This window comes from Streptomyces fulvoviolaceus, from assembly GCF_000718165.1.
GTDB classification, from domain to species: Bacteria; Actinomycetota; Actinomycetes; order Streptomycetales; family Streptomycetaceae; genus Streptomyces; species Streptomyces fulvoviolaceus.
The window spans coordinates 1-56,745 of record NZ_JOEY01000050.1 but is presented as its reverse complement, the minus strand read 5'-3'; the positions used below and the strand labels follow the sequence as shown (position 1 = coordinate 56,745).

The window sequence follows — 56,745 nt, the reverse complement described above, 5'->3', positions numbered from 1 at the left end:
TGACGTCGAGGCGGACGGGCGCGTGGTGGCTGTCCAGCTGGAGCGCGCCGAGCGGCGAGACGTTGATCTTCGTGCCGCCGGAGACGGACGGGCGCAGGGTCATCGTGGTGTTCATGGGGCCGACCGGGACCCGTACGTTGCCGACGATCAGCAGGCCGAGCCAGGCGCCCAGGATCACGACGGCGACCAGGCCGAGGGCGCGGGACCAGGGGTGCGGGGGGTGGACCAGTTCGAGGGACGGGAGCGGGTGGCGGGTGCGGTAGTGGCGGGCCAGGGCGCGCGGGGGCCTCCGGATCACGTTCAGGATGTTCCGGGCTACGACGGGGACGCGGGCCATTGGTCCCGTATGCCCAAGTCCGCGCGTGGATATGCGAGCGCGCTGATGACTCTCGTACGGGCGTAGGGCCTGTCCGGCGGATCAGGTCGGCTGCGAGAGAGGGTGCTTCCTGGCCGAGCCGACCCCGCGACGCCGACATGATCCGCCGGGCAGGCCCTGGGTAACGGACAATGGGCGTGTGCTGGAGATGACGCGCGAGGAGTTCGAGGAACTGGTCGCCGAGGCGCTGGACCGGATTCCGCCGGAGTTGACGCGGCTGATGGACAACGTCGCGGTGTTCGTCGAGGACGATCCCCCGACGGACGATCCCGAGCTGCTCGGGTTGTACGAGGGGACGCCGCTGACCGACCGGGGCGAGTGGTACGCGGGTGTGCTCCCCGACCGGATCACCATCTACCGGAATCCGACGCTGCGGATGTGCGACAACCGGGAGGACGTGGTCGCGGAGACCGAGGTCACCGTGGTGCACGAGATCGCCCATCACTTCGGGATCGACGACGCGCGGCTGCATGCCCTCGGGTACGGCTGAGCACTTCGCGTGTCCTCTTGTGGGCGGCGGGAGTTGGGGAGGTTGACTCCTTCACCCCGCCCATCGGAGGTGGCCCCGTGCGCCCCTTGTACGTACCCGTTCGTCTGGCCGCCACCGTCATGGCCGTCGCCGCTGCCGCCGGCTGTATGAGCGTGGGCGAGGACGACGGAGGAGGGGGTGCCAAGCCCTCGCACTCCGCCGGGCAGCGCGGTGGCGAGGCACCGGACGGCGGGTCGGCGCTCCCGGGCGGTGGCGGCTTCGGGGCGGCGGGGGAGGACGGGAAGCACGGGAAGGGCAAGCACAAGAAGGGCGAGGACGAGTCGGCGTCGCCCTCGGCGTCCGCGTCCGCGGCGGCGAGCGCGTCGGCCTCGGCCGGGGGCAGGCCCGGGAAGACCGAGAAGCCGGGGGCGCCGACGCCGACCAAGGCGCAGCCCACCCCCACGCGGACGCCCGACCCGGAGCCGACCCCGAGCGAGCCGCCCGCCTCGCCCACGCCCGAGCCCTCGGTGCCCCAGCCGTCGTCCTCGGAGGACACGGGAGCCCAGCTGGACGGGCGGGAGCCGGCGCCGACGGCGGGGTCACCGGTGTAGGTGCCGACGTGGCCATCGGTGCCGTCGTCGCCGTAGGAGTGTGATGTGCCCTACGTCCATGGGGTTTGGTTTGCCTTCATGGGTGGTGGGTGCGTATGGTTATAGATCGTTTGATCATTTGCCCGGCGCCAAAGCAGAAGCGCGCCGTGTGGCGCGTTCTCTCCCCTTACCGTGGCTGACCGCATAGAGGCGGTCGTATTGCGAATCACGGAGTTGACGGGCGCGTGCCGACGAGACTCCGGAAGGTTTCGCATACGCATGTCCATTTCCAGTACTGATCACATCGTCGTGCCCGAGAACGGCGAGAACGAGCCCGTCGAGGAGACCCCCACGGTCACCTTCGCGGACCTCGGTCTCCCCGAGGGCGTCGTGCGCAAGCTCGCGCAGAACGGTGTGACCGCCCCCTTCCCGATCCAAGCCGCGACCATCCCGGACGCCCTGGCCGGCAAGGACATCCTCGGCCGTGGCCGCACCGGCTCCGGCAAGACCCTCTCCTTCGGTCTGCCGCTGCTGGCATCGCTGTCCGGCGGCCACACCGACAAGAAGAAGCCCCGCGGCATCATCCTCACGCCGACGCGTGAGCTCGCGATGCAGGTCGCGGACGCGCTTCAGCCGTACGGCGACGTACTCGGCCTGAAGATGAAGGTCGTCTGCGGCGGTACGTCCATGAGCAACCAGATGTACGCCCTGGAGCGCGGCGTCGACGTCCTCGTCGCCACCCCGGGCCGCCTGCGCGACCTCATCAACCGCGGCGCCTGCTCGCTCGAGAACGTCCAGGTCGCCGTACTCGACGAGGCCGACCAGATGTCCGACCTGGGCTTCCTGCCCGAGGTCACCGAGCTGCTCGACCAGATCCCCGGTGGCGGCCAGCGCATGCTGTTCTCGGCCACCATGGAGAACGAGATCTCCACGCTGGTCAAGCGCTACCTGAGCAACCCGGTCACGCACGAGGTCGACAGCGCCCAGGGCAACGTCACGACCATGTCGCACCACATCCTGATCGTGAAGCCCAAGGACAAGGCGCCGGTCACCGCCGCGATCGCCTCCCGCAAGGGCCGCACGATCATCTTCGTCCGCACCCAGCTGGGCGCCGACCGTATCGCCGAGCAGCTCTGTGACGCCGGTGTGAAGGCCGACGCGCTGCACGGCGGTATGACGCAGGGCGCGCGTACCCGCGTGCTGGAGGACTTCAAGAAGGGCTACGTCAACGCGCTCGTCGCGACCGACGTGGCCGCCCGCGGTATCCACGTCGACGGCATCGACCTGGTCCTGAACGTGGACCCGGCCGGCGACCACAAGGACTACCTGCACCGCGCCGGCCGTACGGCTCGCGCCGGTCGCACCGGCACGGTCGTCTCCCTCTCGCTGCCGCACCAGCGCCGCCAGATCTTCCGGCTGATGGAGGACGCGGGCGTCGACGCCGGGCGTCACATCATCAACTCCGGTACGGCCTTCGAGCCCGAGGTCGCCGAGATCACCGGCGCCCGTTCGATGACCGAGGTCCAGGCCCAGTCTGCGGGCGACGCCGCGCAGCAGGCCGAGCGTGATGTCGCTCAGCTCACGAAGGACCTGGAGCGGGCCACCCGGCGCGCGACCGAGCTCCGCGAGGAGGCCGACCGTCTGGTCGCGCGTGCCGCGCGCGAGCGGGGCGACGACCCGGAGACCGCGGTGGCCGAGGCCGCCGCCGTCGTGGAGGCCGCGATGGCGGAGCAGTCCGTCGCCGAGGCGCCGGTGCGCGAGGAGTCCTCTTCGTACGAGCGTCCGCGTCAGCAGCGCGACGAGCGGGGCAACTACGAGCGCCGGGACCGTCGCGACGACCGTCCGTCGGGTGGTTTCCGTCGCGATGACCGTCGTGATGGCGACCGTGGCGGCTTCCGCCGTGACGACCGTCCGTCGGGTGGTTTCCGCCGGGACGACCGCCGCGATGGTGGTGACCGTGGTGGCCGTTCGTTCGACCGTCGTGACGACCGTCCGTCGGGTGGCTTCAACCGTGACAACGACCGTGGCGGCTTCCGTCGCGACGACCGTCCGTCGGGTGGTTTCCGCCGGGACGACCGCCGCGATGGTGGTGACCGTGGTGGCCGTTCGTTCGACCGCCGTGACGACCGTCCGTCGGGTGGCTTCAACCGCGATGACCGCCGCGATGGTGGTGACCGTGGTGGCCGTTCGTTCGACCGTCGCGACGACCGTCCGTCGGGTGGCTTCAACCGTGACAACGACCGTGGCGGCTTCCGCCGCGACGACCGTCCGTCCGGCCACCGTGGCAGCGACCGTCCGTTCAACCGCGACCGCCAGAGCGACCGCCCGGGCTTCCGCGCCGGCGGCCACGACCGCCCGCAGGGCCGTCGTGACGACCACCGCGGTGGTAGCACGGGCACCGGCACCGGTTCCTTCGGCCGCCGCGACGACAAGCCGCGCTGGAAGCGCAACGGCTGACACTGACTGACCTGCTTTTGAAGGGCCCGTACGACTTCGGTCGTACGGGCCCTTCTCTGTGCCACCGAGTGCCGCCAAGTGCCGCCAACTCGCTACCGGAACCGGTGTGACGGTTGTTAACATCGCTTCGCTTGCGTGGCGAAGTGTGGCCGAGGGGGATCGACTTCGACTGGGCCTGTCGCCGCGCCTCTTCTGACTTTCCCTGGGGAGGGACCCTTGACCCGGCATGCCCGGATCGCTCTCACTCTCGTCAGCCTGGCCGCCCTGGGCGCCGGCTCGCTGACCACCGCGGGCCCGGCGGCCGCGGACACCGCACCCATGCCCCTGCAGACCAGCGGCGTGTACGGCCTGGACTACGCGGGCGGTGTGCTCACCGCGGTGGAGACCGCCCCGAGCGGTGCCCAGTTCGTCCGCAACCGCTCGGTCGCCCCGGACGGCACCACAGTGGGCGAGGCGACTTCACGCGGCTACGCGGACACCTTCGCGGACGGCGACCACGTGCAGCGCGTGGCGTGCGACGCAGGCTCCTGCGTGCCGCTGCGGGGCGCCGGAAACGGCAACGTCGGCTACTTCTTCGTCGACGACGACAAGGAGTACGCGCAGGTCTGGGTGGGCCCCAACAACTACCACTCGGCGGACGAACCCGCCGTCACCGGCGGCCGGTTCGTGGACGTCACCGGCCGGTACTTCGTCTACGACGCGGACTCGACCGGCAAGCAGTACGTCGACTCCGTCCAGGAGTACCGCTCCCAGGACGTGCGGCTGACCCGCTCCATCACCGCCGCCTCCGTGTGGGGTTCGTTGCTGTGGAAGCCGGGCACGGGCAACGGGGTCGTCAGCGCGTACGACCTGGAGGCGAAGAAGACGGTCACGACCGTCTCCACCGGCGCTCCCTGCACGGTCAAGGAGCTTCAGACCGTGGGCCGTTGGCTCTACTGGAACTGCGGGCCGACGGGCGCCGCGGGCGTGTACGACCGTACGGCGAAGAAGAACGTCACCGTTCCCTCCGGCCCCGCACTCGTCGGCGACGGCTACCTCGTCCAGCACGACCGCACCGCCGGGAAGCTGATGCTGACGGACTTCCACAGCGGTACGGCCGCCGCCGCGCGCGAGATCGCCGACCTGCCCGCCGGGAACACCGCCGACCAGCGGCGGCTGACCTGGACGGTGGACAAGTTCGGCGGCGACATCGCGTACGTCGGTACGGACAACGCGATCCAGGTCGTGCAGAGCGGGGTGCCGACGCAGTCGCTGGCGAAGATCGAGTCGGACCTGGACGACGACACCCTCGACGCCAAGGGCCGCACCGGCGCCGGCACCACCTGGAACAGCTACTGGCAGCTGAACAAGCCCGCCGACTGGACCTTCACCGTGAAGGACGCCCAGGGCCGCACCGACCGCACCATCACGGGCAGCGGCACGGCGATCGACCTGTCCTGGGACGGGAAGACGGACTCGGGCACGTACGCGTACAACGGCCCGAAGACCTGGACGCTGACCGCCACCGCGGCAGAGGGCTCGGGCACGTACACGACGAGCGGTGCCCTCTCGCTCGACGGCGGCCGCCAGGGCCACCACGACCAGGGCTACTACAGCTACGGCGAGCTCGTCACCCTCAACTCCGCCGGCGGCCTGACCCTGCAGTACACCAAGGGCAAGGGCGCGTTCGACTTCAAGCAGAGCGCGTCCGGCTGGCCCTCCGGGACGGTCGCCGTGCCGTTCGGCGACATGGGCTCGGACCGGTGCGCCGAGATGCTGATCCGGATGCCGAACGGCGAGCTGCGCCGCTACGCCGGCAAGTGCGGGACGCCGTACGCCCCGTCGAGCAGCCACACCTCGCTCGGCACCGGCTGGAACGCGTACAACGTGCTCACCGCCCCCGGCGACCTCACCGGCGACGGCCGTACCGATCTGCTGGCCCGCAAGGCCTCGACCGGTGACATCTACCTGTTCGCCAACGACGGTGCCGGGAAGCTGAAGGCGGGCGTCAAGATCCGCACTTGGTCGACGTACAAGAAGATCGTCGGTGCCGGCGACCTGAACGGCGACGGCTTCGGCGATGTGCTGGCGCTCGACAAGGCCGGGACGCTGTGGCGCTACGACGGCACCGGGACCGGCCAGGTGAAGGAGCGGGTGAAGGTCTTCTCCGACTGGGGGGCCTCGTACAACGCGATCGTCGGAGTCGGGGACATCACCGGCGACGGCAGGAACGACCTGGTCGCGCGGGACACCGCGGGCAACCTGTACCGCAACACCGGTACCGGCAAGGGGTCGTTCGCGGCGCGGGTGAAGATCGAGACGGGCTGGAAGGGTTACAAGGGCCTTTTCTAGCCAAGTTGTGACGTGTGTCACGCCCCCGGTGTGGGAATTGCTGGGGGCATGACAGATGACGGCATAGCGAGTGGGCACGCGGAGCCTTCCGGACTCTCCGACGAAGAACGGCTTGCCCAACTCGGCTACACGCAGGTTCTCGCCCGCCGCATGTCGGCGTTCTCCAACTACGCGGTCTCCTTCACGATCATCTCGGTCCTGTCGGGCTGCCTGACGCTGTACCTGTTCGGCATGAACACGGGCGGCCCGGCGGTGATGGTGTGGGGCTGGGTAGCGGTCGGTCTGATGACACTCTTCGTCGGGTTGTCGATGGCCGAGATCTGTTCGGCCTACCCGACGTCGGCGGGCCTGTACTTCTGGGCGTACAAACTGGCGCCGCCCGGGCGGACCGCCGCCGCGTGGGCCTGGTTCACGGGCTGGTTCAACGTGCTGGGCCAGGTGGCGGTGACCGCCGGCATCGACTTCGGCGCCGCGTCCTTCCTCGGCGCGTACCTGAACCTGCAGTTCGACTTCGAGGTGACACCGGGCCGGACCATCCTGCTGTTCGCGGGAATCCTGGTGCTGCACGGCCTGCTGAACACCTTCGGCGTCCGTATCGTCGCCCTCCTCAACAGCGTGAGCGTGTGGTGGCACGTGGTGGGCGTGGCGGTGATCGTGGGCGCGCTGACCTTCGTACCGGACAAACACCAGTCGGCGTCCTTCGTGTTCACGGAGTTCGTGAACAACACGGGCTGGGGCAGCGGGGTGTACGTCGTCCTGCTGGGCCTCCTGATGGCGCAGTACACCTTCACCGGGTACGACGCCTCGGCCCACATGACCGAGGAGACGCACGACGCGTCGACGGCGGGCCCGAAGGGGATCGTGCAGTCGATCTGGACGTCGTGGATAGCGGGATTCGTCCTCATCCTGGGCTTCACGTTCGCGATCCAGTCGTACGACGGGGCGTTGGGGTCCGCCACGGGCGCGCCGCCCGCCCAGATCCTCCTCGACGCACTCGGCGCGACGGCCGGCAAGCTGCTCCTCCTGGTCGTGATCGGGGCGCAGCTGTTCTGCGGGATGGCGTCGGTGACGGCCAACAGCCGCATGATCTACGCCTTTTCGCGGGACGGAGCGCTCCCCTTCTCCCACTTCTGGCACACGGTGAGCCCGCGCACACGGACGCCCGTGGCGGCGGTGTGGCTGGCCGTGGTGGGAGCGCTGGTGCTGGGCCTGCCGTACCTGATCAACGTCACGGCGTACGCGGCGGTGACCTCGATCGCGGTGATCGGTCTGTACATCGCCTACGTCGTCCCGACGCTGCTGCGGCTGCGCAAGGGCGAGGCCTTCGAGCGGGGGCCGTGGCACCTGGGCCGCTGGTCGGGCGTGATCGGCGTGGTGGCGGTGGTGTGGGTCGGCGTGATCACGGTGCTGTTCATGCTGCCGCAGGTCTCGCCGGTGACGTGGGAGACCTTCAACTACGCGCCGGTGGCCGTCCTGGCCGTCCTCGGCTTCGCGGCGACCTGGTGGCAGGCCTCGGCCCGGCACTGGTTCCTGAATCCGGAGCACGACCGCACCCGGGCCCGCGAGGCGGCCCGCGCGAACGCCCCCGAACCGGTTGATCCGTAACACTCCCGGCGCCCTCCGCCGACCCGGCACGGCCGTGTCCCCGATACCCGATCGGAGACACGGCCACCTCCGGCTATGCTCGTGGAGGCAACATCGCCTGGGCCCTTAGCTCAATTGGCAGAGCAGTGGACTTTTAATCCATTGGTTGTGGGTTCGAGTCCCACAGGGCCTACGGTGCGGGTGACGGGGGTACCCCCTCTGACCTGCTGTGCAGCGTCCGGGTCGGCTTCGGCTGGCTCGGGCGCTGACTCGTTTCCGGGGCCGTGCGTGAGCGGATGTGTCCTTGGCCTGCGGATCGGCTGCGGCTGGGGATCAGCTTCGCTGTCTTCTCAGCGATCTCGCGCCGACTGCCGCCGATGCTTCCAGTCCATCCGACGGGCCTGCCGTATGGCGGTCGTCGGCTTCAGCGGAGGATGGCGGAGAAGGGCCGTAGGCGTGCGTCGGCCTTTGCGCGATCCACGGCCCCGCGCCGTTAAGCGGCTCCGCCGACCAGGTTCAGGTTGGTGTCGTGCACGAGTAACGGTGGTGACGGCCCTCACCCAACACCGTGGCCGTCGCGAGGGCGGCCGGAACCACGCTCACCGTCCGGTCACCCTCCGCAGTGCCGAGATGATCTCGTCCGGCCGCGGCGGGCACCCGGGCACCGCCAGATCCACCGGTACGACATCGGAGACGGCGTCCTCGACGTCGTAACCGCCCGCGAACTCACCGCAGTTGATCGCGCAGTCCCCGACCGCGACCACCAGCCTCGGCTCGGGCATCGCGGCCACTGTGCGGCGCAGCGGCTCGGCCATGTTCCTCGTCACCGGCCCGGTCACCAGGGCCACGTCCGCGTGCCGGGGCGAGGCCAGCAGCCGGGCGCCGTACCGCTCGGCGTCGTACACCGGGTTGAAGGCGCACGCGATCTCGATCTCGCAGCCGTTGCAGGAGCCGGCGTCCACGCACCGCACCTGCACCGAACCGCCGAACTCCTCGGCGGCGGGAAGCTGTTCGCCCTCCGGGCGCGGCGGAGCGGGCTCGGCCACCCGCGGCCGGAGTTACGGCGCTCGGGGTGAGGCGGCCGCCTCCCGATACCAAGGGAGCGCTGTCAACTCCCGGAAGGCGGCCGCCGATTGAGGGCCGTCGTCACGACGGCGGTTTCGCCTGCGTCTGGGCGGCCCGCAGGTCGGCGAGGAGTTCGGCCTGCCCGGCGAGGACGCCGGACAGGATGGTGCGGGCGACCCTGAGCAACTCGGCGATATGCGGGCTGGTCAGCGAGTAGTACACGGTCGAGCCCTCCTTGCGGGTCACCACCAGGTTCGCCCGGCGCAGCACCGCCAGCTGCTGCGACAGGTGCGCCGCCTCGATCCCCACCTCGGGCAGCATCTCCGCCACCGCGTGCTCGCGCTCGCTCAGCAGTTCAAGGACCCGGATGCGCGCGGGATGCCCCAGCGTCTTGAAGAACTCGGCCTTCAGTTGGTACAGCGGCGTACTCATCGTGCTGTCCCCTCCCCGGCGGAGCAGCACGGCCGTAGCGGCCGGTCCTCGGTGCATCGCATCCACCCACTCGTCACACACATGCGGCCCATCCTCGCGTGCGACAGCGGACACACCGAATCCGCGCGCGAGAAACGAACCGCATGAAACCATCGGTTACAACCTCGGCAATTGCTAAGATTAGCAACTCCATACGTCGTGTGAGGGAGGCTTGCGTGAGAATCATTCCGCTGCGTGGCGCGGGCGTCGCCTGGCTGAAGTGCCCGGCCTGCCGCCTCAAGTGCAGACCCACCGCCGTCGGCCCGGACGGACAGTGCCCGCGGTGCGGCGAGGCCCGCATGCTGAAGCTGTCCTTCGGCGGCCGGACCGCCCCGTCCGCGCCGGACGGCGACCCGAGCTGACCCTCGCCCCGCGCTGGAGGACCTGCTCGGCGCCGGCGACCCGCACGCCCAGGGCGCGGGCCCGCTGTCCACCGAGGCGTCCGCCGCGAAGGCGGTCTACGAGGGCACCGCCGACCTCCTCCGTGCGATCGCCGCCTGCGCCTCCGGGCGGGAGCCCGCCGCGACGGGCTTCGTCGAGGACGTGGCCATCGCCACGGAGGAGGACAGGTGCACCGTCGTACCCGTACGGGACCCCGGCGGTGCCTTCGCCCCCGGCTGAACCAGGTGAACCCGGCGAGTTACCCGCCCGCGTCGTCTCCGCTCGACCAACCTGTCGTCCGCCACTCGTTACGCCCCTCCGGGGTCTCGCCGTGCCGTGTGCGGTGTGCCGCGAGAGCGCCGGCCAGGTCCGCGTGCACAGGGATGGGCGGGCCGTCCCCGCAGGGAACGAGGGACCCGTCGGCGGGGATCGCGGCCAGCTCCAGGCCGCGACCCGCATCGGCGAGACGCCGCGCGGCCTCGACGATCGCCAACTGCCCCTCCGCCGACCAGCTGCCCAGTCCGCTCAGGTCGACGACGACCGGACCGGTCCCGCGACCCACGACCCAGCCGACGGCACCCTCGAAGCGGCGGACGGCGTCCGGGCCCAGGAACCCGGAGACGGACAGGATGCCGAGATCCTGCTCGACGGTGTAGCGCCACTCAATGGTCATCGTCGTCAACTTCCTTGCGCAGTGAGTCTGTTCAGTCTGTTCAGTCAGAGAGGGAGGGTGATCCAGATGCTCTTGCCCCTGCCGTCGGCGTCGCCCCGGACGACCGCGGTGCCGCCCAGGCCGAGGGTGAGTTCCATGACGGTGGCCAGGCCGCCCGCACCGGTGTCGGTGACCGACGCGTACAGCGGGGGCTGGTAGGGGTGGCGGTCGTGCACGGCGAAGGCCAGACAGTCCGCGCCCGCCGCGTAGATGACGGTCACCTGCGGGGAGAGCACCGCGGCATGCCGGACGCTGTTGGTGACCAGCTCGCTGAGGATCAACAGGGCCGGATCGACGGCGGGATGGCGCCGGTTTATGCCCCACTCGGCGATGGCCTGCTCGGCGGTCTGACGGGCTGTCCGGACGGCGGACGGCTCGGTGGGCAGCGTGAGCACATGGCGGTAGGGCAGGGCTTCGAGATGGGTGCTCATCACGCCTCCGCGCGGACGAGGCGGAATCCGCTCACCGTCTTGGGGTGCAGGCGCAGCAGGGTGTCGTGCGGGCCGTGGGTCCAGCCGGCGAGGGTGCGATGGTAGTGCGCGGCCTCGTCGGGTTCGGTGATCACATCGACCGGCCCGGCGACGGTGACGCTCCAGCCGGTGCCGGTCGCCGCTCGGACCTCGTCCACGTGATACGTGGCGGTGACCGGAACAGCGGCCGCCGGGGCCGGAGTGCGCACCACCAGACGGCCGTACTCCCAGGTGTGCCGGCCGGGCCGGACGACGGTCAGGTCCCGTCGCGTGTACACCAGCCGCCCCAGCGCGCTGCCCTCCAACAGCCACAGGGCCTCGGCACCGGAGACCTCGACCATGCGCAGGACTACGGGTGGAGTGCTCATCCGACGGTTTCCTCTGTTTCCTCGCTGATGCACCGCCGCGTCCGGGCGGGCGGCGGCATGACACCGGCGCGCTCCAGGTGGCCACGCGCGCCCTGGATCGCCTCGGGCGTGGTGGCGTACTCGCGCCCCTCCAGGCGCAGCAGCTCCAGCGCGCCCACGGAGTCCAGGACCTGGCGCTGACCGGGCCGTATCCCCGAGGTCATGACGGCGATGCCGCGCCGGTCGAGCTTCTCCACCACGTCCTTGAGGACGAGGGCGCCGGTGGCGTCGATGGTCGTCACCCGGGACATGCGCAGGATGACCACGCGTACGTCGGCGACCTCGGCCAGCTCCAGCAGGAAGCGGTGCGCGGCGGCGAAGAACAGCGGGCCGTCGATGCGGTACGCCATGATGTGCTCGGCCAGCAGCGCGTGCTCCTCGGCGCTGTGGTCGCCGCGGTCGAGCGGGACCTGGTCCAGGCGGGCCTGCCTGGCCACCGCGCGCAGCGCGAGCGCGCCTGCGGCGACCAGGCCGATGATCACGGCGTACACGAGGTCGAGCGCAAGCGTCGCGACGGCGGTCAGTACCAGGATCAGGGCGTCGGAGCGGGTGGCCCTGGCCATGGCCCGCAGCGAGCCGACCTCGACCATGCGGATCGCGGTGGCCAGCAGAACACCCGCCAGCGCGGCGAGGGGGATCTTCGAGACGAGGGGTGCGGCCGCGAAGACGATCACCGCGAGGATCGCGGCGTGGGTGAGCGCGGCCAGCCGGGAACTCGCGCCGCTACGGACGTTGACCGCGGTCCGCGCGATCGCGCCGGTCGCCGGGACCCCGCCGAACAGTGGGACCGCGATGTTGGCCAGCCCCTGCCCGAACAACTCCCGGTCCGGATCGTGCTTCTGGCCCACCGTCATGCCGTCGGCGACCGATGCGGACAGGAGGGACTCCAGCGCGGCGAGGGCGGCGACCGCCAGGGCCGGGGCGAGCAGGGTGCCGAGCGCGCCGAGGTCGAGGAAGGAGAGCGAAGGCGCCGGCAGCCCGGAGGGCAGGTCACCGATCGGCTTCGCCGCGTCCAGGCCGGCGACCTGTGCCACAAGGGTGGCCGCGATCACCGCGAGGATGGAGAAGGGGATCGTGGGCCGCAGGCGGGCGCCGATCAGCATGACGGCGGCGACCGCCAGGGCAAAGGCGAGGGCGGTCCGGTTCGGGTTCCGCGCGAACTCCTCCAACGCGCGCCAGGTCACCACGAGGACGCGGTCCCCCTCGGGTTTGGGCACCCCGAGGGCGTTCGGGATCTGCTGGAGGCCGATCACGCAGGCGATGCCGAGGGTGAAGCCCTCCACGACGGGTGCGGGCACGTACTGCATGTACTTGCCGGCCCTGAGCAGGGCGAGGGCGACGAGCATCACGCCCGCCATCAGCCCGACCGTGAGTACCCCGGATGCCCCGTACTGGGCGACGATCGGCACCAGCACCACCGTCATCGCACCCGTCGGCCCCGACACCTGCAGATTCGAACCGCCGAACACCGCGGCGAGCGCACCGGCGATGACCGCCGTCGCCAGCCCCGCCTCCGCACCCAGCCCGGAGGAGACGCCGAAGCCGAGCGCGAGCGGCAGCGCGACGATCGCCACCGTGAGGCCGGCCAGCAGATCCCGGCGCGGGTCGCGGCGTAGCTCCGCCAGATCGGTACGGCCGGGTAGCAGCGCGGTGAGCCGGGCCATGACCTGGCCGACCGAAATCGTCATCGCGCCGCGACCTCGGCTTCCCGCAGCTCGGCCAGCAGCTCGTTCCGCCCTGCCAGCATCTCGGTCAGGATCCGGCGCGCGGCCTTCATCAGGTCCGCGACGTCCCCGCCGGCCAGCTCGTAGACGACCGTCGGGCCCTCGCGGGTGGCGGTGACGATCCCGGAGCGGCGCAACACCGCCAGCTGCTGGGACAAGGCGGACGGTTCCACCTCGATCGCGGCCAGCAGATCCCGTACCGGCATCGGCCCGTCCTGCAGCAGCTCCAGCACCCGTATCCGCACGGGATGCCCGAGCATCCGGAAGAACTCGGCCTTGGCCTGGTACAGCGGAACGGACACGGCGGACACGGCTCCTCGGCTTCCCCGGCAGCGCCCCACAGGGGCAGGCGAAGGCTGTGCCCGCTGCTACCTGCGAGCACAGCCAACACAGCATCTAACCAATTGCGAAATTTTGCAATTCAGCATCCTGCTACTGCCGGGCCGCCCCGGCGGAGGGGCGGGCGGGTCAGCCCTTCTTGACCACGCTCGACTTGAGCTGCATCGCCCCGAAACCGTCGATCTTGCAGTCGATGTCATGGCCGTCGACGCCGTCGACCAGCCGGATGTTGCGCACCTTGGTCCCGGCCTTGATCCCCGAAGGGCTCCCCTTGACCTTGAGCGCCTTCACCACGACCACGGAGTCGCCGTCCCGCAGCACATTGCCGACGGAGTCCCTGACGACCTGCTCCGCAGGGGCGCCGGAATCCGTGCCACCCTCGGCCGGCACCCACTCGTGGCCGCACTCCGGGCACACCACCAGGGCGTTCATCTCGTAGGTGTACTCGCAGGAGCACTTCGGACAGGGAGGAAGATTCTCGATCACGCCGTCAGGGTATCCGGCCTCAGTCTGCTCCCGACGGGGCGAGAAGGACCGTCGATGGGGGCCTCGGACCTCCGTGAACAGTGATCCGGTTTCCCACCGTGCCTGGTCATCGCGGCACGGTCTGGGTGACCCGCCACAGCCGCCGCGGCAGACCGCCCTCCTCGAAGGTGTGGACCTCCTGAAGGATCCAGCCCTCTGCGAGGTGGTCGACCAGGTCGCGGGGGAAGAAATGGACGGCGAAGCCGCCGTGCTCCCAGATGTCGTCGCCGTGCCCAGAACCGGCCCGATAGTGCGCATCGCCGGTGTGCCGGACCGTGTAGACGAAAGCGCCGCCCGGTCGCAGCACCCGGCGGACCTCGGCGACCAGGGCGTGGATCTCCGGGGTGGAGAGCGCCATGCACAGCAGCATGTGAGCGAAGACGGCGTCCGCCGAGGCATCCGGGAGCGGGAGCGGCCGACGGACGTCCTGCACCTGAGTGGTGACCCGTTCGGCGACGCCTTGAGCGTGGGCGGTCTCGCGCAGCTGTTCCAGGCCGACCGGGCTGAAGTCAGTGGCCAGCACGGTGAAGCCCTCGCGGGCGAAGAACAGGGCATCGCGGCCGTGCCCGGCACCCAGCTCCAGAACTTCACGGGCGCTGCCGGCTCGGAACACCTCGGCGGCGTGGACGGCCGGTTCGGACGGCTCTTCGCCGTACATGCCGGGGTGCTCGCCGTAGGTCTGCTGCCATTGCTCTCGCTGGGCTGCGGCCAGCTCCTGTTCGTGCTCCGACATGCCGACGCCCCTTCTCACTCACCGCCCGCGCCGGCGGTGGAATCCGTATCTGCCCAGCAGGCGAGGTTGCCCTCCATCTCGATGATCGCCCGTACGGCGGCCGGGAAGCATGGAGACGGCCGAGCACTACCGTGGATCCATGACGGCCCCCTTGGACGTGCTCGTGGTCGGTGAAAGGGCTGTTCAGCGGCCCGCCGTGCGTGAGCGATGCGTGAGCGGATGGTGTGGCAGAGACCGTCACGGCGTGGACCGAGCGCGGAGCAGCACCTGCCCTGACCAGGTGGTTCCGGACACCGAAGAAGCATCCGGAACCACCCAGCAAGATCCAGCCAGGACTTTTAATCCATTGGTTGTGGGTTCGAGTCCCACAGGGCCTACGGTTCGCGGGCGGGGGATACCCCTTTGACCTGCTACGCAGCGTCCGGATCGGCTTCGGCCGGCTCGGGCGCTGCTTCGTTTTGGGAGCCGTGCGTGAGATGCGTGAGCCGAAGCATCTGCAGCCGGAAGCTCAACAACCAGTCGCCGTTGAGCCTGTCGGGCGCCTTCCCGAGGTTCCGAGACATCGCCCTACTGCACGCGCCCCTCGCCGGTCTCCGGTGTGTCCTCGTCCGGCAAGTGGACGTCGTTGACCGCGATGTTCACCTCGACGACCTCCAGGCCCGTCATCCGTTCCACCGCCGCGATCACGTTCTCGCGGACGTCCACGGCGACGTCGCTGATGCTCATCCCGTATTCCACGACGACCTGGAGGTCGATGGCGGTCTGCTTCTCGCCGACCTCGACCTTGACGCCGCGCCCGACGCTCGGGTGGCCACCTGGTACCCGGTCGCGCATGGCTCCCACGGTGCGGGTGAATCCACCGCCCAGCGCGTTGATGCCGGGGACCTCCCGTGCGGCGATCCCGGCGATCTTCTCCACCACCCCGTCCGCGACGGTCGTTTTGCCGCGGGGCTCCGACGCCGTCGGCAGCATCGTGCCCAGGCGAGTGCGGGGCTCATCCGGACCGGGCTTCTGCAGAGTTGAACTGTTCGGCTCCGTCATGCGAGCCACCTCCTCGGGCGGTGCGCGGAGTGCCGTGCTTCACCCCTCTGAGTACCGCGCAACGCCTCGGACATGCGTGCCCACCGCGCTTTTGCACCGTCCGCACCCTGGGGTCCGGCGGCATGCTGCTGCCGAACGCAGATGGCTGCGGGGTACGGACTCTTCGTCTGTCACCCGGCCGGGCTCCATGCCGCTGCATCCGCTTCGCAAGCGGCATGCCCTCTCAGGTCCGGCCTGGCCGGAGCCGTCCCGGGGCCCGTGTCTGCCGGGCCACCGCACGGGTCACCTGTGGTGTTCGTGGTCCCGACGGTCCTCGCGCCGCCGGCGTGCCCGGTGCTGACGGTTGTAGCGGCGGTCCCAGCGTTCCCGACGACTCCGGCGCTCCTGGTAGGCCCGGTAGTCCCCGAGATCGGAACCGCCCCTACGGCTCCGGCCTCCGCCACGATCGCGGCCGTGGCGGGTGACGCCGTAGACCAGCAACGCCGCGGCCACCCACCAGAGGGGATCGAGGAAACCGAAGCCGAACAGGACCACGATGAGGATGAGGAGCAGGACGAGCACAGCGGGCCTCCCGGGAGCTGGACACAGCATCGATACCGGGGACTGGGGCCTCGCTCCACAACGTAGTCCTGCCCAAGGGGCGCGGATACCGTGCGACGTCAGCGCGTCCTGCCCGGCCGGGCACCAACCCGACGCCACGCGAGGGCGCGACGCGGAGATTCCCGGATTAACCTGGAAGAACAAGGGGCTACCGGGCTCAGTGGGCGGCGACTGCCCGCTGGGGGCGGCTCGTAGCGGCCCGGATCAACGGCTCGGGAGGCAGGCCATGATCCATGCAGCCGATATCCGCGAGTGGCGCAACTGCAGCGTCGTCGACCCGAAGGGTCACAAGATCGGCGTACTCGAAGCGGTCTACGTCGACACCACCACCGACGAACCGGCCATGGCCACGGTCCGCACCGGGCTCCCCACCCGGCACCACCTGGCCTTCGTGCCCCTCGACGAGGTGACCCTCGGGCCCGGCTACGTCAAGGTCTCCTACGCCAAGGCACTGGTGAAGAAGGCGCCCTCGGTCGGCGTGGACGACGTTCTGCCCGCCGAGTCGGAGGAAGCGATCTTCCAGCACTACGACATGCCCTACCGGACGGGCGCCGACGGCGAGCGGCAACTCGCGCGCCGCTGACCGTCCGGCGCTCAGCCACCCAGGGCCCGAGGGAGATGTTCGCGTCATGGCTCTCTTGCTGTTTCTCGTTCTGGTCGCTGTCGTGCTGGGAATCATCGGGGTCGCAGCGGATGGGCTGAGCTACCTGCTGATCATCGGCATCGTGGTCCTCGTGGCCGCGCTGGCCCTCACCGCCGCGCGCTGGTCCCATCGCGCCCGTCGTCGCCCCATCCGATAACAGTCCTGAGATCCCGCTCCCGGGCGACGACTCCTGCACCTTCGTCCTCGATCCCGTCAGGAACCGACCAGGGACGACACTTTCGACCACCCTCGTGGACACCTGGAGAAAGGGCGACCGGCCGGTCCCCCGCGACAGTAGGGTCGTCATACGGCCCGCCCAGGACCCCGGCCCTCTCCGTACTGTCCAGTTCCGCGCAACAGAGGCCCTGCGCAAGGCGAAAGCCATCCCAGTGACAGAGGAGACGGGGCGCATGGGCCCATATTCCGACCTGTTCGACGAGTTGCGTGTGGTCACGGCCGGCGGCGAGTTGGACCTGACGACCGTACCGGCCTTCGCCCGTGATCTGGAGGACGCCCGGCACGGCAGCGGGCGGCTGCTCCTCATAGTGGATCTGCGCGGTGTCACGTTCATGGACGGCAGCGTCCTGGACCCCTTGTGCGCGGCGTGGTGCGACTGCCGCGGGCGGGGCGGATGGGTGCGCGTCGTCCGCACCCGGCGGGGACTGGATCTGGTGTTCCGGGCCGTGGGTCTGCTGGAGCGTTTCCCGCGGTACGCCAATGTCCAGGACGCCTGGCAGGACGTACCCGCAGACCGCGCGGTGGCGGACCGGCCCGCTTAACGTACGGCGGAAGCCTTGCGGCCCCTGAAGTGCCGCGGTCGGCGCGGGACGGGGACCGGTGATCAGCGACGGCATGGCCGAGGTCCTGCGGTCGCTGCGCCCGGGGGAGGTGGGCGACCCGGCTCGGGCGTGTGCACAGGCGCTGCGCGCCGAGGGCGTCGTGCTGTCGCTGCCGGCCGGCCCGGACCCGACGGCTGAGCCGGTCTGGTGCCATTCCGAGCTGAGCGCACGGTTCGAGGAGCTTCAGTTCACGCTGGGCGAGGGCCCGGGGCCGGACGCGGTCCGCAGCGGTTCGCCCGTCGTGGAGCCGGACCTGGGTCGGGTGCGTGCCGGGCGGTGGCCCGCGCTGCTGCCGGCCGCGCGGGAGCTGGGCGTGCACGGTGTGTGCTGCTTCCCGCTGGTCATCGGAGCCATCCGGGTCGGGACACTGACCATGCTGAGTGAGAGCGACCGGCGGCTGAGCGCGCAGCAGTACACGGACGCCACCGCCCTGACGTCCGTGCCGACCAGCGGTTTCCTGGACGGGGGCACGCGCGGGTTCCCGGGTTCGGCATGTCCCTGGAGCTGGCGTCGGGGCCGAGGGCGGCTTCGACACCGCGGCCATCCCGGCACCGGCACCGGCTCGGAGCGAGGACCCGCGCGGCTGACCGCCGTCACGTCTCCGGCGCCGCCCAGCCGGTGCCGGTGTCGATGAGGATCTGTTCGGCCTGCGTGAGGTTGTCGGCACGTACCGCTTCGGCCATCGCGGCGCGTGCCGCGTCCGGCGCCGTCTGCGGCGGGACCACGAGGAGGGAGAAATGGTCCTGGTCGCCCCGGGTGATCAGGACGGTGTCGTCGCCGACCGGAAAGGAGTCGATGCGGACGACCCGGTCCTCGACGACCAGCCGCGTCGGCAGCGCGTCCCAGGCTTCGGCGTCCAGGCCGACCCGCGTGATCGGCCCCAGGTGCTCGGTGAGCGCGGTGATCAGGGCGGGAAGCTCGGCGGAGATGTCACGGGAGCGCGGCCACCACGCCCCGTCGAGAACGCCCCGGCGGTCGTGCGTCGTCTCCAGCCGTACGACGGCCGTCCCGGGTTTCACGGCCCGGTGGACGGAGTCCGGCAGGAGCCGGGTCACCCGCGGGGAGCCGGAGTCGGACATGGCACTCGCCTGTCTGCGAGAGATATGGAGTGACTTCCTCGTTTCACGGTACTCCGCGGCCGGAAAGCTCGCTGGTCACAGGCGGGGACCGCGGGTCACGCCGGAGCGGGGTGAAAGATCCGGTCCGCGGATCCGTGCCCGAGCGGAACGAACGAGGTCGTCACGCAAGCCCAGGGAAACACCCTCGGAGGGGCACGCCGACGCACGTATCGTCGGCGTGCCCCTCCGAGCAGCGCGGCTGTCCCGCGGGCGCCGACGGAGGCCCCTCGGGTCAGGACGGCCGCCGGAGGTGAGGCGACCTCCCGGAGCGGTCCGCTCGGCCGCTTCGGGGAGTAGCGTGAAGGCATCGGGAGCACTTCGCGCACCGGCCCCGTTGCCGGTGACGTTCCTGGTGAGCAACGACGCCGGACAACTGCCCACGCGCAGAGGTCCGGAGACGGGTTCGCGCGATGTCCGCGACCACCGACCATCTCCGGCTACGGGCTGTACCCCTCGGCGCCCCGACCGCGCGCCTCGCCCTCAAACCCGTGAACCCTTCTCCGGGCCGTGTCGAACCGGACGGCGCCTGGTGGCCCCGCTCACGTGACCTGACCCACGAACTCCCCGCGCTGGCCGCCGTACTGGACCCGCTGTGGGGACGGATCACCCGGATCGCCGTCAACCCCCGCTACTGGCCGGTCATCCCGCACAGGATCTACGTCAACGGCCATGTGGTGAAGGTCGGTTGGTTCACCACGGAGCTGGACCCGCACAAGCTGCTGCTGCTCTCCTACGGCACCGGACGCTCGGACCTGCTGGTCATCCCGCCGGGGACCGGGGCGGAGTCGGCGGCCCGGCTGATGGCTGCCGCGTCCGACCCCGACGGCCCGCCGCTGACCGCGAGCGCGCTCATCGCCGTGGACGAGGCCCGGCACGGCGTCTCCGTGAGCGAGGAGTCGCTGGACCCGGACGAGGCATGGGAGTACGAGGCCGGCGCCTCCGCGGTGTCCGCGGCCGTCCCGGAACAGCCCGGTCCGCCCAGTCGGCTCAGTCGGCTGACGGTCGGTAAGTGAGGCGGCCACCATGAACGCCTTCCTGACAGCCGCCGCCTTCATCGTCCTCATCGCCGCGGCGGCCTACGTGATCCACCGGCTCAACATCCAGCACGCCGACAGAATCGCCGCGCACCGGTACAGCGCCGCCCTGCCCGGCCGCCGCGGACGCGGCACGCCGCAGCCCCCGGTGGGACCGGACCGATCCGAGCCGCCGACCGCCGGCGAACGACGGGACCACCGCGACGGGGGCCGCGGCCGCTTCCCGCCGCGCCGCCGCAGCAGCCGTCCCACTCACCACAGGTGACCAGCGGGTTTCCATCACCGGGCCATCGACTGTTCGGGGAGCGGCCTGGGGCCCATGAACCGAGGCGTCATGACTCTTCCGCAGCTGAACATCTACCGGCACGACCGGGGCACGCGAGCACTGATCACCCTGGCCGGCGAGATCGACCCGGTCACCGCGCCCCAGGTGCGGACCGTCCTGGAGCGGTGCCTGGATGACGGCATCACCACCATCGACGTCGACCTGACCACCGTCGGCCGCTGCGACAGCAGCGGCCTGCGCGTCTTCCTCGACACGTCGAGGCACGCCGCCGAGGCCCGTGCGTCCCTGCGGCTGCACCACCCGTCCCCGCAGACCGCACGGCTCCTCGCGGACACCGGCTCCGATCGGGTGCTCCTCACTTGGCGGCGTTGAACGAGCTGTTCAACCGGCCCATCTGCGTGAGCGATGCGTGAGCGACGCATGAGCGGACGGTGCGGCACCGTCTGCGACGGAGCGGAGAACGCGACAGCGGCGCGCTCGGCGTCGATGTCCGAGTGGTGAGTTCGGACTGGTCGGTGGTCGCATCCACCGCCTGGCATGACGAGGCCCGGCCGCGTGTCGACGCAGCCGGGCCGGTGTGCGCGTCGTCAGGACGAGCAGAGGCTCGCCTTGAGCGCGGCGTTGATGGCCTGGGCCTCGGCGTCCGTGACCTCGTGGGCGCTGGTGGAGAAGCGGGCCTTGGCGCTCTCGTCGGCGTTGCCGCCGCCGTTGATGGTGGAGCACTGGTTGCGGGCGTTGTCGATGGCCTTGTCCCCGTCCTCGACGAGCGCGGGGTTGATGGCCTTGAGGACATCGAGCAGCACCGTGCGCGTTGCGGCGTCCGGCTCCGGCGGGATGCCGGCAGCTTGCTCGGCGGCGTCGGCATCCGCCGTGTTCGTGGCTGCCGGTGTGCTGCTCGTCGCGGCGTCGGTCTTGGCCTTGCCGTCGTCGCTGCTGCAGCCGACGAGAGTGACTGCGAGTGCTGCGACGACGGCGGCGATGGTGGTGCGGGTCCGCATGATCCCCCCAGGGGTGCTGTTGCTGAGTGATCATCATGCGGTGCGCGAAGGGGAAGCGTAGGCATGGTGATGGTCTCGTGACACGGCAGAGTGCCTGGCTGCTGGGTCCCGCATCAACGAGTGTTCCTCGCGGGGCGGTTGCGCCCGCCCTGAGCGTTGTCAGCCGGCGGGTGGCTCGGCTGCCTCGAACTGCTCCACCAGGCCGAGGTGTGGGGCGAGTGCCACCGCGTCGTACCGTCCAGCTACCTGCCGGTGAACTCCCCTGACGAAGGAAGAAAGCATGTGCCGCCTCCTCGGCGTCGTCACCCCCGCCCCCATACCCCTGGCCGCCGCCCTGGACGACCTGGCCGCCCCGTTCACCGATCTGAGCCGTGAGCACCGGGACGGCTGGGGCATCGCCGCCTGGCCCGGACAGGGTGCGGGCCCGCGGATCCTCAAGGACACCAACTCGGCCGCCGGCGACCGGAGATGGGACGAGGCCCTCACCGGCACCCGCACCGACGCCGCCCTGCTCCACCTGCGCCTGGCCAGCCCCGACCTGCCGGTCGTCCCCGGCAACACCCACCCCTTCACCGCCGGCACCCTCTCCTTCGCGCACAACGGCTACTTCTCGCCGTACGACGCACTCGACGGCCTCATCGACGCCGATCTGCTCGCCGGGGCGGCCGGGAGCACCGACTCCGAGCGCTTCTTCCTGCGCGTGCTGACGCTGCTGCGGGACGAGGACCCGGTCGACGCGCTCGCGCACGCGGCCGCCGACATCCGGGCCCGTGCCGCGTCCTTCGCCAGCCTCAACTGTCTGCTGCTGACCGAGCAGGCCCTGTACGCCTACTCCGATGAGGACCCGGACTCCGAAGTGAGCCGCCGCCGCGGGCCCGACTTCTTCCGGCTGCGCTACCGGGCGGACGGCGACCGGGTCGTCGTCGCCTCCAGCGGTGTGCCGCAGCCCGACGCGGACTGGAGCGTGCTGCCGTACCGCCAGGTTCTCGAGATCAGCCGCGCCGACCTGCGGGTCTCGGTCCACGCCGGCAGATCGCCGGTGTAGCGGGCTACACCGGAAAAAGGGGAGCAGGCTCCCCCCGCTCCGGGGCCGGGATCATCTAGCGTTGCCGCATGTGGAAAATGGTGCGGCGTGCCGCAATGGCCACGGTGCACCTGTTCGTGGCCGCGGCGATGTGCTTCGGCGTCTGGATATTCGTCACCGTGCTGCTGATCACCGCCATCGGCACACTCGCGGTGGTCGGCTGCTGGCTGCTGCCCGAGGCGGTGCTGCTGATCCGGCGTATCGCCGGGGCCAAGCGGAACCTCACGACCCTGTGGACGGGGAAGAAGATCCCCGAGGCGTACGCGCCCATGACCGGGACACTGCGCGAGCGGCTGCGGACGTCCGTGAAGGACCCCAGCACGCTGACCGACGTCCGCTGGATGGTCGCCTACTACTTCTACGGCGCTCTGCTCGCCCTCGCCCTGCCCCTGTGGCCCGTCGCCCTGGTGGTGGACGGCGTGTGGGCCGGGATCCTGCGCCGCACCCCGGTCGTGCTGCCGCTGATCGTGCGGCTCGCCGACACCGAGGCCCACTGGTCGACCGTCCTGCTCATGCCCTCCCCGCAGGCCCGGCTGGCCGCGCGGGTGCAGGAGCTGAAGGAGACCCGGGCCGACGCGATCGCCGCGCACGAGGCCGAGCTGCGCCGCATCGAGCGGGACCTGCACGACGGCGCACAGGCGAACCTGGTGGCGCTGTCGATGCGGATCGGACTTGCCAAGCGGGCCTACGACCGCGATCCCGACGCCGCCCGCAAACTGCTGGACGACGCCCAGACTCAGGCCGAGCAGGCACTGACGGATCTGCGGCACGTGGTCCGCGGCATCCACCCGCCGATCCTCACCGACCGGGGTCTCGTCGGCGCGGTCCGCGCGCTCGCCGCGAGCAGCGGCCTCGCGGTGACCGTGGAGGACGGCGGCGTGGAGGAGGGGACGCGGGCGCCCGCGGCGGTCGAGGCGGCCGCCTACTTCGTCGTCGCCGAGTCGCTCACCAATGTCGCCAAGTACAGCGGGGCGGACCGGGCCGAGGTCCAACTCACCCGTATCCGGCGGGGGTTGACCGTGCGGGTGCGCGACGAGGGCCGGGGCGGTGCCGACGAGTCGCAGGGCTCGGGGCTGCTCGGCATGCGGCGCCGGGTCGCCGCGCTCGACGGGACGCTCGACGTGACCAGCCCCGTCGGGGGGCCCACCGTGATCGAGGTCATGCTGCCCTGCGTATGGTGAAGACGAGCGAACTGGAGCTGCCGTGCGTGTGGTGATCGCCGAGGACAACGCCCTCCTGAGAGAAGGCATGGTCCTCCTTCTGACGTCCGCCGGGCACGAGGTCGTGGCCGTTGTCGGCACCGGCCCCGAGGTGGTGCCCGCCATCCTGGAGCACCGGCCGGACGTGGCCGTGCTGGATGTGCGGATGCCGCCCGGTTTCCGCGACGAGGGGCTGCGCGCCGCGCTCGTCGCCCGCGAGAAGATCCCCGGGCTGCCGGTGCTGGTGCTCTCGCAGTACGTCGAGGAGTCCTACGCCGCCGAGTTGCTGAGCGGCGGGACCAGCGGGGTCGGCTACCTGCTCAAGGACCGGGTGGGCCGGGTCGACGAGTTCCTCGACGCGCTGGAGCGGGTCGTCTCAGGCGGCACCGCCCTCGACCCCGAGGTCGTCACCGAGCTCCTCACCCGCCGCAAGAACTCGCCCATGGAGTCGCTGACCCCGCGCGAGCGCGAGGTGCTCAAGCTGATGGCGGAGGGTCACGACAACACGACCATCGCGTCGACCCTCGTTGTCACCGAGCGCGCGGTCAGCAAGCACATCGGCAACGTCTTCCTGAAGCTGGGCCTGCCGCCGAGCGACAGCGGACACCGGCGGGTGCTGGCCGTACTGGCGTATCTGGCCCACACCCCCCAGTGATGCCGCTTTCCTAGAGCGACGACCGCATCGCCCGCAGCACCGCGTCCGCCATCCCGCGTTCCCCGAGCTCGTTGGGGTGCATGGCGGCCGCGGGGCTCTTCGGCAGGAGCGGCTCGATCCAGCGGGCCCCCTCGGCCGAGCAGGCGTCGCGGCCCTCGGAGGGCTTGTACGTGTCGACGTACCCCACCCCCGCGGCCTTGGCGCGCTCCCGCAGCTCCGTGTTGAGCTGCTGCTCCTGCTCCCGCAGGAAGGTCACGTCACCGGGTGCGACAGTCATCTCGTCGCTGCACTCCGCGCCGTCCGCCGGCAGGATCGACGGGTAGCCGACGACGTAGACCCGCGCCTCGGGGGCGCGCCGCCGGATCTCGCCCAGCGCGCGGGAGAGCCGCTTGCCCGCGACCTCGGTCTTCTCCTGTACGTCGTCGCCGTACCGCCGGGCGCAGGGCGCGTCCTCGGGCGCGTGCCCGGCGGCGAGCTCGTACAGCGCGCCCATGGCCACGCACTGCTTGATCGTCGAGGCGAAGCCGATGTCGTTGCCGCCGATCCCCACCGTGACCAGCCGGGTCTCGTGCGACAGCGCGGTGAGCTGGGCCGGGTTGGTGCCGTCGTCGGTGGACTGCGCCGTGGTCAGGTCGGCGATGGTGGCGCCGTTGCAGCTGACGTCCTTGAAGTCGGCCCCGTTCAGCTGGAGCCGGGCGGCGACGAGGGAGGGATAGTTGCGGTCGGAGCGGTCACAGCCGGCGGGATCGCCGTCCTGGTCGGGGATCTTCGGTCCGGCGGTGTAGGAGTCGCCGAGGGCGACGTACGACCACTTCGACGAGGCGGGTGCGTCGTCCCCGTCGTAGCGCGTGACCCCGACCGCGGCGGCCAGCGTGCCGCACGCGACGAGGAGCCCGGCCAGCATGACCCGTGTGTGAGTCGTCATCAGGATGGTCCTGTTCTGTCTTGGGAGGCGGGACGAGCGGCAGGGCGGGGACGAAGAGGTGGCCGCCTCGGGGGGAGTGAGGCGGCCACCGGTTCAGGGGGGAGTGGCTCAGGGGGTCAGCGGCTGAGCGCGGGCTCTTCGACGGGCACTTCCGCCGCAGCGGTCGCGTGCCGGTGGCTGAGCTTCTCGCCCTCGACGTCGATGTTCGGCAGGAGCCGGTCGAGCCAGCGGGGCAGGTACCAGGCCTTGTGGCCGAAGAGGGCGAGGATGGCCGGCACGATCGCCATGCGGACGATGAAGGCGTCGAAGAAGACCGCGATGGCCAGCCCGAAGCCGATCATCTTGATCATCGACTCACCGGCGCCGATGAAGCCGGAGAACACCGCCATCATGATCAGCGCGGCGGCCACGACCACCCGGGCGCTGTGCCGGAACCCGGACACGATCGCCTGCTTGGGCGCGTCCCCGTGGACGTACGACTCCCGCATCCGCGAGACCAGGAACACCTCGTAGTCCATGGCCAGTCCGAAGACGATGCCCACCAGGAAGATCGGCATCATGCTCATGATCGGGCCGGTGGTCTCCACGCCCAGCAGCTCGGCGCCGTGGCCCAGCTGGAAGACCGCGACGACCGCGCCCAGCGCCGCGAGGACGGAGAGCAGGAAGCCGAAGGCCGCCTTCAGGGGCACCAGCAGCGAGCGGAAGACCAGCAGCAGGAGCACGATCGCGAGACCGACCACGACCGCGAGGTACGGGATCAGCGAGGCCTGCACCTTGTCGGCGACGTCGATGTCCAGCGCGGTCTTGCCGGTGACCTCGAAGGAGGCGCCGTCCGCCTTGGACTCGATGCCGGGCCGCTCGTCGCGGATGGTCTGGACGAGCTCCTTGGTCTTCTCGTCGGTGGGCGCGGTGGAGGGGGTGACGGAGAGGACCGCGGTGTCCCCGGCCTTGTTGAACTGGGCGGGCGAGACGGAGACGACCCCGTCGGTGGCGGCGATCTCCTTGGAGACGGTGGATACGGCGGCCTTCGGGTCGTCGGCCCCCTTCGCGTCCACCACGATCGTGAACGGGCCGTTGAAGCCGGGCCCGAATCCCTCGGCGAGGGCGTCGTAGGCACGCCGCTCGGTGGTGGACGTGGCCTTCGCCTCGTCGCCGGGCATGCCCAGCTGGAGGTCCATGACGGGAGTGGCCATGGCACCCAGGCCGACGACGCCGAGCAGGAGGACGGGCAGGGGGTGTCGTACGACGATCTTCGCCCAGCGGGAGCCGCCGTTCTCGGTCTTCAGCAGCTTCCTGCGGTGGCGCTTGGAGTTCTTGCGGGCCCCGCGGGAGAGGACGGCGTTGGGCCAGAAGCCGAGGAGGGCCGGGACCAGGGTGAGGCAGATGAGGACGGAGACGCCGACCGCGCCGGCGGCGGCCAGGCCCATCTTGGTGAGCATCGGGACGCCGACGACCCACAGTCCGGCGAGCGCGATGATCACGGTGAGCCCGGCGAAGACGACGGCGGACCCTGCGGTACCGGCGGCGAGCCCGGCGGCCTCCCTCGGATCGTGCCCCTTGGCGCGCTCCTCCCGGTACCGGGAGACGACGAACAGGGCGTAGTCGATTCCGCAGGCCAGGCCCAGCATGGTGGCCAGGGTGCCGGTGTTCTCGGACAGGCCGAAGGCCTCCGACAGGGCCAGGATGCCGGTCATGCTGATGCCGACGCCGATGATCGCGGTCAGCAGCGGCAGCCCGGCGGCGGCCATCGATCCGAAGGTGATGAGCAGGACGACGGCCGCGATCGCGATGCCGATCGCCTCGGCCGCGCCGCCCGCCGAGGGCTGGGTGGCGAGCGCGTCGCCGCCGACCTCGACGGTCAGACCGGCGTCCTGGGCCTGCTCGATGGCGGTCTCGAGGTGCTTCTTGCTGGCGTCGGTGAGGTCGGCGGCCGTCGCGCTGAAGGAGACGGTCGCGTACGCCGTGGAGGCGTCCTTGCTGACGGCCTTCGCGGCGAACGGGTCGACCGCGGAGGCGACCTGGGACCCGTCGGCGGCGGAGTCGACGAGCGCTTCGATGGCCTTCTTGTTCTCCGTGGCGGTGACCTTTTCACCACTCGGCGCGATGAACACGATCCGCGCGCTCGCCCCGTCGGACGCCGAGCCCGGGAAGCGCTGCTCCAGCAGGTCGAACGCCTTCTGGGACTCGACGCCGGGCATCGTGAAGCCCTCGTCGGCGGGGGTGGGCGCCTTGGTGGAGGCGAAGCCTACGGCTCCCAGCACCGCCACCCAGAGCAGGGCGACGAACCAACGCCACCGGAAGGACACGCGGCCCAGGTGATAAAGGACAGTAGCCATGGCGGGGGAGGCCTCCACATCGGCGGTTCGGAATCGACACCTTCACGATTCCGTCAGCCGTCTTCCGCCACGAGGGTGTGCCCTCCCGAACCAGGGGTGTAGCGGGCTACACCGTTACCCGGCGTTCAGCTCCGTCAGCTCGCCCAAGGGCAGCGTGTGCTGGGTCTGGAGGACCTTGGCACGCAGGTACCGGACGTTGTGGGCGGTGGTGAAGACGCCGGTGGGCACGCGGTCCCGCACATCGATACCGAGGTCGCGCAACTGGCCTGCCTTGTCAGGGTTGTTGGAGAGCAGATCCAGCTCTCCGATCCCCAGAGCGCGGAGCATCTGCGCGGCCGCCGTGTAGTCGCGGGCGTCCTCCGGGAGGCCCAGCGCGGTGTTGGCGGCGTAGGTGTCGAGACCCTGGTCCTGGAGGGCGTACGCGTCGAGCTTGTTGTAGAGGCCGATGCCGCGGCCCTCCTGGCGCAGGTAGAGCAGGACGCCGCCGCGCTCCGCGATGCGCTCGACCGCCTCGCGCAGCTGCGGGCCGCAGTCGCAGCGGGCCGAGCCGAAGACGTCGCCGGTCAGGCACTCGGAGTGCAGGCGCACCAGCGGGACGGGGCCCGGGTCGCCGAGCACGACGGCCACGTGCTCCTGGCCGTCGGCCAGTCCGTGGAAGGTGACCAGCTCGGCGTCGACGAGGTAGCCGTCTTGGAAGCGCAGCGGTACCTGGACGCGGGAGCGCGGGGTGGCGGCGGGGAAGTCGGGCATGCGGGTACTCCGGTCTGTCCTCGGGCATTTCTGCTTCAGTTTTGAAGCAGATCCACGGTTCGAGACCCTACCTCATGCTTTAAATTTGAAGCAACGGATATATGGCGCTTGTCACGTCATGGGGAGCAGGGTGAGGACGAGGGGGACCGGCGCCGCCACGGGAGGTCCTCGGGCGCACCGCGGTCTCCCTGGAGCCCATCGGCGATGCTCGCGCAGATCTCCTCCAGCTGCCCGACCTGCTCCGGGCTGAGCCGGTCGAAGATCGCGGCGCGGACGGTCTCGACATGACCCGGCGCCGAGCGCTCCAGCACGGCCAGGCCCTCATCGGTCAGGACGGCGATACTGCCCCGCTTGTCCCATCGACAGCTCTCCCGCCGGACCAGCCCGTCCTTCTCCAGTCGCGTCACGGCGTACGTCAGCCGGGGGCGCGTGATCTTCAGCCCCTCGGCGAGGTCGGTCATCCGCAGCCGCCGTTCCGGTTCGTCGGACAGCAGGGCCAGGATGGAGTAGTACACGTGGGGCATGCCGGCCTCCTGCTGGAGCTGCCGGTCGATCGCGTCCTCCAGGAGCAGGGAGGCCGCGAGGTAGGCGCGCCAGGCGCGCTGCTCCTCAGGGGTGAGCCAGCGGGTCGTCATGCCCCCAGTGTAGGTTTGCTTCAAACTTGAACCAAGACCCGCCGTCCATCTTCCGTCCTCCAGCCGGGGAGCGCACCGATGCCCCACCCGTACGTGTTGCTGTCCGCCGCCGTCTCCCTCGACGGCTACCTGGACGACACCGGCCCCGAACGCCTGCTCCTCTCCAGCCCCGCCGACTTCGACCGCGTCGACGAGGTACGGGCGTCGGTGGACGCGATCCTGATCGGCGCGGGCACGATCCGGGCGGACAACCCGCGACTGCTGGTGAACTCGGCCTCGCGCCGGGCGGCCCGAGTGGCTTCGGGTCGCTCGGAGTACCCACTGAAGGTCACGGTCAGCGGCTCCGGCGACCTCGACCCGACGGCGAACTTCTGGCACACGGGCGGCGAAAAGCTCGTGTATACGACGGACAAGGGCGCGGAGAGGGCGCGCGAGGTGGGCCTGGCGGCGGACGTGGTCGCGCTGGGCCCGGAGCTGGACTGGCGCGCCCTCCTGGCGCACCTGCACGACGTGCGCGGCGTCCGGCGCCTGATGGTCGAGGGCGGCGGCCGGATCCACACCCAACTGCTGCAACAGGGGCTGGCGGACGAGCTGCAGCTGGTCCTGGCCCCCCTGTTCGTCGGCACCCCGGACGCACCCCGCCTCTTCGGCCCCGGGGGTTACCAGGCCGGACGCCTGCGCCTCGTGGAAACCCGGCAGATCGAGGACGTCGTCCTCATGCGCTACGAGCCGACGGCACCGGGCCGCGGCGGGTCACCGTCCGCCGCGGACCACCACTGGCTCGCGCTGGCCTGTGAACTCGCGGCCCAGTGCCCGCCCTCCCGCACGGCGTTCAGCGTGGGCGCGGTCGTGGTCGCCGCCGACGGCACGGAACTCGCCCGCGGCCACTCCCGGGAGGGCGACGACCCGGTCGTCCACGCGGAGGAGGCGGCGCTGGCGAAGCTGCTCCCGGGAGACCCCCGCCTGGCCGACGCGACGGTGTACAGCAGCCTGGAACCGTGCGCCCACCGGGCGTCCCGACCCGCGCCCTGCGCCCGACTGATCCTCGACGCGGGCGTACGTCGTGTGGTGACGGCATGGCGCGAGCCGGACACGTTCGTCGAGGCGGCCGACGGGAGCGGGCTGTTGGCGGGGGAGGGCGTGGACGTGGTGGTGCTGGAGGAGTACGCGGAGCGGGCGAAGGCACCGAACGGGCATCTGCTGGGGTGAACGGGCATCTCTTGGGCTGAGGTGGGTGGGGCGAGCCTTTTGCTGGGTTTGGGGGGTGAGCCTTCCGCTGAGCTGAGGGCGGGCGGGACGAGCCTCTTCTGCTGGGTCGAGTGGGTGGAGCGAGCCTTTTGCTGGGCTGAGGTGCGTGGGGCGAGCCTTTTGCTGGGTTGAGGTGGGTGGAGCGAGCCTTCTGCTGGGTTGGGGGGCGAGCCTTTTGCTGGGCTGAGGGTGGGCGGCGCGAGCTTTCTCAGCGCCGGTCACGGCATCTCCAGCCCGTCCGGCGTTTGAGGACGAGGCCCGTTCAGGGCCGAAGGGGGGTCTGGGGGCGCAGCCCCCAGGGGCGCCGGCAGCACCCCCTGCCAATCGGACCAACAGATTCTGCGGCCCGCCGCCCCCAACCGCACGCTGCGAATTGACCCCGGTCCGAAAGACTCCGCGGAGATCCCCATGAGGTCAGCCCGAAGACGTGCCGTCACCGCACTGCTCGCCGCCCCCCTCCTCACCGCCCTCGTCGCCTCCTGCGGCGCCACCGACTCCGGCACCCGGACCATGGCCAGGGCGCTGCCCCCGGACGCCGAGTTCACCCACCCCGGCGTCCTCGTCAGCAAGGCCCAGCTGGACGCCGTACGAAAGAACGTCACCGCGGGAAAGCAGCCGTGGCTGAAGGCGTACCTGGACATGCGGGACAGCAAGTACGGGTCGTACAAGTACCGGCCGGAGCCGTACGAGAACGTCGACTGCCCCTGGGGCGACAAGCCCAAGCACGGCTGCGTCGAGGAGCGCGAGGACGCCATCGCCGCCTACACCCAGGCCCTCCTCTTCAGCGTCACCGGCAAGCAGCAGCACGCCGTGAAGGCCAGGGAGATCATGGACGCCTGGTCGGCGAAGGTGAAGCGGCACACCGAGGAGGACTCGGGGCTGCAGACGGGCTGGGCGGGGTCCACCTGGGCGCGGGCCGGCGAGGTCATCCGGTACAGCGACAAGGGCGGCTGGCCCGCCGACCGGGTGCGGCGCTTCGAGAACATGCTGCGCACCGTCTACCTCCCCACCGTCACCCAGAAGGTCCCCGACTACAACGGCAACTGGGACCTCGTGATGACCGACGCCGCCATCGGCATCGCCGTCTTCCTGGACGACCACGAGGCCTTCGACCACGCCGTGCAACGCTTCCGCGAGCGTGTGCCCGCGTACTTCTACCTGGAGAAGGACGGCAAGGTCCCGCTCACCCCGCCGGGCTCCACCGTCAACACCCCGCAGAAACTCACGACGTACTGGTTCAAGCAGTCGACGTACAAGGACGGCCTCGCCCAGGAGACCTGCCGCAACTTCAAGCATGTCGGCTACTCGATCGCCGCCACCGCCCACGTCGCCGAGACCGCCTGGCACCAGGGCGTCGACCTGTACGGCGAGGTCAAGGACCGGCTCAAGGCCGCGCTCGCCTTCCACGCCCGCTACCAGGCCGGCCAGCCCGCGCCCGCGTGGCTGTGCGGCGGGAAGGTGGACCGGACGATGGGCCCGGACCTGGAGGTCGTCCTCAACCATCTGGAGGACCGGCTCGACGTCTCCGTCCCGGCCGCGCACAAGCTCGCCGAGGAGACCCGCCCGGCCGGCACCGACGGCCTGTTCGTCTCCTGGGAGACGCTCACCCACGCGGGCAACCCGTGAAAATCCCAGCTCAACGGCGGTGATCGGAAACTCTGGTACTTCCCACCCCACGGATGGCGTATGCAGCTCGCTGGGCTCATAACCCAGAGGTCGCAGGTTCAAATCCTGTCCCCGCTACTGAAGGCCGAGGGCCGGAATCCGAAAGGGTTCCGGCCCTCGGTGTTTCCCGTCTGCACACACGGTCATCCGGTCGGCCCACACCGCTCGCCCCCCACCCCCGCCGAGGCAACCCTGGACGGACGGGACCGTGACCGGAGCGGACGTACGCGGTGGGAGACGAGTGGTGCGGCCTGAGTTTCCTGAGCTCCCCGATGACCCACCGGCCCCCACGCCGACCCCCACGCCGGTCCTGCGCACCCTCCTCCAGATCCTCCCCGCCCTTCTGATCGTCGGCGGCGTCTTCTACGACCTCCTCACCCCCCGCGGCTTCACCGCGATCCCCTTCTTCACCGCCGCCCCGCTCGTCGCAGCCCCCCTCTATCCGCTGGGCGGCACCGCCGTCACCGGCGTCGTGGCCGTTCTCGCCACGTACGGGGTGCACGCCCGGTTCGGCTTCGCCGTGGACGCGGACACGATCACCGAGACGGTCACCGTGGCCACCGTCGCGGTCCTGGCCGCCGTCATCAACCGCGTCGTACGCCGGGGCGACCGGCGCCTCGCCTCCGCCCGCGAGATCGCCGAGGCCGCCCAGCGCGCGGTGCTGCCCGAACCCGCCGAGCGGATCGGTGGGTTCGACATCGCGGTCCGCTACGAGGCGGCCCAGGAGGGCGCCTTCATCGGCGGCGACCTGTATGCCGTACAGGACAGCGCGCACGGCGTGCGGCTGGTCGTCGGGGACGTGCGCGGGAAGGGCATGGGGGCGGTCGCGGCCGTCGCCGTCGTCATCGGGGCCTTCCGGGAGGCCGCCGAGCAGGAGGCGACGCTGGAGGCGGTCGCACAGCGCCTGGAGCGGGCGCTGGCGCGCGAGGGGACCCGGCGGGACGGCATCGACGCCGTCGAGGGGTTCACCACGGTCGTCCTCGCCGAACTCCCGCACGGCGACGGGGTCCTCCGGATCGTCAACCGCGGACACCCGCCGCCCCTGCTGCTGGACGCCGACGGTGCCGTACGCCCGCTGCCGGCCCGCGAGCCCGCGCTGCCGCTCGGCATGGGCGAACTCGGCACCTGGCCCGACCGCGCGGACGAGGCCGCCTTCCCGAACGGGGCCACGCTGCTCCTCCACACCGACGGCCTGACCGAGGCGCGGGACGCCCACGGCGAGTTCTACGATCCCGCGGCGCGGCTCGCGGGACGCAGTTTCCGCGACCCAGGGGCGCTCCTGCGCACCCTCGCGGAGGAGGTGCGCCGGCACTCCGGGGGCTTCCTGACGGACGACATGGCGCTGCTCGCCGTACGACGGCCGTAATACGTCGATGCGTCACGGCCGGTAGTCGGGCGACCGCCCTCCGCATAACAACTGACATACCGTCAATACCTGTGGGTAATCTGAGCCTTGGCCAACTCGCCCGTTTTTCGCCGGTCATGGCCTGTAAGTCCAGCGGGATTTCGTTAATGATCAAGCCGAACAGCTTGGAATGGACCCCCCGGGTCTATTAACGTTCGATAACGCAGCGCGGTCGTCCCAGCCGTCACAAGAGACGGCTCCGTGCTCACGCGCTTAATCCCGCAAGGGAGCCGGGGAACCACCACCCTGGGGTGAATCGCGCCGAAGCCGCCGTGGAAGCACGGCAGGTATACGCGCGTAGGAGACCTTCCTGCTCCGAACCCGTCAGCTAACCCGGTAGGCGAGAAGGAAGGAAAGGAGCACGCCCCACGTGGCGTCCAACCGGCCTGCCCCAGAAGCCCCGTTCGTGCCGAGCCAGCGTGACAGTGAGACCAGCGAGACCTTCGGCTACGGCGAGTACCGCACCGACGAGGGCCCCTGGGCGGAGTGGAACCCCACCGAGGAGTCCCTCCCTCCCGTACGCGGCCGGCACCGTGTCGCCAAGCAGCGCAGCGGCCTCGCACGCGGAGGATTCGCCCGCAGCTCCACCGTTCTGGGCGTCGGAGTCATAGCCGCCGTCAGCGCCGGCGGCATGGCCAGCGCCAACACCGGCAAGCCGCCGGTGTCCATCTCCATGCCCGACCTGCCCACCGTGGGCTTCCTCGGCTCGGACGACTCCGACGACGACGCCCAGGGCTCCACCACCACGCTCAGCAACATCGGCGTGAGCGACACGGACACCGCGCAGGGCGCCTCGGACGCCGGCGAGGCGCTGCGCTCGCGCATCCTGGCCCAGGCCGAGACGCAGCAGAACCAGGTCGACACCAAGGCCTCCCAGGCCGTCGCGGCCGCCGCCGAGAAGGAGGCCGACGCAGCGGCCGCCAAGGCGGAGAAGGAGGCCGAGGCGAAGGCCGCCGCCGCGAAGAAGGAGGCGGAGGAGGCGGCCGCGAAGAAGGCCGAGGCCGAGCGCCTCGCCGAGCTGGCCAAGCAGTTCACGCTGCCGACCTCGTCGTACACCATCACCGGCACCTTCGGTCAGGCCGGCTCCCTGTGGTCCTCCGGCTACCACACGGGCCTCGACTTCGCCGCGCCCACGGGCACGCCGATCAAGGCGATCCACAGCGGCACGATCACCGAGGCGGGCTGGTCCGGCTCCTACGGCTACCGCACGATCCTCACCCTCGACGACGGCACGGAGCTGTGGTTCTGCCACCAGTCCTCGATCGGCGTCAGTGTCGGCCAGAAGGTCAGCACCGGTGACGTCATCGGCCGCGTGGGCGCGACGGGCAACGTGACCGGGGCGCACCTGCACCTGGAGGTCCACCCGGACGGCGCCGCGACCGGCATCGACCCGATGGCGTGGCTGCAGAGCAAGGGGCTCAACCCCTGAGGTCCGTCCTCCCCTGATCACCGGCGGTCCTGACGCAAACCCCCCGACGTCAGGGCTGCCGGTTTACCGGAGCGCTCGCTTCCGATTGTTTACGGGAAGTTTGCGGCCGGTGCGGAAGATCGGCCTCCGGCGCGGGCGTTGACGTGAAACATGACTTCTCCCGCGCTTCGCAAGCTTGGCTCCTCCGACCTCGAGGTCTTCCCGCTCTCCCTCGGCGGCAACGTCTTCGGCTGGACCGCCGACGAGACCCAGTCCTTCGCGGTCCTCGACGCGTACGCCGCGGCCGGCGGCAACTTCATCGATACGGCGGACTCCTACTCGGCATGGGTCGACGGCAACGTCGGCGGTGAGTCCGAGACCATCATCGGCAAGTGGACCAAGTCCCGCGGCAACCGCGCGGACGTCGTGATCGCGACCAAGGTCAGCCAGCACCCCGAGTTCCAGGGCCTGTCCGCCGCGAACATCAAGGCCGCCGCGGACGCCTCCCTGCGCCGCCTGGACACCGACCACATCGACCTCTACTACACCCACTTCGACCAGCCGGACGTCCCGGTCGAGGAGATCATCGGGGCGCTCGACGAGCTGGTGAAGGCGGGCAAGGTCCGGCACATCGCCGCGTCCAACATCTCCGCCGAGCGGCTGGAGGCGTCTCTCGCCTTCTCCGACCGGGAGGGCCTCGCCCGCTACGTCGCCCTCCAGCCCCACTACAACCTGGTCTCCCGGGACACCTACGAGGGCGACCTCCAGGACCTCGCCGACCGCTCCGGCCTGGCCGCCGTCCCGTACTTCGCCCTCGCCTCCGGCTTCCTCACCGGCAAGTACCGCACCGGTACGACGGTCGACAGCCAGCGCGCGAAGGCCGGCGCCGGCAAGCACCTGGAGACCGAGCGTGGCCAGAAGGTCCTGACCGCCCTCGACGAGGTCGCCCAGACCCACGGCGTCCCGGTCGCCACGGTGGCTCTGGCGTGGCTGGCGGCCCGGCCGACGGTGGCGGCCCCGATCGCCTCCGCACGGACCGTGGAGCAGCTCCCGGCGCTGGTGGGGCTGGCGGACCTGACCCTGACGGAAGCCGAACTCGCCCGCCTGACGGACGCCTCGGCCTGACCTTCCCTCAAAGCCTGTGTCCCATCCCCGGCCGGGCGCCCGCCGCCTGGCGATCGCCACGCATCAGACCGGGGACGTGACGCAGGCTCTTACGTCCGGTACGGGTTGCGGGCTCTTACGTCCGGTACGGGTTGTACGCGGGATACGGCGCCGCCTGATACCCCGGGTAGGCCGGCGTCGCCGGATACCCGTACACCCCGTACACGGGCCAGGGCGGCGCCATCACCGGGACGGGCGGTGCCGTCATCCGTGCCGCGTGGTCCAGCGCGGGACGCGCCACGTCCCGGCGGCGCCACAGCTCGTGCAGCAACTCCCGCTCCCGTACGACGAAGTCGGCCCCCGCGCGCCCACGGCGCCCCCGATGCCGTAGGAAGGCCAGCGAGGTCGCGTACGCCTCGTACTCGGCCACCGCCCGCCCGGCCGGCTTCCCGCCGAGACGCTGCCGGGCGTACTCCCGGGCCAGCCGGCGTGCCCGCATCGACCCGAGGGCGTACGGCTCGGCCGGGGTCAGCCAGCCGGCGACGCCGTACGCGGGCAGCTCCTCGCGTACGGTCCTCAGCTCGCGCTGCCGCGTCCAGACGACCAGCCAGGTCAGCAGGGCGAACGCGGGCACCATGAACATCGCGTACACGGCGAAGAACCCGTACTCGCCGAACGTCGACGAGCCGTTCCACATCGCGTGCATGCCCATCGCGAGCAGCAGCCCGGACAGCGGGACGAGGACGCGCCGCACGCGGTGGCGCTGCGCCGAGAGCGCGGAGATGCCGAAGCCGATGCCGGTGAGGACCGTGAAGAGCGGGTGCGCGAACGGCGACATGATGACGCGCACGAAGAAGGTCGCTGCGGTGACGGAGGCGATGCCGCGGTCGCCGGTGAGCTGGTCGGTACCGAAGGCGGTGCCGAGGTAGAGGATGTTCTCGGTGAACGCGAAGCCGGTGGCGGTGACCCCGGCTATCACCACGCCGTCGACGATCCCGGTGAAGTCCCGTCTGCGGAAGAGGAACACGAGCAGGACGGCGGCGGCCTTGGCCGACTCCTCCACGATGGGCGCTATGACGGTCGCGCCGAGGGTGTCGGCATGGGACGGGTCGGCGGTCGCCGTGGCGATCCATCTCGTCGCGAAACTGTTGGCGACGATCGCTATCAGCGCGGCCGCGCAGGCGCCCCAGGCGAACGAGAACAGCAGGTTGTGCCAGGGCCCGGGCTCGACCCGGTCGAGCCAGCGGAACGCGGCTATGAGGAGCGGCACGGGCAGTACGGCGAGTCCGAGCCCGACCAGGAACCCCTCGGTGCCGGTCTGTTCGCGCACGAGGGCCAGGATGACGAGCCCGGAGAGTGTGAGGAGCGTGATCAGCGCGCCGTACCGCACCCATTTCTTCTGCCACCAGTGCGCGTGCCGCAGCGTGCCCACGTCACCGGCGGGGTGACTGGGGTGCGTCGGGTACGGGGGACAGGTGGCCACAGCATTGACCTTAACGAGACAGAGGCCCCGTCCGCAGGCGGGCGGGGTGCTCAGACGCCGGTGGGGGGTTGGTCCTGGTCTTGGTCGCCGTGCTGTACGCGGCGGAACAGCAGGTCGTTCACGACATGTCCCTTGTCCAGTCCCTGGCCCTCGAAACGGGTCAGCGGCCGGAAGTCGGGACGCGGCGCAAAACCGCCGTCGGCCTGTGTGTTCTCGAAGTCGGGGTGCGCGGTGAGCACTTCGAGCATCTGCTCGGCGTACGGCTCCCAGTCGGTCGCGCAGTGCACGATCGCCCCCGGCTTCAGCCGGGTCGCGGCGAGGTCGAGGAACTCGGCCTGGATCAGCCGCCGTTTGTGGTGCCGCTTCTTGGGCCAGGGGTCGGGGAAGTAGACGCGCAGGCCGCCGAGAGAGTCGGGGGCGAGCATCTCGCGCAGCAGGATGATGGCGTCGCCGTTCCCGACGCGAATGTTGGACAGCCCGCTCTGCTCGGCGAGATTGAGCAGGGTCCCCTGCCCCGGGGTGTGCACGTCGACGGCGAGAACATTGGTACGGCGGTCCGCGGCGGCCATCTGAGCGGTGGCTTCCCCCATCCCGAACCCGATCTCGAGCACGACGGGGTTCGTGTTCCCGAACATCTCCCCGAGATCGATGACCCGCTGCCCGTCGATGTCCAGCCCCCACTTGGGCCACAACCGCTGCAACGCATCCGCCTGCCCCGCCGTCACCCGACTCCGCCGCGGCTGAAAACTCCGGATCCGCCGCTCGAAGTGCGACCCGGCGGGATCGGGAGCCGGCCCGTCCGGGAACCGGGGCTCCCCCTTGGCCCGCGTATGCCGCACGGACACACCGGGAACATGCGAAGGAGACCCGCCGGGCGAGACGGGCCGGGAGACGTCGGAGGCGTTGAGGAAGTCAGACACAGTGGGACCGATTTTACGGCGACCAGCCGCATGCCGTCGGCCGAGCCGGGAGCTCCGCCCCCAGACCCTCGCCCTATGCCCACCCACCACCCGACTCGGTAGCCCGAGAGGTGGCAGGCTCGGTAGGCCGAGAGGTGGCCGGCTCGGTTGGTCGAGGGCTGGGTGACTCGGTGGGGCGGACTATCAGCGTCGGCCGGCATCTCTCAGCCCGTCCGGCGTTCGCTTACCGACGCGGTTCAGGGCACCTTCCAGCCTGTCCGGCGTTCGCTTCCCAGCGCCGTTCACGGCAACTTCCAGCCCGTCCGGCGTTTGAGGACGAGGCCGTCCAGGCCGAAGGGGGCTCTGGGGGCGTAGCCCCCAGCGGGGTCGAAGGGGCGGAGCCTCTGGTGATGGGACGGGTAGGGGCGGCGGGGGCGAAAACCGATGCGTCCACACCACCGCCACCTTCAGACAGAACCCAGCACACCCAACGCCCGCCGAGCCACCTCCCGCCCGATCGGCAACGAAGCCGTCGCCGCAGGCGAAGGCGCATTCAGCACATGCACAGCCCGCTCCCCCTCCCGAATCAGAAAGTCATCCACCAGCGTCCCGTCCCGCAGCACGGCCTGCGCCCGCACCCCCGCCACCGCAGGCACCAGATCCCCCTCCACCACCGCCGGCAACAACCTCCGCACCGCCCCCGCAAAGGCCCGCTTGGACACCGACCGCCGCAGCTCCCCCGCCCCGTACCGCCAGTGCTCCCGGGCCATCCGCCAGGCCCCCGGCCAGCTCACCGTCGCCCCCAGCTCCCGCACCCGCAACGTCCCCCACCCGTACCCCTCCCGGGCCAGCGCGGGCACCGCATTGGGCCCGACATGCACACCCCCGTCGATCCCACGCGTGAGATGCACCCCGAGGAACGGAAACGCCGGATCCGGCACCGGATACACCAGCCCCCGCACCAGCTCGGGCCGCGCGAGCTCGTAGTACTCCCCCCGGAAGGGCACGATCCGCATCCCCGGCTCGTCCCCCGTCATCCGGGCCACCTCGTCGCAGTACAGCCCGGCACAGTTCACCAGCACCCGCCCGCGCACGACGTCCCCGGCCCCGGTGAGCACGGCCACCCCGAGCCCGGCCCGCCGGTCGACCCGCACGACCTGGGCGCCGTACCGGATCTCCGCCCCCGATGCCTCGGCCAGTTGCCGCGCGACCCCGACGAAGTCACACACCCCGGTCGTCCCGACGTGTATCGCGGCGAGCCCCCGCACCTCCGGTTCGTACTCCGCGATCTGGGAGGCGCCCAGTTCCCGCACCGGAATGCCGTTCTCCCGCCCGCGCTGCACGAGCGCGTGCAGCCGGGGCAGCTCGTCCCGCTCGGTCGCGACGATCAGCTTGCCGGTGACGGCGTGCGGGATGTCGTACTCGGCACAGAACTTCACCATCTCCGCGGCACCCCGCACCGCGTACCGAGCCTTGAGGGACCCGGGCCGGTAGTAGACCCCGCTGTGGATCACCCCGCTGTTGCGCCCCGTCTGATGCCGGGCGGGCCCCGGCTCCTTCTCCAGCACCGTCACCCGTGTGCCCGGCACGGCCCGAGTGATCGCATACGCCGTGGACAGCCCGACGATCCCGCCACCGACGACGAGCACGTCACAGTCGTAAGCGACCCCAGCCCGCACCTGCACCACCTCCCGCATTCGATAGTGCACTGCGCCACTGACAATGCCTTCAAACCCGAGAGGCGGATGCTTCCGAACCCGCTCCTGACCCGCCCCTACGCCGGAGCGACAAGCAACGGCCGAGCCCGCTCCCGCAACTCCACCACGCGAGGTTCGTCGCCGTACGGCTCCAGCCGATGGAGCAGATCCTTCACGTACTCGGTGGTGCGCGCCGAGGAAATGCGCCCCGCGACCTCCACCGCCCGCACGCCCTGCTCGCATGCCGCATCGAGATTGCCGGACTCGAGCTCGGCGACCGCCGAGACCACCAGCCTGAGTCCGTGCGAGCGCACGAACTCCTCCGTCGGCTTCGACAGCGCCTGCTCGGTGAACCGGCGGACCTGACGCGGCGCCTTCAGATCGCGGTAGCACTCGGCCGCGTCCGCGGCGAAACGGTCGTAGGAGTAGAAGCCGAGCCAGGACGGATCGCTGTCGCCGTCGCGGGCCCGCTCCAGCCAGCCCTCGGCAGCCCGAAGCGCCGCGCCCGCCGCCTGCGCGTCACCCGCACGCGCGTGTGCGCGTGCCTCGACGAGGCGGAAGAAGCTCATGGTGCGGGCGGTGGCCAGCCCCCGGTTGCGCTCCAGCGCGGCCTGGGCGAGATCCACGCCCTCGTCGCCGAACCCCCGATAGGTCGCCTGCAGGGACATCGACGCCAACACATACCCCCCGAGGGGGACGTCGGCCGCCGCGCGCGCCAGCCGCAGCGCCTGGATGTAGTACCGCTGCGCGGCCTCCTGCTGCCCCGTGTCGAAGGCCATCCACCCGGCCAGGCGCGTGAGTTCGGCGCTCGCACCGAACAGCGCCCGCCCCACCTCGTCCGAGTAAGACCCGAGCAGCAGCGGAGCCGCCTCCACCCGCAGGCACTCCGGCACCATGGACGAACGCCAGTCGCCGCCTCCGTACTTGGAGTCCCAGCGCCTGGCGTCCTCGGCGGCCTCCCGCAGCTTCAGCACATCGCTGTGGCCGACTTTCTGCGGTGCGCCGGAGGCCTCGGAAGGGTTCACATCGCGCGCGACCGAGCTGTCGGCCGGGGTTATCAGCCACCGTGAGGCAGGCGTTGCGTATGCGCTCACTGCGAACGATCCGGCGAGCGACTGCCAGATGCCGCCGGTGCCGGCCCGGCGCCCGGCGAGGTCGAGACGGTAGAGCTCCGTCGCCGATCTGACCGCCTGTCCGACGTCCCTGGGGAAGGCGAGGCCCACCTCGGGTGCGGGATCCGCGTCCGCCAGGCCGATCTCGTGGAGCGGCACCGGGCGGCCGAGCTTCTGGCCGATGGCGGCGGCGATGAGGTGCGGCGCGGCTCCTTGAGGCACCATTCCCTTCGACACCCAGCGCGCCACCGACGTCTTGTCGTAGCGAAGAGTCAACCCGCGTTGAGCGCCAAGATCGTTGACGCGACGCGCGAGTCCTGCGTTGCTGATTCCCGCGAGGGCGAGAACGGCGCCGAGTTTTTCGTTCGGCCCGCGTTGCTCCCTGGACATGCGCCACCCCTCGACACAGACGGCTGCCGCGCTGGCATAACCACGCGGCATTCGTAAACCCAGCGTAGTTCGCCGCATCCCAAGCGTTAAGAGGCATTGTTCCGGATGGCGGGATTGTGGTCCGTACGGAAGTGCGGGTCCGATACGCGCAGTTGCGTCGTGCTCCCGTTGTGTGGCCGTGCGCCCGTGCGTGCGCTCTTCTCCGGCCATCGGGGGAGCGCTTCCATGGATACTGCGTGGGTCGGCCCGCTGTACTGGATCCAGTGGGCTGGGGGACACCGCCGCCTACATCCCCGCGGGCGGCGGACCGGCCCGGGGGGCGAAGTGGCGTCTCCCGGGCTGCGCGCCTGATCTGCGGCGCGTGGAGCGTGTACGGAGCGTGTGCTCAGGGCTGCGCCGACTGCGCCGATTTGGCCGAAAATCGACCCCTGCTTTCCCGGGCGATCAGCCCTCCCACCATGGGAGTTGAGGGCGCGTAGGGCGTTTTGGGGGAGCGTATCGGGGGCGCATTCGCGTCGCACCTTCCTTGCCCCGCCAGGGTGTTCGGTTCCGTGTGCGATGTCCACAGGGGGTCCGCGAGGGGGTCGCGGGGGGCCTGTGAGGAGCCCGCGAGGGCGCATTCCCCGGAGCGCAAGCGGGTCCACCGCCTCTCCGGTGCGCTTCCTTCATGGCAGCATGGGGACCGGTTCTTACGGTGCACTGGTTGTCCACAGCCTGTGGAGGCGTCCATGCGGTGGTTGGTGGGATGGAGCAGCACCGCCGCGGGTGCCCCCGAGATCGGTTCTGCGGGAGCCACCGGGAACGACGGCGAGACGGTGCACCCGGTGGGTTCCCAACTCCTTTGGGGAGACCCCGATCCGCTGTGGGCCGTCGGCGACTGGCGCCCGGACGAGGTGCGCGTGGTGAAGGCCGACGAACGCACCCGGATCGCCGTCCTCGGCACCTGTGGGGCGTCGGACGAACAACTGCGGGTCGGTCTCTTCGCCGCGCGCGGAGGGGCACTTCGGCATCTGACGGCCTGGTCCGGCAGCTACACCGCCGTCGTCCAGGTGGGGCGCCGGCTCATGGTGTGCGGTGATCTGGCGGGCGCGCGGCCCGTGTTCTACACCCCCTGGGCCGGCGGTACGGCGTACGCGACCGCCGCCCTCCCCCTCGCCGACCTCATCGAGGCCAACCTCGACTTCGGGCACCTCGCCGCGCTTCTAGCCGCCCCCGACGTACCGGCCGCGCTGCACGACTCCACCCCCTACGACGGCGTACGGCGCATTCCGCCGGGGCACGCGCTGATCCTGCGTGCCGGGGCGCGCGAGATCGCCGGGTACGAGGCGGTCGCCTCCCTCGCCGTCGCCGCGCCCTCCGCCGACCCGGACAGCGCGGTGGACGCGGTACGGGACGCGCTGGTGGACGCGGTACGCGCGCGTCTGTCGGCTCCCCGGCATGTTCCGGGCGCCGACATCGACCCCGGGCCGGTGCCCGGGATGGGGCCCGCCGAACGGCGTGCCGCGCGCGGGATGCCGGTGCCGGGGATCGGGGCGGACCTGTCGGGCGGGCCGGCCTCGGGAACGCTGGCCCTGCTGGCGGCCGGGCTGCCGGGGGCGCCGGGCACGGTGCTGGGGCACGGCACGGGGGCGGGCGAGCGCCTGCTGGCGGTCACCTTCAACGACCTGACGGTCGGCGGACGCGAGGCCGAACTGGAGCGGGCGGGATCGCTGGCTGCCAACCCCCGCCTGCACCACGTGGTCGTGGCCGGCGGCGAGGAGACCCTCCCGTACGCCGACCTGGACGGCCCGCTGACCGACGAGCCCAGCCAGTCCCTGGTGACGGCCGCCCGCCACCGCGCACGCCTCGCCGCCGGCAGCGCGGACCACTTCACGGGCTACGGTGCCCGCCAGGTCCTGGACGCCCACCCGGCCCGTCTGGCGGACCTGTTGATGGACCGCAAGCGCCGCCACCTCGTACGTCCCGTCGCCGCGCTGGCGAAGGCGGACGGTTCGGTACTGGTCCCCGCGCGCGTGTACGGCGCCGCCCGGCGCCTGGCCCGCACTCCCTACCGCACCGGCCTGGAAGACCTCGCCGACCGCCTCCTGAACCGCCGCTTCGACGAACCCGGAGGTGCCGTGGGGGCGTCTCTCGCAGCGCTCACCTGGGCCAGACCGGGCCCGGCGGCGCGGTGGCTGACGGGGGAGGCGCTGGCTGAAGTATCGGTTCGTCTGCAAGGGGCCACGCTCCGCTCGGGAGTGGGACCCGGCCAACGCCCGGGCGACTTCCGCGCGCGTGCGGCGCTGGCGCGGCACGCGGCGGATCTGCGGGTGCTGGAGCAGGCGGCCGAGGTCCGCTTCCAGCGACTGCACGCGCCGTTCCTCGACAACCAGGTCGTCCGCGCCTGCCGAGCCCTCCCAGAGGCACTCCGGGTCCAGCCGGGCGCCCGCGCGGAGATCCTCCGTACGGTGTTGCAGGGCGCCGGCATCACCGACCTCCCACCCGGCTGGGGCGCCCCGTCCCACGCATCCTCGGCCGCCGCCGCCCGCACCGGCCTACGGGTCGCCTCGGACTCCCTGATGGACCTCTTCGGCACGCCACTGCTCGCGCAGGCGGGGCTGGTGGAGGCCCGAGTGGTCCGCAAGGCCCTGCGCGCGGCCGCGGAAGGCGAATCGCTTCCTCTGGACGGCCTCGCGGACCTTGTCTCCCTCGAGCTCTGGCTCGGCCGCCTGCTCGCCCGCCGCGGAACATGCTGGACGGGAACCCCGGCACGCGCGCGTGCGGTGCCGGCGGGGATCAGGCCGATGCGGGGGGCGTTGGCGTCCGGGGGCGAGGCCGCGTACGGATAGGCCCAGGCCCACATTTCCAGCCCGTCCGGCGTTTGAGGACGAGGCCGTTCAGGCCGAAGGGGGCTGGGGGCGCAGCCCCCAGGGACGCCCGCACAGGCACCGGGCGCCGCAAGGAACCCCGGGCAACCTCACCCGCCCCGCCGCCGAAACCCCGTGCCCCGCACAGGGACCCCGGACACAATGACCCGGTGCGGTACAGAATCCTGGGCGTCACCCAGGCGGAGGACGACCAGGGGACCGTCGTAGCTCTTGGTGGCTCCCGTCTGCGTGCCCTGCTCACTGCCCTCGCCCTGCGGCCCGGCGCGGTGGCCACTCCGGAGAGCCTGATCGACGAGGTCTGGACACAGGACCCGCCCCAGGACGCCCCGGCCGCCCTCCAGGCGCTGGTGGGCCGCCTCCGCCGTACCGTCGGCAAGGACGCCGTCACCTCCGAGCCCGGCGGCTACCGGCTCGCGGCGACCCAGGACGACGTGGACCTCTTCGTCTTCGAACGGTTCGTACTACAGGGCACCGCCGCCCTGGCCCGCGGCGACGCACAGACGGCCGCCCGCACCCTCGACGCGGCCCTCGCACTGTGGCGCGGCCCCGCCCTCGCCGACCTCCCCGACCGCGCCGCCGCGACCCGCCCGGAGGCGCTGCACCTGGAGGCGACCCGGGCCCGGCTCGGCGCGGCCCTGCTGCTCGGCCACGCCTCCGACGTCGTACCGGAGTTGAAGGAGATGACGGCGGCGCACCCGTACGACGAACCGCTGCACGTCCTGCTCATCCGTGCCCTGCGCGACACCGGCCGGGGCGCCGATGCCCTCGCCGCGTACGAAGCCGCGCGCCGCGCCCTCGCCGACGACCTCGGCACCGACCCCGGGCCCGAACTCCGCGCCCTGCACACCGAGCTGCTGGCCCCGACGGAGCCGCACACGCCGCCCGCCCGCACCGCCGTAGGCCCCGGATCCGGCGGCAACATCCGCCCCCGGCTGACGACTTTCGTCGGGCGGGAACCTGAACTCGACGCCATCCGTTCCGAATTGCACAGGGCCCGTCTCGTCACCCTCACCGGACCGGGCGGCTCCGGAAAGACCCGTCTCGCCGAGGAGGCCGCCGCCGGGCTCCCGCAGGCGTGGCTGGTCGAGCTCGCCCCGCTCGACCAGCCGGAGGCGGTGCCGGGCGCGGTGGTCAGTGCGCTCGGTCTGCGCGAGACCGTGCTCAGGACCACCGAGCTGACGGGCTCGCAGGACGACCCGGTCGCCCTGCTCGTCGAGTACTGCGCCCCGCGCAGCCAACTCCTGCTCCTTGACAACTGCGAACATGTCATCGGCGCGGCGGCCGATCTCGCCGAGACGCTCCTCACCCGCTGCCCGGGGCTCACGATCCTCGCCACCAGCCGTGAACCCCTCGGAGTCCCCGGCGAGTTGGTGCGCCCGGTCGAGCCCCTGCTCCCCGCCCAGGCGCACCGCCTCTTCGCCGAGCGTGCCGCCGCCGTCCGCCCCGACACGGACACCGTGCTCGGCGACAAGGAGGCCGTCGCCGAGATCTGCCGGCGCCTCGACGGGCTGCCGCTCGCCATCGAGCTGGCGGCCGCCCGGCTGCGGCTGCTCACGCCCCGGCAGATCGCCGACCGTCTCGACGACCGCTTCCGCCTCCTCACCGCCGGGAGCCGCACGGTCCTGCCCCGCCAGCAGACCCTGCGGGCCGTCGTCGACTGGTCCTGGGACCTGCTCGACGAACGGGAGCGGACGCTGCTGCGCGAGGTGTCCGTCTTCGCGGGCGGCTGGGATCTGGAAGCGGCGGAAGCCGTGTGCGGCGAATCGGCCGCGGAGCTGATCGGGGCGCTCGTCGACAAGTCCCTGATCGTGGCCGGTCCTTGTGAAGCGGACAGGGTGAAGTCGGCTGCGGAACCCCGCCCCGCAAGGGCGCGGGGCGGTATCGACATGCGGCTCCGCCACGATGAGGGTCCCTCCCGCCCATGGGTGTCCCCCCGCTCGAGCGAAGTCGAGAGTGGGGGAGAAGCCGGGAGTGGCGGAGCGACCAGCCCCCACCGGCCCGCGGCAGACGAACCGCACAACCAGCGGAGCGCTGAGCGCCCCGGCAGCGACGGCATGCGCTACCGCATGCTGGAGACCATCCACGAGTACGCCGTCGAGCGCGCCGCCGAGCTCCCCGAACTGCGTGCCGCGGCCGAGCGCCGGCACCGCGCGTGGGTGCGCGCGCTCGTCGAGGAGGCCGAGCCCCTGCTGCGCTCCGCCGGCCAACTGCCGTGGATGTCCCGCCTGGAGACCGAGCTGGACAACATCCGGGCCGCCCTCCACCGTGCGATCACCGCCGCCGACGAGGCGGAGGCCGGCGCGCTCACCCTCGCGATGGGCTGGTTCTGGTGGCTGCGCAACTACCGCCGCGAGGGCGCGGAGTGGACCGACCGGGTGGTGCGCCTGGGCGCGGCCCTGGACACGCCCCCGGGCTCGGCCCCGGACCCTGTGGACGCCTTCCTCGCCTCCCCCGACCGGGAGACGCGCCATCCCCTGCACACCCTGCGGATGGACGTCCGGATGCTGCATCTCTTCCTCAGGGCCGAGGTCGATCCCTTGGACGGGCTGGACGACCGGATGCGCCAGTACGCCGAGCTGGTGCGGGCGCACTTCGAGCGGGGCGGCCCGGACGCGGCCCGGCTGCCGGGGCTCGTCTGGCCGATGATGACCTTCATCCTGAGGGGCCCGCAGGACGTCCGGGCCGTCATGGACATCGCCGTCGCCCACTGCCGTGCCCACGGCGACGACTGGGCCGTCGCCGTCGTCCTGATGTTCCGTACGCACATGGTCGTCGACTCTCCGGGCGGTATGGCGGGCGTGGACGACGACCTCGCGGAGCTGCGGGTGCTCACCAGCCGCTCCGGCGACCGCTGGCTGGCGGCCCAGGTCTGCAGCGCGGCCGGCGAGGCCGCCATGGCCCGCGGCCGGCCGGCCCAGGCCAAGGGGGAGTACGAGGAGGGGTTGCGGCTCGCCTACGAGGTGGGGGCGTACGCCGAGACGCCGTTCCTCATCGCCCGGCTCGCCGAGATCGCGTACCGCACGGGCGACCGCCAGGCCGCGCTGACCACGCTGGAGGAGGCGCGCGTCGCCGGCGAGCGCTACGGCGTTCCGGAGGCCCGGGCGTACGTCCGGCTGCTGCGGGCCCACATGGCGCTGGACGACAAGGACACCGCCCGCGCACGCGAGTTGGTGGACGCGGTCCGCGCGGAGATCGGGCAGACCTCGCCGCCACCCCAGTTCACGGTCATGCTGAACTCGGTCGAGGCGATGGTGACGGTCGCCGAGTCGGGCCCGGAGAACGGACTGCCGAAGCTGGCCGACACCATCCGCGAGGCGATCGAGAAGCGGTGCGCCGACGTGATCGTGGCGACGCTCGTGGACTGCGCGGCCGCCCTGCTCACCGATCTCGGGGACCACCCGCGCGCGGCCCGGCTGCTCGCCGCCGCGGAGCAGTGGCGCGAGGGCGAGCCGCGCCCCCACCCGGAGGACACGCAGGCAGAGAGCGCCGAGGCCGCCGCCCGCGCCGGACTGGGCCCCGTGCGGTACGCGACGGAGCACAGCCGGGGCGCGGCCCTCACCCCGGCCGACGCACTCGGCGAACTCGACGAGGTGCTGGGCGCCCACCGAGCCCTGTGAGCAGGTGCGCTACGAGCAGGTGAACTTCGACTCCGCCCAGTCCGCGAGCAGCAGGTCGTCGAAGTGGCTGTGCGGCTCGACCACCAGCCGTACGGTCTTGCGCCCGGCGAGGTTCACATGGACGGGCACCGCCGCGTCCCCGCCCTCGACCATCCCGGACTTCCACAGCCGGACCCCGTCGGCGTAGACGGAGAAGTACATCTTGCCGAGCCCCAGCGTCATGTCGTCGACGCCGACCAGCGCGTCGTAGGCGGTGCACTCGCGGTTGAGGTCGATCGTGACGGAGGACCGGCCGTGGACGGTGACTCCGTGCGCGTACTCCTTGTCGGCGATCGAGACGCCGTACCGCTGCCACACCCAACTGCTCTCGCCGATCCGCATCTCGGGCCCGGTGCCGTCGCCGGTGACGTCGTAGGACAGCTCGCTCCACTGGTAGACGGCCGGCGGGGGAGGGGGCGTCGGCGTGGGAGTGGGCGTCGGTGTCGGCTTCGGTTTCGGGGTGGGCGTGGGAGTCGGGGTCGGAGTGGGCTCCGGTTTCGGGGTGGGCGTGGGAGTCGGGGTCGGTGTCGGGGTGGGCGCGGCGACGATCATCGGCGGCTTCGGCTCGGGCTCCTTCTTCGGGGGCTTGGGCGTCTGCTCGGCGGGCTCGACCACCGGCGCGGACTCGGGCGGCTTGGCGTCCGGCTTCCTGGCCGGGCTGTCGTCGTTGATCAGCGCGAACACCACCGCCGCGGTCGCCACGGCGACCACACCGGCCGCGATACCGGCCTTCACCGGCGCACCCAGCCCCTCGGAGGCCGCCGCACCGCCCCCGGCGCCCGCTCCGCCCGACGAGCCGCTCGCCGCGGCGGCGGCGCCCGCGGCACCCGCCGCTCCCGCTCCGGCACCGCCGGCGATGAGCGCGGCCACCTTGGCGTAGCCGGCGGCGCCGAACCAGCCGATGACCGCGATCGGTACGACGGCGGGGATGCCGCCGGCGACTTCCTTGATCTGGCCCGCGGCCAGTCGGCACTTGGCGCACTCCTCCAGGTGCTTGCGCAGTCCCCGCTCGGCACGGGTACGCAGGCCGCCGCGGGCGTAGGCGCCGAGCCGGTCGGCGTAGCGGGCGCACTCCTCGTCGGTGGTGAGGGTGGTGCTGACATGGGCCTGGAGATAGGCCTGCTTGAGACCCTCGCGGGCGCGGCTGGCGAGCACGCGCGTGCCGTTGGCGTCGAGCCCGAAGAGCGTGGCCACCTCGCTCGGCGACTCGTCCTCGACCTCGGTGTGCCACAGCACGGCCTGCCAGCGCTCGGGCAGCGACCGGAAGGCCTGCATGGCCATGGACTGCTCGGCCTCGTGCATCGCGCGTACGTCTGCGCCGAGGTCCAGAGTGTCGTCGTCGGACACCTCGGACGAGCGCGCGGCCTGCGCGGCGAACACCGCGAAGTCGTCGACCAGTTGTTCCCGCTTCGCCGACTTCGTCCAGGAGGCGGCCACGCGCCGGACGGTCGTGAGCAGATACGCGCGTACGGCGTGCTCGGGGCCGGAGCCGCCGCGCACCGCCTGCAGCATGCGGGCGAAGACCTCGGCGGTGAGGTCGTCGGCGGTGTGGGCGTCACGGCAGCAGGTGCGGGCGTACCGGCGCACCGCCTCCGCGTGACGGCGGTAGAGCGCCTCGTAGGCCGTGTCGTCGCCCGCGCGCATCCGCTCGATCAGATCGGCGTCGGACGGCGGCACCTCCCGCGGTGGCGGCAGGACGCTGTTCTCGCGCCGGTCGCGCTGCGTCGGCACGCTGCCCTCGACGGGCTCGCCGCCCTGTGCCGGGATGCCGGCCTGTGGGATGCCGGCCCGGCTGCCCTGCCCCGGCACCTGTGGGGTGCCACCGGCCTGTCCGTCATCCTCACCGAGTGGCTCGTCGCGCCCGTCCACACTCATCGCGGAATGCCCCCGCCGCCAGCCCAACCAGTCCCGAACACCGGGTCAGAGTGCCATATTGGCTTTTGGTCAGTACCGCTCAGTGCGGTGCATCCACTCGTCCGTGGGGTTTTCCCGCGAGGCAGTACTAGCCGTCACTCTTTGGGGGAAGGCTCAACTGACGCTCTGTGGGCCGGAGTTGAAGTACATGCCCGACATGCCCGGCACCGTCCCGGGCAGAGATCGGGGCGTGAGCGCCGAAGCGCCCACGCCCCACAGTCACCTTTTCGAGTCACCCGCCACGGGAAGACGACGCCCCGCTCACACAGGCCGCGACCGCAACCCCTCCAGCAGGATGTCCAGCAGCCGCGCCGAGGCCGCCGCCTGCTGCGCCGCGTCCGGCAGCGAGGGCGCGGCCGTCGCGATCACCAGCAGTACGTCCGCCACCGACACGTCGGCCCGCAGCTCCCCGGCCGCGCGCGCCCGCTCCACGAGCCGGCCCACGACCTCGAGCAGCGCCGCCGCTCCGGTGTCGTCGTCCGCGGAGACCGCCGGGTCCTCCTCCGGTACCAGTCGCAGCTCACCGCTGCCCGGCTGGGTCCGCTGCTGCGGCACCCGCGCCCCGTCGAACCCGTCGCCGTCGCCATCCTCCGCGACGCCGACCCGCAGCACCTGCGGCGGCAGCAGCCGCCCGGCGCCGGACGCGACCGACGTCCGCAGGAAGCGCGACAGCGCCGACCACGGCTCGTCCTCCTGACCGAGCGCCGCCCGGGCCTGGTCGGTCAGCCGGGAGGTCTCCTCCTCGGCTATCCGCCGTACCAGGACGTCCTTGCTCGGGAAGCGCCGGTACACCGTGCCGACACCGACCCGCGCGCGCCGCGCCACGTCCTCCATCGGCGCGCCGTATCCCAGCTCGCCGAAGACCTCGCGCGCCGCACGCAGTACGTGCTCCAGATTGCGCTGTGCGTCCACGCGTAGCGGCGTCGTACGCGAGGCATCCCCGCGTCCGTTGCCCGCCGCCGCGCCCAATGCTCCGCCCATCGCACCGCCACCGGGTGCGATGGCCGACGCGGTAGACCAATGAGAGTCCTGAATGTGCATAAGTGATCCCCCGGTAATGACGTCTCCCCCCGGAGACTCTCCCCGCCATCGAAAGCCGGAGCGTGCGGAACGGGCCCGGATCCCGGATACCTGTCGCGGACCCGATGAGCGCATCCCCCTACACCCCGTCGACACACGAACATAGTTGAGTGGGGGTCAATTCAGAAGGGGCAGGTTCCGCACGGAGCGCCCCCCGATCGGAGTACGGGTCGTAAACGCCCCGATTGCACCCCCTCCAACCACCCGGCGCACACCTGTTGACCTGCGGTCCTTCCACGCGCTCCGGAGATTCGGCCAACCCGGCGCGCCGACGGCCCGCGGTCACACAAATTGCCGGGGCTGTGGACAAACGCAAGCGTCGGGTGCGTCATGGGATGGTGAAGGAACGTGCGCGCATTCTGGTTGTCGGCGGCGGCTACGTCGGGATGTACACGGCTCTGCGTCTCCAGCGGAAGCTGAAACGGGAACTCGGGCGGGGTGAAGTCGAGATCACCGTCGTCACACCCGACCCTTACATGACATATCAGCCGTTCCTCCCGGAGGCGGCCGCCGGTTCCATTTCGCCCCGCCATGTCGTCGTACCGCTGCGCCGCGTCCTGGACCGCTGCCGGATCGTCATCGGCGAGGTCACCGCGATCGACCACGCCAAACGCACCGCCGCCCTCATCACGCTGGCCACCGAGGAGGAGAAGACGGGCTCCGAGCAGCTGACGTACGACGAACTCGTCCTCGCCCCCGGCTCGATCTCGCGCACGCTCCCCATCCCCGGACTCGCCGACCACGCCATCGGTTTCAAGACCGTCGAAGAGGCCATCGGCCTGCGCAACCACGTCATCGAGCAGATGGACATCGCCTCCTCCACCCGCGACCCCGCGATCCGCGACGCGGCCCTCACCTTCGTCTTCGTCGGCGGCGGCTACGCCGGCGTCGAGGCGCTCGGCGAGCTGGAGGACATGGCCCGCTACACCGCGCGCTACTACCACAACGTCCGCCCCGAGGACATGAAGTGGATCCTCGTCGAGGCCTCGGACCGCATCCTCCCCGAGGTCGGCGAGGAGATGGGCCGCTACACGGTCACCGAACTGCGCCGCCGCAACATCGACGTACGCCTGAACACCCGCCTGGAATCCTGCGCGGACCGGGTAGCCGTCCTCAGCGACGGCGCCCGCTTCCCGACCCGGACGGTCGTCTGGACGGCCGGCGTGAAGCCCAGCCCGCTCCTCGCCGCGACCGACCTGCCACTCAATGAGCGCGGTCGGCTGAAGTGCACCCCCCAGCTCACCGTCGACGGCGTCACGCACGCGTGGGCGGCCGGAGACGCGTCGGCCGTCCCCGACGTCACCGTCGACGAGCCCGGCAGGGAGACGGCCCCCAACGCCCAGCACGCCGTCCGCCAGGCCAAGGCCCTCGGCGACAACATCGCGCACTCCCTGCGCGGCGAACCGCTGGAGACGTACTCCCACAAGTACGTCGGCTCGGTCGCCTCACTCGGCCTGCACAAAGGTGTCGCACACGTCTACGGACGCAAGCTGAAGGGCTACCCTGCCTGGTTCATGCACCGCGTCTACCACCTGAGCAGGGTGCCCACCTTCAACCGCAAGGCCCGTGTCCTGGCCGAATGGACACTGTCGGGGCTCTTCAAGAGGGAGATCGTCTCGCTCGGTTCGCTCGAACATCCCCGAGCGGAGTTCGAACTCGCGGCCGGTGGAAAGCCTCCTCACGAGCCGACGGGCGACCCGAAGGGGTCGTCCTGACCGGACCGAGGAACTCCACCGGCGGGGTAGGCGTCTGACGGATGTCGACCCGGTCGGTCACAGTGCCACACTGGTGCCCGACTTCGGACGGGCAGCCGCCCGCCCTTCGAACCCAAGAGGTTTTCCCACCGTGCTGCACCCCCGGGCTGCCGATCCCAGCCCCCCGGCCGGGCCCGGAGCCGGCCCGAAGACGCCGAAGACGACGACACGAGGCAAGGATTCGTGAACTTCACGCGCTGGAGCGCCCGGCTCCCCGGAACGCAGCGTCGCGCCGCAGCGCGGACCGATGACGTGGTCCCCACCCCCGACCGTCTGGGGGAAGGCTCCGTCCCCGCCGCCCGCGCCGAGCAGCTGACCGACGAGGCACTGCCGGTGCCCGCCGTCGACGAACTACCCGTCCGCGAGGTCCTCGACCGCGTCCCGGCCCTCGTCGCCCTCGTCCACGGCCCCGACCACCGCCTCGCCTACGTCAACGACGCCTACGTCGCCGCGTTCGGCCTGCGACCACCGGGCGAACCGGCGCGCGAAGCACTCCCAGAACTGGACGAGATCGGCCTGCTCCCGCTCCTCGACCAGGTCCTGCGCAGCGGCAAGCCCCGCACGGTCAAGTCCCGCAAGGCCCCCGGCGGCCGCTCGTACACCTTCACCTGCACCCCGGTGACGGAAGGCGACGGCGGTGGCGGTGGTGGTGTCCTCGTCTTCGCCACCGACGTCACCGACCACGCCGAGGCCGCCGAACGCCTCAGAGCCAGCGAACGCCGCCAACGCGAAACGGCGGTCACTCTCCAGCGCTCCCTGCTCCCGCAGGAACTGGAAGAACCCGACGACCTGCGCATCGCGGCGACCTACCAGCCGGGCGGCACGGAAGCCGCGGTCGGCGGCGACTGGTACGACGTGATCACCCTCGGCGGCGGCCGGACGGCCCTGGTCATCGGCGACGTCATGGGCCGAGGAGTGCGGGCGGCCGCGGTCATGGGTCAACTCCGCACGGCGGTCAGGGCGTACGCCCGCCTCGACCTCCCCCCGCACGAGATCCTCCAGCTCCTGGACGGCCTCGCCATGGAGATCGACGCCAACCAGATCGCCACCTGCGTCTACGCCATCCACGACCCGAACGAGGGCCGGCTGGTGTACGCCTCGGCGGGCCACCTGCCCATCCTGGTCCGCGACGAGAGCGGAGTCGTCCTGCGCGCCGACGAACCCACCGGCCCGCCCCTCGGCACGGGCGGCTGGATGCACACGTCGGGCTCGATCGCCCTGGGCCCCGGCTCCACGGCGGTCCTCTACACGGACGGCCTGGTGGAACGCCGTGACGAGGACCTGGACGAGGGCATCGCGGCGCTGGAGCGAGCGCTGTCGGGCGCGACGGGAACGCCCCAGGTGGTCTGCGACCGCCTGGTCCGCTCGGCGGGCGTCACCGCGGACCACGACGACGACGTGGCGGTCCTGGTCCTCCAGCACCCGGCCCACACGGGCCCGGACAGCGAGCTCTTCCGCAACGCCGCCCTGGAACTCCTGGGCGGCGTCGAAGCGGCCCCACGCGCGCGTGCCTTCGCCTCAGGCGTCCTGACGAGCTGGCGTTTCCCGGTCGATCTGCACGACCTGGGTGTCCTGGCGGTGAGCGAACTGGTGGCGAACTCCCTGCAGCACGGCACCCCACCGATGCGCCTGCGCCTGCGCCGCACCGACCGCCGCCTGATCGTGGAGGTCACGGACGGCGACGACCACCTGCCGAGGCGCCGCCGAGCAGAGCCGGGCGACGAGTCCGGCCGCGGCATCGCCATAGTGGCGACGATCGCCTCGAACTGGGGCTCGCGACGGACACCGGGCGGCGGCAAGGCGGTGTGGTGCGAGTTCGCCCTGTCGAAGTGACCGACGTCGGTTGAGGGGTGCAGGTCAGGCGTGCGCCCGTTCCTGGCCCGCCGGCTTCGTGCCGCCCTGCGCCACCACCCGGCTCTTCGCCAGCCACGGCTGATCCTGTACGGCCGTCAGCTGCCGCCCGAGCCGCACCGCGAGGAACGTGATCCCCAGCGAGAACAGCAGGAACATCACGATGTACGGCGCGTGCAGCGAGGCCCCCATGGGCCCGCCCACCGCCGGCCCGACGGCCAACGCCAGCTGCTTCACCAGGGCGAACGCGGAGTTGTACTGCCCCGCCATCCCCTCCGGCGCGAGATCGGCCACCAGCGGGGCAACGGTCGGCGACAACATCGCCTCACCCAGCCCGAACAGCGCGTACGTCGAGACGAACGCCGCCGTCGCCATCTCCTGGCTGCCGTGCCCGAGCCCGGCATACCCGGCCGTGACCCAGGCCACGGCCCAGATCAGCCCCACACCGGCGATGACCCGCGACCGCCGGCGCCGCTCCACGAACTTCAGCACGGCGAACTGCGCCACGACGATCATCGCGGTGTTGGCGGCCAGCGCCGTCCCCAGCGCGGAGGTCGAAATCCCGGCGGCCTCGACGCCATACGCGCTCAGCCCCGACTCGAACTGCCCGTAGCAGGCGAAGAACAGCACGAAACCCAGCACGCACAGCTGCACCATGGCCCGGTTCCCGAGCATCCGCTTCCAGCCGCCCTTCGCGGACTCCGCCGGCGCGTTCCCGATCTTCGGCGAGTGCGGCATCCGCACCGTCACCATGACCACGGCCAGCAGCAGGAACATCGCCGCCTCGATCGAGAACAGCAGCGTGAACGACCCGGCGCTGGACGCGTCGACGAGGTGCCCGCCGATGAGTCCGCCGACCCCGAGCCCCAGGTTCTGCAGGAAGAACTGCATCGCGAACGCCCGCGACCGCGTCTCCGCCGTGGAGCACTCCACGATCATCGTCGCGAGCGCCGGCTGCATCACGGCCTGCCCGGCCCCGAGAGCGGCCGCCGACAGCAGCACCGTGGTCTGGCTGCTCGCGAGCCCCAGGCTGAGCGCACCCAGCGCGGCGGTGACCAGGGCGGTGAGCAGCACCGGTAGCGGGCCCCGCCGGACGATGGCCCGCCCGGCGAAGGGCAGCACGACCAGTGCCGCCACGGCGAAGACGGCGAGGACGAGCCCCGCCGTCATGGCTCCCAGTCCCCGCACCTGCGCCACATAGACGTACAGGTACGGGACGGTGAAGCCGAGCCCGAACGCACTGAGTGCGTTGCCCACGTGAATCCGGCGCATCGCTGCGCCCATCGCCCTGGTCACGTTCACCTCTCTCAGGTAGTTGGAGTCCCTCAGTACTTAGAACCGAAGACTTCAAAGCTAAAGTTAGAACCTAAACAGTACATCTAGAAGAACTTCAACGCCAATCAGTCCCGTGCGATACTTGCGCCCATGGGCGACACCCCCGGCAACGTCGGCACCGGCATCGGCAGCGAGCCGACCCTCGACGAGCAGATCGCCGCCTACCAGCGCGAGTTCCGGGACCTCGACCCACAGGTCGAGCAGATCGTCTCCGCGCTCTCCCGCCTGAACCGCCGTATGAACGTCGCCTACGGCCGTCAGACCTCGGCCCTCGGTATGAGCAACGCCGAGTGGGAGGTCCTCAAGGCCCTCGTCCTCTCCGGTGCCCCCTACCAGATGGGCCCCGGTGACCTGGCGAAGCGCCTCGGCCTCACGCCGGCCGCGATGACCCACCGGATCGACCGCATGGTCACCGAGGGTCTGGTCACCAGGGAGCGCGACGAGTCCAACCGGGTCCGCGTGATCGTGGAGCTGACAGTCGAGGGCCGCGAGAAGTGGCTGGAGGCGATGCGCATGGCCACGGTCTTCGAGGAGGACCTGCTCCAGGACCTGTCCGCCGAGGAGCGCACCAGCCTCGGAAACGTCCTCACCCGCCTTCTGCGCAGGGTGGAACACGCCCAGCCGGACGCCGGCGGACGCCTCAGCGACCTCGATTAAAAGATCTTGACAAGGGATGCTTGACGGTCACCTCCCACGTCTGTAAAGTTCTTCGGGTTGCCACGGGGCCGGAACGGTTCTGCGAAAACACCTCCGCTGCACAAGCGGCAACCCAAACCATCAGCACGATCTCCCCTCGGGATTGAATTCGGCGTGCCCGAATTCAATTCGATTTGGGGACGGCGGCCCGATTAGGAACTGCCGGAAGGATCCGCTAAGGTTTGAGACGTCGGAACGGCCCAACGGCCGCGAGGACAAGCCCCGCTGACTGGGGGTCAGGCCCGAATGGATCTGATAGAGTCGGAACCGCCGGAAAGGGAAACGCGGAAGCGGAAACCTGGAAAGCACCGAGGAAATCGGAACCGGAAACGGTCTGATAGAGTCGGAAACGTAAGACCGAAGGGAAGCGCCCGGAGGAAAGCCCGCGAGGGTGAGTACAAAGG

At 71.2% G+C, this 56,745-nt stretch carries 52 protein-coding genes, 1 tRNA gene and 1 riboswitch (1 of these 54 only partly in view); of the genes, 27 read left to right on the top strand and 26 right to left on the bottom strand.

What is annotated here, in order from left to right; translation table 11 throughout:
• Positions 1–337, bottom strand: the beginning of a protein-coding gene (locus IG08_RS0141555) for a metallophosphoesterase family protein (protein ID WP_030615770.1). 1,223 nt of this gene lie to the left of the window's left edge; 337 of the gene's 1,560 nt are visible here — the first part of the coding sequence; it begins with the start codon at positions 335–337; its stop codon lies beyond the left edge, outside the window.
• Positions 338–515: 178 nt separating this feature from the next.
• Here IG08_RS0141555 and IG08_RS0141550 point away from each other — a divergent pair, with 178 nt between their 5' ends.
• The 6 genes from IG08_RS0141550 (at position 516) to IG08_RS0141525 (ending at position 8,000) form a co-directional block, all read left to right on the top strand.
• Positions 516–866, top strand: a complete 351-nt coding sequence (locus IG08_RS0141550; RefSeq protein WP_030615768.1) for a metallopeptidase family protein — start codon at positions 516–518, stop codon at positions 864–866.
• Between the two features lie 77 nt (positions 867–943).
• Positions 944–1,456 carry a hypothetical protein gene (locus IG08_RS0141545; protein WP_030615766.1) on the top strand — a complete coding sequence of 171 codons (513 nt, stop codon included), beginning with the start codon at positions 944–946 and terminating at the stop codon, positions 1,454–1,456.
• Between the two features lie 258 nt (positions 1,457–1,714).
• Positions 1,715–3,892 carry a DEAD/DEAH box helicase gene (locus tag IG08_RS0141540; protein ID WP_030615763.1) on the top strand — a complete coding sequence of 726 codons (2,178 nt, stop codon included), beginning with the start codon at positions 1,715–1,717 and terminating at the stop codon, positions 3,890–3,892.
• Between the two features lie 216 nt (positions 3,893–4,108).
• Positions 4,109–6,223, top strand: a complete 2,115-nt coding sequence (locus IG08_RS0141535) for an FG-GAP-like repeat-containing protein (RefSeq protein WP_030615761.1) — start codon at positions 4,109–4,111, stop codon at positions 6,221–6,223.
• Between the two features lie 48 nt (positions 6,224–6,271).
• The gene (locus tag IG08_RS0141530; RefSeq protein WP_030615758.1) at positions 6,272–7,828 is read left to right on the top strand and encodes an amino acid permease; all 1,557 of its coding nucleotides are present in this window, start codon (positions 6,272–6,274) and stop codon (positions 7,826–7,828) included.
• A gap of 99 nt (positions 7,829–7,927) precedes the next feature.
• A tRNA-Lys gene (locus tag IG08_RS0141525) sits at positions 7,928–8,000 on the top strand.
• 406 nt (positions 8,001–8,406) lie between these two features.
• Here the strand turns inward: IG08_RS0141525 and IG08_RS0141520 are convergent.
• Both IG08_RS0141520 and IG08_RS0141515 read right to left on the bottom strand, forming a co-directional pair.
• Positions 8,407–8,853 (bottom strand): NADH-quinone oxidoreductase subunit B family protein, encoded by a 447-nt coding sequence (locus IG08_RS0141520; RefSeq protein WP_030615755.1) that lies wholly within the window; start codon positions 8,851–8,853, stop codon positions 8,407–8,409.
• A gap of 100 nt (positions 8,854–8,953) precedes the next feature.
• A complete protein-coding gene (locus IG08_RS0141515) occupies positions 8,954–9,304 on the bottom strand; it encodes an ArsR/SmtB family transcription factor (protein ID WP_030615752.1) in 351 nt (116 codons plus the stop codon).
• Between the two features lie 215 nt (positions 9,305–9,519).
• Here IG08_RS0141515 and IG08_RS0141510 point away from each other — a divergent pair, with 215 nt between their 5' ends.
• Positions 9,520–9,705 (top strand): hypothetical protein, encoded by a 186-nt coding sequence (locus IG08_RS0141510; protein ID WP_030615749.1) that lies wholly within the window; start codon positions 9,520–9,522, stop codon positions 9,703–9,705.
• Between the two features lie 278 nt (positions 9,706–9,983).
• Here the strand turns inward: IG08_RS0141510 and IG08_RS0141505 are convergent, their stop codons facing one another.
• The 9 genes from IG08_RS0141505 to IG08_RS0141460 all read right to left on the bottom strand — a co-directional run bounded on the left by IG08_RS0141505 (position 9,984) and on the right by IG08_RS0141460 (position 16,236).
• Positions 9,984–10,397 carry an STAS domain-containing protein gene (locus IG08_RS0141505; RefSeq protein ID WP_030615746.1) on the bottom strand — a complete coding sequence of 138 codons (414 nt, stop codon included), beginning with the start codon at positions 10,395–10,397 and terminating at the stop codon, positions 9,984–9,986.
• A gap of 44 nt (positions 10,398–10,441) precedes the next feature.
• The gene (locus IG08_RS0141500) at positions 10,442–10,867 is read right to left on the bottom strand and encodes an ATP-binding protein (protein ID WP_030615743.1); all 426 of its coding nucleotides are present in this window, start codon (positions 10,865–10,867) and stop codon (positions 10,442–10,444) included.
• Complete coding sequence (locus tag IG08_RS0141495) at positions 10,867–11,274, bottom strand: pyridoxamine 5'-phosphate oxidase family protein (RefSeq protein WP_030615740.1); 408 nt, start codon at positions 11,272–11,274, stop codon at positions 10,867–10,869. Before IG08_RS0141495 ends, IG08_RS0141500 begins: the two co-directional genes overlap by 1 nt.
• Positions 11,271–13,001: a SulP family inorganic anion transporter gene (locus IG08_RS0141490; RefSeq protein ID WP_030615736.1), complete on the bottom strand. Its 1,731-nt coding sequence runs from the start codon at positions 12,999–13,001 to the stop codon at positions 11,271–11,273. Before IG08_RS0141490 ends, IG08_RS0141495 begins: the two co-directional genes overlap by 4 nt.
• Positions 12,998–13,339, bottom strand: a complete 342-nt coding sequence (locus tag IG08_RS0141485) for an ArsR/SmtB family transcription factor (protein WP_030615733.1) — start codon at positions 13,337–13,339, stop codon at positions 12,998–13,000. Before IG08_RS0141485 ends, IG08_RS0141490 begins: the two co-directional genes overlap by 4 nt.
• 166 nt (positions 13,340–13,505) lie before the next feature.
• Positions 13,506–13,862: a zinc ribbon domain-containing protein YjdM gene (locus IG08_RS0141480; RefSeq protein WP_030615730.1), complete on the bottom strand. Its 357-nt coding sequence runs from the start codon at positions 13,860–13,862 to the stop codon at positions 13,506–13,508.
• A gap of 106 nt (positions 13,863–13,968) precedes the next feature.
• Complete coding sequence (locus IG08_RS0141475; protein ID WP_030615728.1) at positions 13,969–14,634, bottom strand: class I SAM-dependent methyltransferase; 666 nt, start codon at positions 14,632–14,634, stop codon at positions 13,969–13,971.
• A gap of 567 nt (positions 14,635–15,201) precedes the next feature.
• Positions 15,202–15,675 carry an Asp23/Gls24 family envelope stress response protein gene (locus tag IG08_RS0141465; RefSeq protein WP_043456487.1) on the bottom strand — a complete coding sequence of 158 codons (474 nt, stop codon included), beginning with the start codon at positions 15,673–15,675 and terminating at the stop codon, positions 15,202–15,204.
• 282 nt (positions 15,676–15,957) lie between these two features.
• Positions 15,958–16,236: a hypothetical protein gene (locus IG08_RS0141460; RefSeq protein WP_030615724.1), complete on the bottom strand. Its 279-nt coding sequence runs from the start codon at positions 16,234–16,236 to the stop codon at positions 15,958–15,960.
• 265 nt (positions 16,237–16,501) lie between these two features.
• Here IG08_RS0141460 and IG08_RS0141455 point away from each other — a divergent pair, with 265 nt between their 5' ends.
• The 4 genes from IG08_RS0141455 (at position 16,502) to IG08_RS54915 (ending at position 18,391) form a co-directional block, all read left to right on the top strand.
• Complete coding sequence (locus tag IG08_RS0141455; protein ID WP_030615722.1) at positions 16,502–16,858, top strand: PRC-barrel domain-containing protein; 357 nt, start codon at positions 16,502–16,504, stop codon at positions 16,856–16,858.
• 46 nt (positions 16,859–16,904) lie between these two features.
• On the top strand, positions 16,905–17,075 hold the full coding sequence (locus IG08_RS60840) for a hypothetical protein (RefSeq protein ID WP_199821017.1): 171 nt from the start codon (positions 16,905–16,907) through the stop codon (positions 17,073–17,075).
• 253 nt (positions 17,076–17,328) lie between these two features.
• Entirely contained in the window at positions 17,329–17,697 is a 369-nt protein-coding gene (locus IG08_RS0141445) for an STAS domain-containing protein (protein WP_030615720.1), read from the top strand.
• Between the two features lie 58 nt (positions 17,698–17,755).
• Positions 17,756–18,391: a GAF domain-containing protein gene (locus IG08_RS54915; RefSeq protein ID WP_234343097.1), complete on the top strand. Its 636-nt coding sequence runs from the start codon at positions 17,756–17,758 to the stop codon at positions 18,389–18,391.
• Here IG08_RS54915 and IG08_RS0141435 read toward each other — a convergent pair.
• The gene (locus IG08_RS0141435; RefSeq protein WP_030615716.1) at positions 18,351–18,836 is read right to left on the bottom strand and encodes a DUF5994 family protein; all 486 of its coding nucleotides are present in this window, start codon (positions 18,834–18,836) and stop codon (positions 18,351–18,353) included. The two genes, IG08_RS54915 and IG08_RS0141435, sit on opposite strands and share 41 nt — an antisense overlap.
• 449 nt (positions 18,837–19,285) lie before the next feature.
• On the opposite strand from IG08_RS0141435, the gene IG08_RS0141430 reads away from it, so the two are divergent.
• The 3 genes from IG08_RS0141430 (at position 19,286) to IG08_RS0141420 (ending at position 20,567) form a co-directional block, all read left to right on the top strand.
• On the top strand, positions 19,286–19,888 hold the full coding sequence (locus IG08_RS0141430; RefSeq protein ID WP_043456485.1) for a DUF5994 family protein: 603 nt from the start codon (positions 19,286–19,288) through the stop codon (positions 19,886–19,888).
• 10 nt (positions 19,889–19,898) lie between these two features.
• A complete protein-coding gene (locus IG08_RS0141425) occupies positions 19,899–20,174 on the top strand; it encodes a hypothetical protein (RefSeq protein WP_030615710.1) in 276 nt (91 codons plus the stop codon).
• A 69-nt stretch (positions 20,175–20,243) separates the two neighbouring features.
• Positions 20,244–20,567 carry an STAS domain-containing protein gene (locus tag IG08_RS0141420; protein ID WP_043456483.1) on the top strand — a complete coding sequence of 108 codons (324 nt, stop codon included), beginning with the start codon at positions 20,244–20,246 and terminating at the stop codon, positions 20,565–20,567.
• Between the two features lie 215 nt (positions 20,568–20,782).
• Here IG08_RS0141420 and IG08_RS0141415 read toward each other — a convergent pair whose 3' ends face one another.
• Positions 20,783–21,193: a hypothetical protein gene (locus IG08_RS0141415; protein WP_030615704.1), complete on the bottom strand. Its 411-nt coding sequence runs from the start codon at positions 21,191–21,193 to the stop codon at positions 20,783–20,785.
• A gap of 159 nt (positions 21,194–21,352) precedes the next feature.
• Complete coding sequence (locus tag IG08_RS62600; protein WP_267964992.1) at positions 21,353–21,475, bottom strand: hypothetical protein; 123 nt, start codon at positions 21,473–21,475, stop codon at positions 21,353–21,355.
• Between IG08_RS62600 and IG08_RS0141410 the strand changes: the two genes are divergently transcribed.
• From IG08_RS0141410 to IG08_RS0141400, 3 genes are all read left to right on the top strand, one after another.
• Entirely contained in the window at positions 21,474–22,238 is a 765-nt protein-coding gene (locus IG08_RS0141410; RefSeq protein WP_030615701.1) for a class II glutamine amidotransferase, read from the top strand. The genes IG08_RS62600 and IG08_RS0141410 overlap by 2 nt on opposite strands.
• Before the next feature lie 68 nt (positions 22,239–22,306).
• Positions 22,307–23,458, top strand: coding sequence for a sensor histidine kinase (locus tag IG08_RS0141405; RefSeq protein WP_030615698.1), 1,152 nt, complete (start codon positions 22,307–22,309; stop codon positions 23,456–23,458).
• Between the two features lie 22 nt (positions 23,459–23,480).
• Positions 23,481–24,131 (top strand): response regulator transcription factor, encoded by a 651-nt coding sequence (locus tag IG08_RS0141400; RefSeq protein ID WP_030615695.1) that lies wholly within the window; start codon positions 23,481–23,483, stop codon positions 24,129–24,131.
• Between the two features lie 10 nt (positions 24,132–24,141).
• Here the strand turns inward: IG08_RS0141400 and IG08_RS0141395 are convergent, their stop codons facing one another.
• From IG08_RS0141395 to IG08_RS0141380, 4 genes are all read right to left on the bottom strand, one after another.
• A complete protein-coding gene (locus IG08_RS0141395) occupies positions 24,142–25,056 on the bottom strand; it encodes an SGNH/GDSL hydrolase family protein (RefSeq protein ID WP_030615693.1) in 915 nt (304 codons plus the stop codon).
• A 116-nt stretch (positions 25,057–25,172) separates the two neighbouring features.
• On the bottom strand, positions 25,173–27,392 hold the full coding sequence (locus IG08_RS0141390; RefSeq protein WP_043456481.1) for an MMPL family transporter: 2,220 nt from the start codon (positions 27,390–27,392) through the stop codon (positions 25,173–25,175).
• 114 nt (positions 27,393–27,506) lie between these two features.
• The gene (locus tag IG08_RS0141385) at positions 27,507–28,142 is read right to left on the bottom strand and encodes a GTP cyclohydrolase II (RefSeq protein ID WP_030615686.1); all 636 of its coding nucleotides are present in this window, start codon (positions 28,140–28,142) and stop codon (positions 27,507–27,509) included.
• Between the two features lie 116 nt (positions 28,143–28,258).
• A complete protein-coding gene (locus IG08_RS0141380) occupies positions 28,259–28,777 on the bottom strand; it encodes a MarR family winged helix-turn-helix transcriptional regulator (protein ID WP_030615683.1) in 519 nt (172 codons plus the stop codon).
• Positions 28,778–28,855: 78 nt separating this feature from the next.
• On the opposite strand from IG08_RS0141380, the gene IG08_RS0141375 reads away from it, so the two are divergent.
• The 5 genes from IG08_RS0141375 to IG08_RS0141350 all read left to right on the top strand — a co-directional run bounded on the left by IG08_RS0141375 (position 28,856) and on the right by IG08_RS0141350 (position 35,628).
• Positions 28,856–29,986, top strand: coding sequence for a dihydrofolate reductase family protein (locus IG08_RS0141375; protein ID WP_030615680.1), 1,131 nt, complete (start codon positions 28,856–28,858; stop codon positions 29,984–29,986).
• 447 nt (positions 29,987–30,433) lie between these two features.
• Positions 30,434–31,651, top strand: coding sequence for an alginate lyase family protein (locus IG08_RS0141365; RefSeq protein WP_030615677.1), 1,218 nt, complete (start codon positions 30,434–30,436; stop codon positions 31,649–31,651).
• A gap of 283 nt (positions 31,652–31,934) precedes the next feature.
• Positions 31,935–33,056: a PP2C family protein-serine/threonine phosphatase gene (locus IG08_RS0141360; RefSeq protein ID WP_390898661.1), complete on the top strand. Its 1,122-nt coding sequence runs from the start codon at positions 31,935–31,937 to the stop codon at positions 33,054–33,056.
• Positions 33,057–33,295: 239 nt separating this feature from the next.
• A riboswitch (cyclic di-AMP (ydaO/yuaA leader) is annotated at positions 33,296–33,453 on the top strand.
• 12 nt (positions 33,454–33,465) lie between these two features.
• The gene (locus tag IG08_RS0141355; RefSeq protein ID WP_030615670.1) at positions 33,466–34,524 is read left to right on the top strand and encodes a M23 family metallopeptidase; all 1,059 of its coding nucleotides are present in this window, start codon (positions 33,466–33,468) and stop codon (positions 34,522–34,524) included.
• A 150-nt stretch (positions 34,525–34,674) separates the two neighbouring features.
• On the top strand, positions 34,675–35,628 hold the full coding sequence (locus IG08_RS0141350; RefSeq protein WP_030615667.1) for an aldo/keto reductase: 954 nt from the start codon (positions 34,675–34,677) through the stop codon (positions 35,626–35,628).
• A gap of 115 nt (positions 35,629–35,743) precedes the next feature.
• On the opposite strand, the gene IG08_RS0141345 is transcribed toward IG08_RS0141350, so the two are convergent.
• The 4 genes from IG08_RS0141345 to IG08_RS0141330 form a co-directional block, all read right to left on the bottom strand.
• Positions 35,744–37,090: a PrsW family intramembrane metalloprotease gene (locus IG08_RS0141345; RefSeq protein WP_030615664.1), complete on the bottom strand. Its 1,347-nt coding sequence runs from the start codon at positions 37,088–37,090 to the stop codon at positions 35,744–35,746.
• Positions 37,091–37,140: 50 nt separating this feature from the next.
• A complete protein-coding gene (gene trmB / locus IG08_RS54910) occupies positions 37,141–38,010 on the bottom strand; it encodes a tRNA (guanosine(46)-N7)-methyltransferase TrmB (protein WP_030615661.1) in 870 nt (289 codons plus the stop codon).
• A gap of 446 nt (positions 38,011–38,456) precedes the next feature.
• Positions 38,457–39,686, bottom strand: a complete 1,230-nt coding sequence (gene lhgO / locus IG08_RS0141335; protein WP_199821022.1) for an L-2-hydroxyglutarate oxidase — start codon at positions 39,684–39,686, stop codon at positions 38,457–38,459.
• Between the two features lie 77 nt (positions 39,687–39,763).
• On the bottom strand, positions 39,764–41,188 hold the full coding sequence (locus IG08_RS0141330; protein WP_030615654.1) for an NsdA family TPR-like regulatory protein: 1,425 nt from the start codon (positions 41,186–41,188) through the stop codon (positions 39,764–39,766).
• Between the two features lie 728 nt (positions 41,189–41,916).
• Between IG08_RS0141330 and IG08_RS0141325 the strand changes: the two genes are divergently transcribed.
• Positions 41,917–44,016 (top strand): asparagine synthase-related protein, encoded by a 2,100-nt coding sequence (locus tag IG08_RS0141325; RefSeq protein WP_030615652.1) that lies wholly within the window; start codon positions 41,917–41,919, stop codon positions 44,014–44,016.
• Positions 44,017–44,204: 188 nt separating this feature from the next.
• A complete protein-coding gene (locus IG08_RS0141320; protein ID WP_030615649.1) occupies positions 44,205–47,672 on the top strand; it encodes an ATP-binding protein in 3,468 nt (1,155 codons plus the stop codon).
• A gap of 9 nt (positions 47,673–47,681) precedes the next feature.
• Here the strand turns inward: IG08_RS0141320 and IG08_RS0141315 are convergent, their stop codons facing one another.
• Positions 47,682–49,586, bottom strand: coding sequence for a sigma-70 family RNA polymerase sigma factor (locus tag IG08_RS0141315; protein ID WP_030615646.1), 1,905 nt, complete (start codon positions 49,584–49,586; stop codon positions 47,682–47,684).
• Positions 49,587–49,886: 300 nt separating this feature from the next.
• The gene (locus IG08_RS0141310; protein ID WP_078655938.1) at positions 49,887–50,666 is read right to left on the bottom strand and encodes a TetR/AcrR family transcriptional regulator; all 780 of its coding nucleotides are present in this window, start codon (positions 50,664–50,666) and stop codon (positions 49,887–49,889) included.
• 374 nt (positions 50,667–51,040) lie between these two features.
• Between IG08_RS0141310 and IG08_RS0141305 the strand changes: the two genes are divergently transcribed.
• Both IG08_RS0141305 and IG08_RS0141300 read left to right on the top strand, forming a co-directional pair.
• Entirely contained in the window at positions 51,041–52,420 is a 1,380-nt protein-coding gene (locus IG08_RS0141305) for an NAD(P)/FAD-dependent oxidoreductase (RefSeq protein ID WP_030615639.1), read from the top strand.
• A 222-nt stretch (positions 52,421–52,642) separates the two neighbouring features.
• Positions 52,643–54,292, top strand: coding sequence for an ATP-binding SpoIIE family protein phosphatase (locus IG08_RS0141300; RefSeq protein WP_030615636.1), 1,650 nt, complete (start codon positions 52,643–52,645; stop codon positions 54,290–54,292).
• Between the two features lie 24 nt (positions 54,293–54,316).
• Here IG08_RS0141300 and IG08_RS0141295 read toward each other — a convergent pair whose 3' ends face one another.
• A complete protein-coding gene (locus tag IG08_RS0141295; protein ID WP_199821015.1) occupies positions 54,317–55,606 on the bottom strand; it encodes an MFS transporter in 1,290 nt (429 codons plus the stop codon).
• Positions 55,607–55,735: 129 nt separating this feature from the next.
• Here IG08_RS0141295 and IG08_RS0141290 point away from each other — a divergent pair, with 129 nt between their 5' ends.
• Complete coding sequence (locus tag IG08_RS0141290) at positions 55,736–56,302, top strand: MarR family winged helix-turn-helix transcriptional regulator (protein ID WP_030615630.1); 567 nt, start codon at positions 55,736–55,738, stop codon at positions 56,300–56,302.
• Positions 56,303–56,745 lie beyond the last annotated feature (443 nt).

What these genes read in the sequence shown, in the direction of transcription:
- IG08_RS0141540 (WP_030615763.1), top strand. Translation starts at nt 1,715, where the DNA reads ATGTCCATTTCCAGTACTGATCACATCGTCGTGCCCGAGAACGGCGAG.
- IG08_RS0141530 (WP_030615758.1), top strand. Translation starts at nt 6,272, where the DNA reads ATGACAGATGACGGCATAGCGAGTGGGCACGCGGAGCCTTCCGGACTC.
- IG08_RS0141515 (WP_030615752.1), bottom strand. Translation starts at nt 9,304, where the DNA reads ATGAGTACGCCGCTGTACCAACTGAAGGCCGAGTTCTTCAAGACGCTG.
- IG08_RS0141505 (WP_030615746.1), bottom strand. Translation starts at nt 10,397, where the DNA reads ATGACCATTGAGTGGCGCTACACCGTCGAGCAGGATCTCGGCATCCTG.
- IG08_RS0141500 (WP_030615743.1), bottom strand. Translation starts at nt 10,867, where the DNA reads ATGAGCACCCATCTCGAAGCCCTGCCCTACCGCCATGTGCTCACGCTG.
- IG08_RS0141495 (WP_030615740.1), bottom strand. Translation starts at nt 11,274, where the DNA reads ATGAGCACTCCACCCGTAGTCCTGCGCATGGTCGAGGTCTCCGGTGCC.
- IG08_RS0141490 (WP_030615736.1), bottom strand. Translation starts at nt 13,001, where the DNA reads ATGACGATTTCGGTCGGCCAGGTCATGGCCCGGCTCACCGCGCTGCTA.
- IG08_RS0141475 (WP_030615728.1), bottom strand. Translation starts at nt 14,634, where the DNA reads ATGTCGGAGCACGAACAGGAGCTGGCCGCAGCCCAGCGAGAGCAATGG.
- IG08_RS0141465 (WP_043456487.1), bottom strand. Translation starts at nt 15,675, where the DNA reads ATGACGGAGCCGAACAGTTCAACTCTGCAGAAGCCCGGTCCGGATGAG.
- IG08_RS0141455 (WP_030615722.1), top strand. Translation starts at nt 16,502, where the DNA reads ATGATCCATGCAGCCGATATCCGCGAGTGGCGCAACTGCAGCGTCGTC.
- IG08_RS60840 (WP_199821017.1), top strand. Translation starts at nt 16,905, where the DNA reads ATGGCTCTCTTGCTGTTTCTCGTTCTGGTCGCTGTCGTGCTGGGAATC.
- IG08_RS0141445 (WP_030615720.1), top strand. Translation starts at nt 17,329, where the DNA reads ATGGGCCCATATTCCGACCTGTTCGACGAGTTGCGTGTGGTCACGGCC.
- IG08_RS0141435 (WP_030615716.1), bottom strand. Translation starts at nt 18,836, where the DNA reads ATGTCCGACTCCGGCTCCCCGCGGGTGACCCGGCTCCTGCCGGACTCC.
- IG08_RS0141430 (WP_043456485.1), top strand. Translation starts at nt 19,286, where the DNA reads ATGTCCGCGACCACCGACCATCTCCGGCTACGGGCTGTACCCCTCGGC.
- IG08_RS0141425 (WP_030615710.1), top strand. Translation starts at nt 19,899, where the DNA reads ATGAACGCCTTCCTGACAGCCGCCGCCTTCATCGTCCTCATCGCCGCG.
- IG08_RS0141420 (WP_043456483.1), top strand. Translation starts at nt 20,244, where the DNA reads ATGACTCTTCCGCAGCTGAACATCTACCGGCACGACCGGGGCACGCGA.
- IG08_RS0141415 (WP_030615704.1), bottom strand. Translation starts at nt 21,193, where the DNA reads ATGCGGACCCGCACCACCATCGCCGCCGTCGTCGCAGCACTCGCAGTC.
- IG08_RS0141410 (WP_030615701.1), top strand. Translation starts at nt 21,474, where the DNA reads ATGTGCCGCCTCCTCGGCGTCGTCACCCCCGCCCCCATACCCCTGGCC.
- IG08_RS62600 (WP_267964992.1), bottom strand. Translation starts at nt 21,475, where the DNA reads ATGCTTTCTTCCTTCGTCAGGGGAGTTCACCGGCAGGTAGCTGGACGG.
- IG08_RS0141405 (WP_030615698.1), top strand. Translation starts at nt 22,307, where the DNA reads ATGTGGAAAATGGTGCGGCGTGCCGCAATGGCCACGGTGCACCTGTTC.
- IG08_RS0141395 (WP_030615693.1), bottom strand. Translation starts at nt 25,056, where the DNA reads ATGACGACTCACACACGGGTCATGCTGGCCGGGCTCCTCGTCGCGTGC.
- IG08_RS0141390 (WP_043456481.1), bottom strand. Translation starts at nt 27,392, where the DNA reads ATGGCTACTGTCCTTTATCACCTGGGCCGCGTGTCCTTCCGGTGGCGT.
- IG08_RS0141385 (WP_030615686.1), bottom strand. Translation starts at nt 28,142, where the DNA reads ATGCCCGACTTCCCCGCCGCCACCCCGCGCTCCCGCGTCCAGGTACCG.
- IG08_RS0141380 (WP_030615683.1), bottom strand. Translation starts at nt 28,777, where the DNA reads ATGACGACCCGCTGGCTCACCCCTGAGGAGCAGCGCGCCTGGCGCGCC.
- IG08_RS0141375 (WP_030615680.1), top strand. Translation starts at nt 28,856, where the DNA reads ATGCCCCACCCGTACGTGTTGCTGTCCGCCGCCGTCTCCCTCGACGGC.
- IG08_RS0141365 (WP_030615677.1), top strand. Translation starts at nt 30,434, where the DNA reads ATGAGGTCAGCCCGAAGACGTGCCGTCACCGCACTGCTCGCCGCCCCC.
- IG08_RS0141350 (WP_030615667.1), top strand. Translation starts at nt 34,675, where the DNA reads ATGACTTCTCCCGCGCTTCGCAAGCTTGGCTCCTCCGACCTCGAGGTC.
- lhgO (WP_199821022.1), bottom strand. Translation starts at nt 39,686, where the DNA reads ATGCGGGAGGTGGTGCAGGTGCGGGCTGGGGTCGCTTACGACTGTGAC.
- IG08_RS0141330 (WP_030615654.1), bottom strand. Translation starts at nt 41,188, where the DNA reads ATGTCCAGGGAGCAACGCGGGCCGAACGAAAAACTCGGCGCCGTTCTC.
- IG08_RS0141325 (WP_030615652.1), top strand. Translation starts at nt 41,917, where the DNA reads ATGCGGTGGTTGGTGGGATGGAGCAGCACCGCCGCGGGTGCCCCCGAG.
- IG08_RS0141315 (WP_030615646.1), bottom strand. Translation starts at nt 49,586, where the DNA reads ATGAGTGTGGACGGGCGCGACGAGCCACTCGGTGAGGATGACGGACAG.
- IG08_RS0141310 (WP_078655938.1), bottom strand. Translation starts at nt 50,666, where the DNA reads ATGCACATTCAGGACTCTCATTGGTCTACCGCGTCGGCCATCGCACCC.
- IG08_RS0141305 (WP_030615639.1), top strand. Translation starts at nt 51,041, where the DNA reads ATGGTGAAGGAACGTGCGCGCATTCTGGTTGTCGGCGGCGGCTACGTC.
- IG08_RS0141290 (WP_030615630.1), top strand. Translation starts at nt 55,736, where the DNA reads ATGGGCGACACCCCCGGCAACGTCGGCACCGGCATCGGCAGCGAGCCG.